At 69.5% G+C, this 55,861-nt stretch carries 53 protein-coding genes (2 of these 53 only partly in view); 14 read left to right on the forward strand and 39 right to left on the reverse strand.

The annotated features are described in order from the left end of the window. Positions 1 to 1,005: the 3' portion of an MtrB/PioB family outer membrane beta-barrel protein gene (locus UAA55_RS00230; RefSeq protein WP_322950663.1), read on the forward strand. 1,503 nt of this gene lie to the left of the window's left edge; only the last 1,005 of its 2,508 coding nucleotides appear in the window; the start codon falls outside the window, past its left edge; the stop codon is at positions 1,003 to 1,005. Between the two features lies 1 nt (position 1,006). Here the strand turns inward: UAA55_RS00230 and UAA55_RS00235 are convergent, their stop codons facing one another. Next, positions 1,007 to 1,669, reverse strand: a complete 663-nt coding sequence (locus UAA55_RS00235; RefSeq protein ID WP_322950664.1) for a class I SAM-dependent methyltransferase — start codon at positions 1,667 to 1,669, stop codon at positions 1,007 to 1,009. Between the two features lie 80 nt (positions 1,670 to 1,749). Between UAA55_RS00235 and UAA55_RS00240 the strand changes: the two genes are divergently transcribed. Both UAA55_RS00240 and UAA55_RS00245 read left to right on the forward strand, forming a co-directional pair. Beyond that, positions 1,750 to 2,535: a YdcF family protein gene (locus tag UAA55_RS00240; protein WP_322950665.1), complete on the forward strand. Its 786-nt coding sequence runs from the start codon at positions 1,750 to 1,752 to the stop codon at positions 2,533 to 2,535. Further along, positions 2,535 to 3,461 (forward strand): amidohydrolase family protein, encoded by a 927-nt coding sequence (locus UAA55_RS00245; protein WP_322950666.1) that lies wholly within the window; start codon positions 2,535 to 2,537, stop codon positions 3,459 to 3,461. Before UAA55_RS00240 ends, UAA55_RS00245 begins: the two co-directional genes overlap by 1 nt. Before the next feature lie 291 nt (positions 3,462 to 3,752). Here UAA55_RS00245 and UAA55_RS00250 read toward each other — a convergent pair whose 3' ends face one another. From UAA55_RS00250 to UAA55_RS00295, 10 genes are all read right to left on the reverse strand, one after another. Next, on the reverse strand, positions 3,753 to 4,025 hold the full coding sequence (locus UAA55_RS00250; protein WP_322950667.1) for a ribbon-helix-helix domain-containing protein: 273 nt from the start codon (positions 4,023 to 4,025) through the stop codon (positions 3,753 to 3,755). 73 nt (positions 4,026 to 4,098) lie between these two features. Next, positions 4,099 to 4,809, reverse strand: a complete 711-nt coding sequence (locus UAA55_RS00255) for a methyltransferase (RefSeq protein WP_322950668.1) — start codon at positions 4,807 to 4,809, stop codon at positions 4,099 to 4,101. An 8-nt stretch (positions 4,810 to 4,817) separates the two neighbouring features. Beyond that, a complete protein-coding gene (locus UAA55_RS00260; RefSeq protein WP_322950669.1) occupies positions 4,818 to 5,828 on the reverse strand; it encodes a radical SAM/SPASM domain-containing protein in 1,011 nt (336 codons plus the stop codon). Between the two features lies 1 nt (position 5,829). Then, positions 5,830 to 7,302 carry a B12-binding domain-containing radical SAM protein gene (locus tag UAA55_RS00265; protein ID WP_322950670.1) on the reverse strand — a complete coding sequence of 491 codons (1,473 nt, stop codon included), beginning with the start codon at positions 7,300 to 7,302 and terminating at the stop codon, positions 5,830 to 5,832. 15 nt (positions 7,303 to 7,317) lie between these two features. Beyond that, the gene (locus UAA55_RS00270) at positions 7,318 to 8,109 is read right to left on the reverse strand and encodes an SAM-dependent methyltransferase (protein WP_322950671.1); all 792 of its coding nucleotides are present in this window, start codon (positions 8,107 to 8,109) and stop codon (positions 7,318 to 7,320) included. Beyond that, positions 8,102 to 9,502, reverse strand: coding sequence for a B12-binding domain-containing radical SAM protein (locus tag UAA55_RS00275; RefSeq protein WP_322950672.1), 1,401 nt, complete (start codon positions 9,500 to 9,502; stop codon positions 8,102 to 8,104). Before UAA55_RS00275 ends, UAA55_RS00270 begins: the two co-directional genes overlap by 8 nt. Further along, positions 9,499 to 11,004 (reverse strand): B12-binding domain-containing radical SAM protein, encoded by a 1,506-nt coding sequence (locus UAA55_RS00280; protein ID WP_322950673.1) that lies wholly within the window; start codon positions 11,002 to 11,004, stop codon positions 9,499 to 9,501. Before UAA55_RS00280 ends, UAA55_RS00275 begins: the two co-directional genes overlap by 4 nt. 93 nt (positions 11,005 to 11,097) lie before the next feature. Then, complete coding sequence (locus UAA55_RS00285; protein ID WP_322950674.1) at positions 11,098 to 14,088, reverse strand: SLBB domain-containing protein; 2,991 nt, start codon at positions 14,086 to 14,088, stop codon at positions 11,098 to 11,100. A gap of 28 nt (positions 14,089 to 14,116) precedes the next feature. Beyond that, positions 14,117 to 15,058 carry a glycosyltransferase family 2 protein gene (locus UAA55_RS00290; RefSeq protein WP_322950675.1) on the reverse strand — a complete coding sequence of 314 codons (942 nt, stop codon included), beginning with the start codon at positions 15,056 to 15,058 and terminating at the stop codon, positions 14,117 to 14,119. Between the two features lie 4 nt (positions 15,059 to 15,062). Then, positions 15,063 to 16,019 carry a GumC domain-containing protein gene (locus UAA55_RS00295; RefSeq protein WP_322950676.1) on the reverse strand — a complete coding sequence of 319 codons (957 nt, stop codon included), beginning with the start codon at positions 16,017 to 16,019 and terminating at the stop codon, positions 15,063 to 15,065. A gap of 147 nt (positions 16,020 to 16,166) precedes the next feature. On the opposite strand from UAA55_RS00295, the gene UAA55_RS00300 reads away from it, so the two are divergent. From UAA55_RS00300 to UAA55_RS00310, 3 genes are all read left to right on the forward strand, one after another. Further along, positions 16,167 to 17,399, forward strand: coding sequence for a lipopolysaccharide biosynthesis protein (locus UAA55_RS00300; protein ID WP_322950677.1), 1,233 nt, complete (start codon positions 16,167 to 16,169; stop codon positions 17,397 to 17,399). Beyond that, positions 17,396 to 18,838, forward strand: coding sequence for a hypothetical protein (locus UAA55_RS00305; protein WP_322950678.1), 1,443 nt, complete (start codon positions 17,396 to 17,398; stop codon positions 18,836 to 18,838). Before UAA55_RS00300 ends, UAA55_RS00305 begins: the two co-directional genes overlap by 4 nt. A 102-nt stretch (positions 18,839 to 18,940) precedes the next feature. After that, positions 18,941 to 20,167 carry a glycosyltransferase gene (locus UAA55_RS00310; protein ID WP_322950679.1) on the forward strand — a complete coding sequence of 409 codons (1,227 nt, stop codon included), beginning with the start codon at positions 18,941 to 18,943 and terminating at the stop codon, positions 20,165 to 20,167. Here UAA55_RS00310 and UAA55_RS00315 read toward each other — a convergent pair. Next, positions 20,159 to 21,577, reverse strand: a complete 1,419-nt coding sequence (locus UAA55_RS00315) for a B12-binding domain-containing radical SAM protein (RefSeq protein WP_322950680.1) — start codon at positions 21,575 to 21,577, stop codon at positions 20,159 to 20,161. The genes UAA55_RS00310 and UAA55_RS00315 overlap by 9 nt on opposite strands. 125 nt (positions 21,578 to 21,702) lie before the next feature. On the opposite strand from UAA55_RS00315, the gene UAA55_RS00320 reads away from it, so the two are divergent. Both UAA55_RS00320 and UAA55_RS00325 read left to right on the forward strand, forming a co-directional pair. Further along, positions 21,703 to 22,602 carry a hypothetical protein gene (locus UAA55_RS00320; RefSeq protein ID WP_322950681.1) on the forward strand — a complete coding sequence of 300 codons (900 nt, stop codon included), beginning with the start codon at positions 21,703 to 21,705 and terminating at the stop codon, positions 22,600 to 22,602. Positions 22,603 to 22,608: 6 nt separating this feature from the next. Beyond that, the gene (locus tag UAA55_RS00325) at positions 22,609 to 24,093 is read left to right on the forward strand and encodes a hypothetical protein (RefSeq protein WP_322950682.1); all 1,485 of its coding nucleotides are present in this window, start codon (positions 22,609 to 22,611) and stop codon (positions 24,091 to 24,093) included. Here UAA55_RS00325 and UAA55_RS00330 read toward each other — a convergent pair. After that, complete coding sequence (locus tag UAA55_RS00330) at positions 24,066 to 25,832, reverse strand: ABC transporter ATP-binding protein (protein WP_322950683.1); 1,767 nt, start codon at positions 25,830 to 25,832, stop codon at positions 24,066 to 24,068. The genes UAA55_RS00325 and UAA55_RS00330 overlap by 28 nt on opposite strands. A 145-nt stretch (positions 25,833 to 25,977) precedes the next feature. On the opposite strand from UAA55_RS00330, the gene UAA55_RS00335 reads away from it, so the two are divergent. Further along, complete coding sequence (locus tag UAA55_RS00335; RefSeq protein ID WP_322951906.1) at positions 25,978 to 28,023, forward strand: NAD(P)-dependent oxidoreductase; 2,046 nt, start codon at positions 25,978 to 25,980, stop codon at positions 28,021 to 28,023. Here UAA55_RS00335 and UAA55_RS00340 read toward each other — a convergent pair. Continuing rightward, the gene (locus tag UAA55_RS00340) at positions 28,020 to 29,552 is read right to left on the reverse strand and encodes a DUF1302 domain-containing protein (RefSeq protein ID WP_322950684.1); all 1,533 of its coding nucleotides are present in this window, start codon (positions 29,550 to 29,552) and stop codon (positions 28,020 to 28,022) included. The two genes, UAA55_RS00335 and UAA55_RS00340, sit on opposite strands and share 4 nt — an antisense overlap. Positions 29,553 to 29,824: 272 nt before the next feature. On the opposite strand from UAA55_RS00340, the gene UAA55_RS00345 reads away from it, so the two are divergent. Further along, complete coding sequence (locus UAA55_RS00345; protein ID WP_322950685.1) at positions 29,825 to 31,207, forward strand: DUF1329 domain-containing protein; 1,383 nt, start codon at positions 29,825 to 29,827, stop codon at positions 31,205 to 31,207. Between the two features lie 3 nt (positions 31,208 to 31,210). On the opposite strand, the gene UAA55_RS00350 is transcribed toward UAA55_RS00345, so the two are convergent. From UAA55_RS00350 to UAA55_RS00380, 7 genes are all read right to left on the reverse strand, one after another. Next, positions 31,211 to 31,942 (reverse strand): anti-sigma factor family protein, encoded by a 732-nt coding sequence (locus UAA55_RS00350; RefSeq protein WP_322950686.1) that lies wholly within the window; start codon positions 31,940 to 31,942, stop codon positions 31,211 to 31,213. Beyond that, the gene (locus UAA55_RS00355) at positions 31,939 to 32,220 is read right to left on the reverse strand and encodes an RNA polymerase sigma factor (RefSeq protein ID WP_322950687.1); all 282 of its coding nucleotides are present in this window, start codon (positions 32,218 to 32,220) and stop codon (positions 31,939 to 31,941) included. Before UAA55_RS00355 ends, UAA55_RS00350 begins: the two co-directional genes overlap by 4 nt. After that, positions 32,211 to 32,483, reverse strand: a complete 273-nt coding sequence (locus UAA55_RS00360) for an RNA polymerase sigma factor (protein WP_322950688.1) — start codon at positions 32,481 to 32,483, stop codon at positions 32,211 to 32,213. The genes UAA55_RS00355 and UAA55_RS00360 overlap by 10 nt, the downstream gene beginning before the upstream one ends. A 221-nt stretch (positions 32,484 to 32,704) precedes the next feature. Continuing rightward, positions 32,705 to 33,379: an exopolysaccharide biosynthesis polyprenyl glycosylphosphotransferase gene (locus tag UAA55_RS00365; protein ID WP_322951907.1), complete on the reverse strand. Its 675-nt coding sequence runs from the start codon at positions 33,377 to 33,379 to the stop codon at positions 32,705 to 32,707. Positions 33,380 to 33,381: 2 nt separating this feature from the next. Next, entirely contained in the window at positions 33,382 to 34,005 is a 624-nt protein-coding gene (locus tag UAA55_RS00370; RefSeq protein WP_322950689.1) for a TetR/AcrR family transcriptional regulator, read from the reverse strand. Between the two features lie 103 nt (positions 34,006 to 34,108). Further along, a complete protein-coding gene (locus UAA55_RS00375) occupies positions 34,109 to 35,572 on the reverse strand; it encodes a capsule assembly Wzi family protein (RefSeq protein ID WP_322950690.1) in 1,464 nt (487 codons plus the stop codon). 103 nt (positions 35,573 to 35,675) lie between these two features. Continuing rightward, the gene (locus UAA55_RS00380; protein ID WP_322950691.1) at positions 35,676 to 36,323 is read right to left on the reverse strand and encodes a TetR/AcrR family transcriptional regulator; all 648 of its coding nucleotides are present in this window, start codon (positions 36,321 to 36,323) and stop codon (positions 35,676 to 35,678) included. Between the two features lie 94 nt (positions 36,324 to 36,417). Here UAA55_RS00380 and UAA55_RS00385 point away from each other — a divergent pair, with 94 nt between their 5' ends. Continuing rightward, entirely contained in the window at positions 36,418 to 37,086 is a 669-nt protein-coding gene (locus UAA55_RS00385; protein ID WP_322950692.1) for an O-methyltransferase, read from the forward strand. On the opposite strand, the gene UAA55_RS00390 is transcribed toward UAA55_RS00385, so the two are convergent. From UAA55_RS00390 to UAA55_RS00475, 18 genes are all read right to left on the reverse strand, one after another. Next, the gene (locus UAA55_RS00390; RefSeq protein WP_322950693.1) at positions 37,073 to 37,900 is read right to left on the reverse strand and encodes an isocitrate lyase/PEP mutase family protein; all 828 of its coding nucleotides are present in this window, start codon (positions 37,898 to 37,900) and stop codon (positions 37,073 to 37,075) included. The genes UAA55_RS00385 and UAA55_RS00390 overlap by 14 nt on opposite strands. A gap of 65 nt (positions 37,901 to 37,965) precedes the next feature. Continuing rightward, entirely contained in the window at positions 37,966 to 40,152 is a 2,187-nt protein-coding gene (locus UAA55_RS00395; RefSeq protein ID WP_322950694.1) for an NHLP bacteriocin export ABC transporter permease/ATPase subunit, read from the reverse strand. Continuing rightward, a complete protein-coding gene (locus UAA55_RS00400) occupies positions 40,149 to 42,302 on the reverse strand; it encodes an NHLP family bacteriocin export ABC transporter peptidase/permease/ATPase subunit (RefSeq protein ID WP_322950695.1) in 2,154 nt (717 codons plus the stop codon). The genes UAA55_RS00395 and UAA55_RS00400 overlap by 4 nt, the downstream gene beginning before the upstream one ends. Beyond that, a complete protein-coding gene (locus UAA55_RS00405; protein WP_322950696.1) occupies positions 42,302 to 43,267 on the reverse strand; it encodes an NHLP bacteriocin system secretion protein in 966 nt (321 codons plus the stop codon). The genes UAA55_RS00400 and UAA55_RS00405 overlap by 1 nt, the downstream gene beginning before the upstream one ends. A 28-nt stretch (positions 43,268 to 43,295) precedes the next feature. Next, positions 43,296 to 45,533 (reverse strand): TOMM precursor leader peptide-binding protein, encoded by a 2,238-nt coding sequence (locus UAA55_RS00410; protein WP_322950697.1) that lies wholly within the window; start codon positions 45,531 to 45,533, stop codon positions 43,296 to 43,298. Between the two features lie 31 nt (positions 45,534 to 45,564). Further along, positions 45,565 to 45,882: an NHLP leader peptide family RiPP precursor gene (locus UAA55_RS00415; protein ID WP_322950698.1), complete on the reverse strand. Its 318-nt coding sequence runs from the start codon at positions 45,880 to 45,882 to the stop codon at positions 45,565 to 45,567. A gap of 31 nt (positions 45,883 to 45,913) precedes the next feature. Further along, entirely contained in the window at positions 45,914 to 46,765 is an 852-nt protein-coding gene (locus UAA55_RS00420) for a hypothetical protein (protein WP_322950699.1), read from the reverse strand. 10 nt (positions 46,766 to 46,775) lie between these two features. Next, the gene (locus UAA55_RS00425) at positions 46,776 to 49,016 is read right to left on the reverse strand and encodes a TOMM precursor leader peptide-binding protein (RefSeq protein WP_322950700.1); all 2,241 of its coding nucleotides are present in this window, start codon (positions 49,014 to 49,016) and stop codon (positions 46,776 to 46,778) included. Between the two features lie 34 nt (positions 49,017 to 49,050). After that, the gene (locus UAA55_RS00430) at positions 49,051 to 49,332 is read right to left on the reverse strand and encodes an NHLP leader peptide family RiPP precursor (protein ID WP_322950701.1); all 282 of its coding nucleotides are present in this window, start codon (positions 49,330 to 49,332) and stop codon (positions 49,051 to 49,053) included. Positions 49,333 to 49,380: 48 nt separating this feature from the next. Beyond that, positions 49,381 to 49,674, reverse strand: coding sequence for an NHLP leader peptide family RiPP precursor (locus UAA55_RS00435; RefSeq protein WP_322950702.1), 294 nt, complete (start codon positions 49,672 to 49,674; stop codon positions 49,381 to 49,383). Between the two features lie 8 nt (positions 49,675 to 49,682). Then, a complete protein-coding gene (locus UAA55_RS00440; protein ID WP_322950703.1) occupies positions 49,683 to 49,964 on the reverse strand; it encodes an NHLP leader peptide family RiPP precursor in 282 nt (93 codons plus the stop codon). A gap of 8 nt (positions 49,965 to 49,972) precedes the next feature. Next, positions 49,973 to 50,251 carry an NHLP leader peptide family RiPP precursor gene (locus UAA55_RS00445; protein WP_322950704.1) on the reverse strand — a complete coding sequence of 93 codons (279 nt, stop codon included), beginning with the start codon at positions 50,249 to 50,251 and terminating at the stop codon, positions 49,973 to 49,975. An 86-nt stretch (positions 50,252 to 50,337) separates the two neighbouring features. Further along, positions 50,338 to 50,619 (reverse strand): NHLP leader peptide family RiPP precursor, encoded by a 282-nt coding sequence (locus UAA55_RS00450; RefSeq protein ID WP_322950705.1) that lies wholly within the window; start codon positions 50,617 to 50,619, stop codon positions 50,338 to 50,340. Positions 50,620 to 50,657: 38 nt separating this feature from the next. Continuing rightward, entirely contained in the window at positions 50,658 to 50,912 is a 255-nt protein-coding gene (locus UAA55_RS00455) for an NHLP leader peptide family RiPP precursor (RefSeq protein WP_322950706.1), read from the reverse strand. Positions 50,913 to 51,008: 96 nt separating this feature from the next. Beyond that, positions 51,009 to 51,296: an NHLP leader peptide family RiPP precursor gene (locus UAA55_RS00460; protein ID WP_322950707.1), complete on the reverse strand. Its 288-nt coding sequence runs from the start codon at positions 51,294 to 51,296 to the stop codon at positions 51,009 to 51,011. Positions 51,297 to 51,331: 35 nt separating this feature from the next. Then, on the reverse strand, positions 51,332 to 51,601 hold the full coding sequence (locus UAA55_RS00465; RefSeq protein WP_322950708.1) for an NHLP leader peptide family RiPP precursor: 270 nt from the start codon (positions 51,599 to 51,601) through the stop codon (positions 51,332 to 51,334). Positions 51,602 to 51,624: 23 nt separating this feature from the next. Continuing rightward, the gene (locus tag UAA55_RS00470) at positions 51,625 to 51,903 is read right to left on the reverse strand and encodes an NHLP leader peptide family RiPP precursor (protein WP_322950709.1); all 279 of its coding nucleotides are present in this window, start codon (positions 51,901 to 51,903) and stop codon (positions 51,625 to 51,627) included. 59 nt (positions 51,904 to 51,962) lie between these two features. Then, positions 51,963 to 52,241 (reverse strand): NHLP leader peptide family RiPP precursor, encoded by a 279-nt coding sequence (locus tag UAA55_RS00475; RefSeq protein WP_322950710.1) that lies wholly within the window; start codon positions 52,239 to 52,241, stop codon positions 51,963 to 51,965. A gap of 198 nt (positions 52,242 to 52,439) precedes the next feature. Between UAA55_RS00475 and UAA55_RS00480 the strand changes: the two genes are divergently transcribed. The 3 genes from UAA55_RS00480 to UAA55_RS00490 all read left to right on the forward strand — a co-directional run. Then, entirely contained in the window at positions 52,440 to 53,156 is a 717-nt protein-coding gene (locus UAA55_RS00480) for a response regulator transcription factor (RefSeq protein ID WP_322950711.1), read from the forward strand. Between the two features lie 25 nt (positions 53,157 to 53,181). Beyond that, positions 53,182 to 55,140, forward strand: a complete 1,959-nt coding sequence (locus tag UAA55_RS00485; protein WP_322950712.1) for a sensor histidine kinase — start codon at positions 53,182 to 53,184, stop codon at positions 55,138 to 55,140. A gap of 350 nt (positions 55,141 to 55,490) precedes the next feature. Further along, positions 55,491 to 55,861, forward strand: partial view of a (2Fe-2S)-binding protein gene (locus tag UAA55_RS00490; RefSeq protein ID WP_322950713.1) — the 5' portion only. 85 nt of this gene lie beyond the right edge of the window; 371 of the gene's 456 nt are visible here — the first part of the coding sequence; the start codon lies at positions 55,491 to 55,493; its stop codon lies beyond the right edge, outside the window.

The following is a 55,861-nucleotide window of genomic DNA, read 5'->3' on the forward strand; positions in this document are numbered from 1 at the left end:
AAGGCGGCCTACCGCCTGGACACGCATTGGAAGCTGGACCTCAGTTACGAGAACGACACTATAGACCACACGGTGCGCGAGATCGCGGACGCCCACGACAACATCGCCCGGCTACAGGTCAGCACCGCGGGCTATGAATGGGGCACCGCCCGCCTGTCCTATGAGTTCGCGCGCCGCATCGGCAGCGATTACCAGTCCAACCCCTACACGCCCTATTATTCCTCCGCCCTGCCCGGCTACATCCCGGCGACACCGGCGGGCGACCCGGCCTTCGCCCTGGCGGACCTGCGCAAGTTCGACGTGGCCAACCGGACGGAGCATGTGCTGCGCGGCCAGGCCAACTACATCCTGTCCCCGCGCAGCGACCTGCAATTGACCGGCAGCGTCAAGGTGGACGAGTACGACGCCGCCTACGGCCTGCAGGCCACCCACGCCTATGATGTCACCGCCGCCTATACCTACCAGATGTCGGCCGCGACCACGCTGACGGGCTATTTCACCTATCAGAACCAGGACCGGGGTGTCGCCAACATCAACGCCACCGGCAGCGGCACCAGCGGCAGCGCCGGCGGCCCGGGCTATCCCCTGGCCAACGGCTGGACGGAAACGGTGGGGTCGGACAATTACACGGTGGGCCTGAACGCCCACCACAGCTGGGGCGTCATCTCGCTGAACGCGGACTACACATTCACCCGCGCCAGAACGGCCATCGATTACGCCTTCGCCAGCACCGGCGCCTTCTTCAACAGCCTGACGCCGGCCCAGGCCGGCAACGGCTTCCCCGATATCACCTATGACAGCCACGCCCTGCAGACCGACGTGCGCTGGCAGATGTCGGAGGAGCTGTCCTACCGCCTGTATTACCGCTTCAACTATGAGCGGGTGGTGGACTTCCACTACACCGGCCTGACGGCGGGCGTGATCAACAACAACACCTACCTGGGCGTCATTCCCGAAAACTACACGGTCCAGACCATCGGCCTGCTGGTCCAGTATGTCTTCTAGCTCAACGCTTGACGAAAACCACGTCGGTGTAGCGCTCCCCCGGCATCAGGTGGTTGTCCGGCCCGAACACGACGTCGGGCGCCAACTGGTCGGGGGTGATGGTCAGGGCCACGTTGAAGCCGGCGGCCACGTCGGTATCGCGGAAGCGGAAGTTGGTGGTGACCAGGCACAGCAGGCCACCTGGCTTCAGGCAGCGGGCGAAGTCCGCGACCATGGCCTCGAACGTCGCGAAGTGCAGCACGGGGTCACAGCGCTCGGCCCCGTTGACGGTCAGCCGGCCGTTGCACAACACCGCCAGGCAGAAGATGGCGTCATAGGCGCCGTCATCCTCCCCGGCCGTGCTGTCGCCCACGGCGAAGTCCACGTCTGGCAGCCGCAGGGCGCGGGCCTCGGCGATGTTGCGCGGGTCAATGTCGATGCCCTTCAGCCGCGCCTGTGGGAACAGCCGGCGCAGGCTGGCGACCTCCTGCCCCACCGAGCAGCCGAAGGACAGCAGGCGGCGGTCCGGCCCATCGCCCAGCCTGTCCCGTACGAAACCGAACAGCCAGGGGTAGCGGTCAGGCGCCGTGTAGCTGAAGGGCTGGAAGCGCCGGGGCGAACGGCGCCACGGCCCCAGGCCGCGCAGCAGGCGCATCGGCGTCCTCATCACATCCGTCATCGTCATGGCCGGCACCCCTTCAACGTGAGGCGGAAGCGTAGGACTATACGGCGTAAACTCAAATACTTGATGGGCTGTGCGCCAGGATGACGCCGCTGGAATTCTTCACCGTCTCCAAGATCGGCTGGTACCTGGTGGCGCCCAGCCATGTGCTGGTGTGGACGGCCCTCGCTGCCGCCGTGCTGGCGGCCCGGCGCCACCCAGCGGCCGTGGTGCCGGCAACGGCCTGCGCCCTGACGCTTCTGGTCCTGCTGACCCTGCCCGTGGGCAATTGGGCCCTGCGGCCCATCGAAGGGCTCTATCCACGGCCGATGGAGCCCACGACCATCGATGGCATCCTGGTGCTGGGCGAAGGCCTGAATGGCGAAGTGCTGCGCGACCGGGGGGTGCCGGGCGTGGGCCCGGACGGCGGCACCCTGCTGGCCGCCGCCGCCCTGGCGCGGCGCCATCCAGAGGCGCGCGTAGTCTTCAGCGGCGGATCGGGTGAGCTGGGCACGGCCGGCCTGCCGGAGGCCGAGGTGGCGCGCCACGTGCTGGCTGACCTGGGCCTGGACGACACGCGGGTGAGCTATGAAGCGCGGTCGCGCACCACGGCTGAAAACCTGTTTCTGTCCAAGGACATGGCGCAACCGGTCCCGGGCCAGACCTGGCTGCTGGTGGCGTCGGCCTATCACATGCCGCGCGCCATGCTGTCGGCATCCCGCGTGGGCTGGCGGGTAACGCCCTGGCCGTCCGACTATCTGACCACGGCCCGGGGGCCGGAAACCCATCTGTCCCTGGCCGCCAATCTGGCGCACCTGGATTTGGCGGCGCATGAGGCGCTGGGCCTGCTGGCCTATCGCCTGTCCCATGCCGGGCCGGAGACACCGTGATGCCGCCGCATTGGATGGGCCCCACCGCGCGCCCGGCCAGCCTGGCGGATCTGGCGGCGACCTACGGCCGACAGCTGGGCGACTGCATCGCCTTTCCCGGGTTGGTCAATTCCCACGACCACCTGGCCTTCAACTGCTATCCACCCACCGGCAATCCCCCTTACGACGACTTCCTGGGATGGAGCCAGGATGTGCAGGCTGACCGCGCGCTGGTCACCCGCATCGAAGCCATCCCCGCCCCCCTGCGCGTCCAAATCGGCCTGCTGAAAAATCTGCTGTGGGGCGTGACGGCGGTGGCCGACCATGGCGGCGACGCGGTCGAGGGCCCCATCCGCGTGTTGGCACCCTTTCAGGACCTGCATTCGCCGGAACTGGCCAGCCCCTGGCGCTGGATGGCTGGGCTGGGTCCGGCGGTGCTGCATCTGGCCGAAGGCGTGACGGCCGACAGCCGCCGCCGCGCCCTGGCCTTCCTGAAGGAAAACCTATTCCGCCGCGCCGTCGCCGGTGTGCACGGCGTGAGCCTGGAGGGTGAGGATTTCCAGCGGCTGACCGCGCTGGTGTGGTGCCCCGCCAGCAACCTGTTCCTGTTCGGCCGCACGGCGGACGCGGCGGCGGCCCTGCGCCACACGCAGCTGCTGTTCGGCACGGACGCCACCATCTCCGCCCCCGGCACCCTATGGGATCATTTGCGCCTGGCCCGGGGCCGCGTGGCGGATGCGGAGCTGTTCGCCAGCCTGACCTTCCGCGCCGCCCGCTTCTGGCGGCACGCCGCCCCCGACGATCTGGTCATTGCCCGGCGCGCCGCCGACGACCCGTGGGACGCCTTCTTCGCCCTCACACCCGCCGACATCCTGCTGGTGGTCCGCGCCGGGCAGCCGGTGCTGGTGGACGACACCCTGGGCGCCCCCCGGGCTATGGCCGCCTGACGGTGGGCGGCCAGGCCAAGCATGTGCGCCTGAATGTCACGGAACTGCTGGCGGCACTCAAACCTCAGTTGGATACGGCGGCGCTGCTGTCGCGGTTTGGCTGTGGTGAAGCGTCAGTTGCCTGACCGGCTATCGTCGGGCTCGTCCCGCAGAATGGCCTCGTAGTTCTGGCCGCCATAAAAGACGCCGATAATGGAAACCACATCCCAGTCGGTGAGGCTGCCTCAGCGGTGTAGTGATACAGCTCAGCAAGTTGTTCCAGGGCCTGAGGGCTGAAGATGACGCGATAGGTCATCGTGTCCTTTTCGCATGTTCAGCCGCCAGGCGGGCACGGACCTGATCAATGGTGATGGCCCGGGACGGATCAGCCTTCAGCGCGTCATAGGCGGGACCAACCTCACTGTGCAGCCAGTTTTCCACAGCCCGATCTCGCGCCATCAGCGCCCGGAGTCCATCACGAATTACTTCGCTTTCACTGGCGTATTCGCCGGCCTGCACCTTGGCCTTTACCGCCTCCGCCATTTCGTTGGGCAGTGTGATGCTCAGTTGCTGGGTGGTCCGCATGTGCTGGCTCCTTGGCCGGAATAGGATTTAATCCTATTCCAATGGCCGCTCGCCGTCCAGCCGCCGCCTGAACCTAGGGCAGCGTCGTGGAATAGATCGCCAGCGTTTCCACCCCGAAGTGCCGCCACAGAACCCGTTCCACCACCAACCCGGCTTGGGCCAGGCCGTTCAGCATGCCGGCGCAGTCGCCGTGGCTGGTGAGCACGAAGTAGGCCCGGCCACCCGGCTTCAGCACGGCGGGCAGTTCGGCGGCCAGGCGGTCGATGACATCAGGGCTGCGCCAGGACTGTTCGAACGTCGTGGTGGGCGTGCCCCGGAACTTTGGCAGGGAGAACAGCACGACGTCGAAGGTGCGGCCAGCCACGGGGGCGAACAGGTCGCCCTGGTGCAGTTCCACCGCCACCCGATTCAGGATGGCGTTGGCCCGGGCGCAGGACACCGCCTCGGGCACCACGTCGACCGCCGTCACCTGATAGCCGCGCAAAGCCGCGAAGATGCCCAGCACGCCGCAGCCGGTGCCCATGTCCAGCGCCGTCGCCCCCTCCGCTGGTTCCAGCAGCTGGCTGGTGGCGATGAATTCCGCCAGGAAGCGGCCGGTGCGGAAGACCACCGGATTGAACACCCCCGGCCAAACGACGAAGGAGCGGCCCCGGATCTTCTCGAACACCGCCCGGCCCAGGCGGCGGCGCAGTACCGCGCGCTTGGCCGCCGTCCAGGGCGTCCACAACAGGCGGGTGGCGGTGGAAACGGGCGGGGGCGGCGGGGCCGGCTGGGGAATGGCCATGGCGGTACTCATAGCTTAAGGCTGCAGACACAGCGCCGACAGACGGGATTGCTGTCCACGTCCAACGCGGCGCGGAAGGACCGGGCCGCCGAGCCGTTCAGGATTTCCGGCAGGGTGCCGTCGCGCAGGCTGCCGATGGGTTCGTGGAAAAAGCAGGGGCGCACCGTGCCGTCAGCCTCCACCACCGTGGAGACCCAGGGCGCGTTGCAGCGCACGGGCGGTGGCGGCGCCGTGCCATGGGCCGCACGGTACCGGGCGCTGATGCGGCGCAGGCGAGCCGGGCTTTCCTGGATGTAACGACCGGCGAAGTCGCCGCCATGGCTGGCCGCCAACTGATCGATGACGGCATCCAGGGCGTCGCATTCCACCGGTGCCAGGCCCACCTCCTCCACCCGGCCCCCCGCCCAGGCCTGCGGCCGGTTGAAGGCGGTGGAGGTGAGGTCGGCGCCCAGGAAGGAAATGCTGTCCAGGCCGATGGCCTTGGCGGCGTCGACGATGGCGGGCAGCTCATGGAAATTACCGCGCTGGATGACGCAGCGCGCCGCCACCGGGTAGCCCGACCGCTGGCGCCGCAGCGCATCCACACCGGCGGCCAGCGCCCCATAGGCATCCTTGATGCCACGGATGCGGTTGTGCGTGGCCTCCGGCCCATCCAGGGAGACGATGACCTCGTCACACCAATTCACGATGTCGGCGGCGTGGCGTTCCAGCAGCAGGCCGCTGCTGAGCAGGGTGATCTTCAGCGGCAGGGTCTTCAGCGCCGCGCACAGGCCCCACAGGTTGGGATGCATCAGCGCCTCCCCACCCGACAGCACCACCCAGCGCACGTCCAGGGCGCCAAAGTCGTCCACCAGACGGTCTACCGCCGCCTGTTCCAGGCTGGTGCCGTCGCGGTTGGCCTTCCAGATGTCGCACATGACACAGCGGCAGTTGCAGCGGCTGTGCGGCATCAGGGTGACCACCAGCACCCGGGCCAGGCGCCGGCCCCGCCAGGCGCGCGCTAGGGAAAGGGCGCCCATGCTAGAATCCCTGGATTTCGGGGCGCTGGTAGGGGAACACCTTGTCCAGCAGGCGCAGCTCGATGGGGAAGTCATAGAACTGCGCCTTATACCGCCAGGCCGCCATGGTGCGCAGGGCGAAGCGGCCGGTACGGGTCAGGCGGGTGTCGGTCATGGTGGGGTAGCGGGCGTGCAGCACCCGCTGGAAATTGCCGATCTTGCGGCGGATGTCGTCGTTCATCCACGGCAGGTTGGACGACAGGTGCTGGGCGAACTTCTCCCACTTCGCCTCGGTCCAGGTCGCCACGTCCTTGGGGTATTCGAAGCCGGCCGCCTGCGCCTCCTGCAGCATGGCGCCCTCCACCGGCACGGGGCTGTAGATATAGAACACGATCTCCGTCGCCGGATTAACTTTCTTCAGCATCCGTATGAACTGGATGGTATTTTCCGCGTCCTTCGCCGGATTCGGCGGGTTGCCGATGATGAAGGACATCTCCGGCACCACGTCATGGCGGCGCATCTTTTCCGCCACCGCCAGGATGGCGTTGCCGTCCTGCTTGCCGCCCTTGTTCATGCGCTTCAGGGTTTCCAGGTCGCCGGATTCCGCCCCCATGAACACCATCTTCAAGCCGCTCTTGCGCATCTTGGCCCAGGTCGCGTCGCTGAACTTCAGCATGGTGTCGGCGCGGCCGAAGCCCCACCAGCCGATGTCCAGGTGGGTGATGCGCTCCGCGAACTCGGCGCAGCGGGCCTCATGGACGAAGAAGTTGCTGTCGTAGAACTCCACCGCCGTGGCGCCGTGCTCCCGCACCAGCTTCTCCACCACGGCGGCCGTGCGCTCCGCCGTCTGGGCGGAGTAGCGGCCGTTCACCTTGTGCACCACCGCGCAGAAATTGCACTGGAAAGGACAGCCGTAGCTGGCGTGGTGGGCGATGGTGCGCGACCCCAGGAAGGAGGAGCGGACGTAGGCGTCCATGTCCACGCGGTGGTAGGGGAAGTCCGGCAGCGCGTTGATGTCGGGCACCGGCGGCTTCTGGTTCAGGTGCACCTTGCCGTCCGCGTCGCGCCAGCCCAGGCCCGGCAGGCCGGTCACATCCTCCCCCGCCCGCACCTTGGCGACGAACTCGCCGAAGGCCAGCTCGCAATGGCCCCGGAAGACATAATCGACGTAAGCCTCCTGCATCACGATCTGGCCGTGCAGGGTGGGGAAATAGCCACCCCAGAGGATGGTGACCTGGGGAAACTCCGCCTTCAGCGCGCGGCAGATGGGCGAGGCGTTGGACAACTGCGGCCCCGGCATCACCGTCACGCACAGGATGTCGGCCTTGGTCTCGACCAGCGCCTCACGCAGGGCCGTCAGCCCGTCCGGCACCAGGTTGCCGTCGACGATGCGATACTCCTCCACCCCCTCCAGCATGGCGCCAATGGCCAGCAGCGACATGGGCAGGACCGGCTTCTTGGAGGCGGAGCTGACGGGGTTGTAGAACAGGATCATGGCTCGGCGCTTCCCTTAAACATGCCGCAGCAGGGTCAGATGATGGTCGGCCAGTCCGGCCAGGGCCGCGCGGTCGCCCACCCGCATCTCCCAGCGCATCAGACGGGTCAGGCGGCGCGGATGGCGCACCAGGCTGGCGAAAAAGTCGGAGGGCGGCAGGAACACACCCACCGGATGGACGGACAGCGCCTCGAAGGCCGGGGTGAAGGCGCGGGCGATGTCACCCGGCGTCCAATAGCGGATGGGGATGGTGGCGTCGCCGATGCGCGCGGAGGAACGGCCGGACCAGCGGCGCACGGCCGTGCGGCTGAACCGCGCGCCATGCCACAGCGTCTCCCACGCGCAGAAGCGGCCCATGACCACCACCGCCACCACCCCGCCCGGCGCCACAGCGCGGCGCAGGGCCTGGACCAGGGGCGTCAGCTCCATGGCGCAGTTCAAGGCACCGAAGTTGGACAGGACCAAATCGTAAGGGCCGCCCAGATCACCGGGGGCGTTGAGATCGACTTGCCGGATGGCGACCCTGTCGGCCATGCCCAGACGCGCCGCCTTGTCGGCGGTCACCCGCAGCATGGCGGGGGAGCCGTCGGCCGCCGTCACCTGGGCGCCGGCATGGGCCAGCCACAGCGCGTCCTCCCCAGTGCCACAGCCCAGGTCCAGGGCGCGCATGCCGGGCCGGAGGTGGGCGCCCACCTGCCGCCACACGGCGTGGCGCAGCCAGCGGCCGGGAATGCTGTGGGCGAAGCCGGCGTCGTAATCGTCGGCGAAGCGGTCGAAGGCCGCCGGCTGCAACAGGGCCTCAGCCATGTTCCACCTCATGTCGGGTGGCATACATGGCAAGGCGGCTGAGCGCCGAGGAGGCGCGCGCCTTGGCATGCCGCAGCAGGTCGCGCCGGGGGGCGGCCTCCAGCCGGCCCAGGCGGCTTTCCGCCGCCAGCCAGTGCTGGGCATGGCGATAGAAACGGCGGGACTTGCGCCCCACCACGGTCAGGGCGCGGTCGCTGCTCTCCTGCCAGGCGCCGCCGCCGGCGATGCGATCCGCGACCTTTTCGTAATAGGGGGTGCCCTTGATGGGATAGCTGATGGTGGTCAGCACGTCATCGGGCGCGGACAGGCGCAGGTGGCGCGCCGTCTCGTCAATGTCCTCCCAGGTCTCGCCATCGTAGCCCAGCATGATGAAGGTGCCGGCGCGAATGCCCCGGTCCTGCACCAGGGCGATCATGTCCCGCATGCGCACCGCGTTGGTCCGGCGCTGCATGGCGTCCAGGATGCGTTGTGAGCCGCTTTCCGCGCCGATCCAGATGCGGTAGCAACCCAGTTCCGCCAGCAGGTCGGCCACCCGCTCGTTCAACCGGTCCTCGCGGGTGATGGTCTCGAAGGGATAGCGCAGGCCCCGGCGCTTCATTTCGGCCGCGAACTGTTCCAGCCATTTCTGATTGATGGTGAAGACGTCGTCGGCGAACCACAGCTGGTCAGGTGCATAGGTGTCGCGGATGAACTCGATCTCATCCGCCACGTTCTGGGCGGACCGGCGGCGGTGGCTGTGGCCGAAAACGGAATGGCTGCACCAGTTGCAGGTGTAGGGGCAGCCCCGCGCCACGATGAGGGAGACGGAGCGCACGCCGTGGTGCGTCTTCCAGGTCCGCAGATAACGCTCCAGGTCAATGGCGCCCCGGTCGGGAAAGGGCTGGGCGTCCAGGTCGGCGATCTGCTTGCGCGCCGGGGTGCGGCGCACGCCGCCCTCCTCATCGCGATAGGCGATGCCGTGAACCTGGTCCAGTTCCGTCAGGCCGTGGCGGGCCAGATGGGGAATCAGCTCCGCCAGGGTCAGCTCCCCCTCCCCCGACACGACGATGTCGCCACCACGCGCCAGGTATTCCTCGGCGTAGTTGGCCGGTTCCGGCCCCCCGAAAATGACCGTGGCGCCCGCCGCCTTGGCCGCTGCCGCCAGGCGCAGGGCGTTGCCGCGCGTCATGAGATTGACGTAGATGCCAACGACCGTCGGCCGCTGCCGGGCCAGGGTGGCCTGGGCGGCGGCCATGTCCATGAAGGTGGTGTCCATCACCTCCACCCCGAAGCCCTGGGCCTTGAGGTGGGAGGAGATGTAGAGCAGGCCCAGCGGCGGATAGGGCTTCATCACCGCCCGCTCCGCCGGATCCGCCATCAGGAAATAGCCGTGGGTGAGCAGGATATCGGTCACGGCACCGCCCTGCCCGCGGTCATCGTCCGGGGGGCAGCCGGATGGGGCATCAGGCGCAGCAGCTGCAGCCGCGCCCAGGACAGCGGGATGGCCACGCCGCAATAGGCGACGAAGGCCAGTGCCCGCAGATGATCGCCGCCCTGCCCCTTGCCCAGCAGGGCGTCACGCAACTGCGCCACCGCGCGACGCACGCGGAAGTCGCGATGCACATAGCTGTGCAGGTGGCGGTAAAAGGCGGTGGTGTAGGGCCCCCGGTACAGCATGGCCATGTCGGACGACACGTCCCAATGCCGCTTGTCCCGCAACTGGCTCCGCACCCGGTCATAGAACACCGTCCCCGGCAGGGGGTAGGAGACGGAAATGCCCATCTCATCCGGCCGGGTGGCGCGCAGCATGGCCAGGGTCTGGCCGATCTCCGCCATGCCCTCACCCGGGTAGCCGAACTGCAGGAAGTGGCCGACGCGGATGCCGGCGGCCTTCAGCCGCGCCGTCGCCTCCGCGATCTCCCCGGTCGAGAGGTCCTTGTCCATGGCGTCCAGGATCTTCTGGCTGCCTGACTCCGCCCCCAGCCAGACGATATCGCAGCCGGCGCGCTTCAGGTCGTCCACCGCCCCCTCGCGCAGCACCAGGTCGGCGCGGCTGAGGCATTTGAACGGCACCTTGACGCCCAGTTCCTCAATGGCGGCGGCGAAGTCGCGCCACCATCGGGGCTTCAGCCCCATGATGTCGTCCATGAACCAGATGTAGTCGGGGGATGCCAGGCAGACCAGGCGCGCCAGTTCCTCTGCCACCTGCCGAGCACCGCGCACGGCGTAGCCCTGGCCCCAAATGGGTTTCGCACACCAATTGCAGGAATAGGGGCAACCACGCGAGGTCACCAGGTTCAGGGCGAAGAAGCCGTGGTGCTGGTGCCAGACCTGGCGGTAGGCGTCCATGTCCACCAATTCCCAGGCCGGCGTCGGCAGGGCGTCCAGGTCGCGCAGCACCTCCCGCCTGGGATTGCGCACGGTTCGCCCACCCTCGCGCCACGCCAGACCTTTGACGGCGGACAGGTCATCGGCACCATCGCGCCAGGCGGCCGTCAGCTCCGCCAAGGTCAACTCCCCCTCACCCACGATGACGGCGCCGGCACCGGCGTCGAGGTAGAGGTCGGGATGGTCGGCGGCGTCGGCGCTGCAGATGACGACCTTGGCCCCCATGGCCGTGGCGGCGGCGATCATCTCCAGCGCCGCCAGCCGCATGGCCGACAGGCACATCTTGGACAGGTAATTGAAATTGTCGTCATAAAGGACGGCGATGTCCGGCCGCAGCTGCGCCACCCGCGCCGACCAGTCGGCGACGGCCTGGGCGATCATGGCGTCGAAGAAGTGCACCTCATGCCCGGCCGCCCGCAGCGTACCGGCGGCATAGAGGGTGCCCAGCGGCGGGAACGGCTGGTGTTCCGCCCACCGCGCCGGGTCCAGGCGCAGGAAATAGACACTGCCGACTAGTATGCGAGGCATCCGCCATCCCATCGCGGAGAAAGAATGGAACGGGCCCTCGGCCCGCCCCTTAACCCAAGGACGGAAACCGGGGACCCTTTATTCCCTGCTGGCTTACTTCGAGATCACGGCCAACGAGGCGCCGGTGATGGCCAGTTGGCTGGTGACCTGGATGATGTCCATCAGGATGCTGTCCCAGGTGAAGTGGCGCAGCTTGCGCGGCACGACGATGACGGAGCCTGGCGCCAGCTTAGGCGCGGCCGACAGCCATCCCCCGCCGTCCACCTGGATGGCGGAACCATCGGGCTGAACCACGAAGACATGGTCGTCGTCCGCGATTTCCGTCATGCCGCCGGCCATGGCGATGTAATCGTCCACGCTGCGGTCGCTGCGGAACTGGATGCCGCCCGGGGCCATGACCTCACCCGACACCACCACGGCGCTGGGCTGGCGCGGCACGACCAACTGGTCGCCTGGTTCCATCACCAGGTCCAATTCCGGATGGGCAGCGATCTCACGCGGGTCGACATGCACCGCCACGCGGCCGCTGGCGGGGCCGATGCCCTGGCGCAGGCGGCCGATCATCTGGGTGACGTAGGCGATCTCCCCATCCGTCACCTGCACCTTGCCGCTGACATTGCCGACGATGGAGATGATTTGGCGCTCCAGCGCGTCCGCCTCCTTCTGCAGGGTGTCGCGCTGGGATTCCGCCACCGACTGCCGCAGGAACACCACGCCGGCCGGATAGGCGGCGTCCGTGAAGCCGCCGGCCCGCGCCAGCACGGACGACAGATGCTCCCCGCGCAAGATCTCATACCCACCGGGGAACTTGACCTCACCCGATAACGTGACGTCGCCCGTGTCGCGGTCGGAGAAGACGGGATTGAAGCGCACCCGGTCGAAGGGCTTCAGCGCCACCTGGGCGAACTGGGCCACCGGCAGGCCATAGCTGTGGCGCGCAGTGCGCGACAGGCCGGACGCGTTGTCGATGTCGGCGGAGGTGACCTCGAAGGCGTGCAGATCCACCTTGGGCGTCAGGCCGCCCGCCGCCTGCACCAGCTTGTCCAGCGTGGCGCCGGGCATGACGAGGAAGTCGCCGGGGCTGTTGACCTCACCCACCACCGTGACGTGGTAGTTGGTCAGCGTGCCCACCAGCAGGCGGCGGGTGTCGTCGTCCAGGCCCACGAACAGGCGCAGCGGTGGCCGCCGTGAATGCTGGGCCTGGCTGACGCCCAGTTGGCTGGCGCCCAAGGGGCCGGCACCCAGGGGCCCGGCGCCGGCGGGCAGCGCTACCGTCTGGTCCTGGTCGTCGTCCGCCCGGGCGGTGCTGCCGTCCTGGGCGGTGAGGATATCCGGCGGCGCCACAATGCCGGGGTTCAGCCGCTCTTCCTCCGGCTTGGGCGGGCCCTGGTCCTGTAGCGCCGGATTCTGCTGGCCCAGCTGGTTGGCGGCGTAGGCGGCATAGGCCGGGTTGGCGGCCAGCAGGGCAGCACCCTGCCCGGCCCCGCCCGGCTGGCCGGCCGGCAGCTGGATGCCTTGCAGGGCCGCCAGCTGCGCCACACGCGGGTCCGCCGCCAGGCCGGGCGGCAAGGCCGCCGCCTGCGCCTGCAAGGCGGCATTGGGGTCGGCCAACGGCGGCGGCGCCACCGGGTCGGGATGATCGTTCACCTTGCGGGTCGGGTTGCGCTGCAGGTCACCCGCCTTGTGGGCGATGTAGCGCATCTCCGCCACGTTGGTGATGTAGACGACGTCGTTGGATTGCAGCGCCACGTCGGCCTTGCCCTCCAGCACGTCGGAAACGGCGAAGGGGATCACCGTGCGCTGCAGGGTCGCCGGGTCCAGCCGGATGACGGCGTCGGCCAGCAGATAGGGCAAGGGCCGCCCCACCGTGGGCGTGAACATGTCGCTGGACGCCAGCAGGCCACGCAGGGACCGTACGGTTTCCAGGGGATAGCTGCCGTTCAGCGTGGTGGCGCCGCGCAGTTCCACCTTGGCCAGCGAGATGTCGGCCGTGGGCGCCACGAACACCACGTCGCCGTCGCGCACCGTGGCGCTGCCGCCGGCGCCGACCTGCACCATCTCGCGCTTGCCATCCTCCCGCGTGCGCAGGATGGAATAGCGATAGCTGCCGCGCACCTCCGTCCCGCCGGCCATGGCCATCAGGGATGACAAGGGGCTCGCCTGCTGGCCGGCGGGCAGCTCGTAGATGGCCGGGCGCTTCACCTGGCCAACCACGGCCACGGCGCTGGTCTGCAGCGGCACGACGATGCGGTCGCCCTCGGCCAGCGGGATGTCGTGGCCGGCGGCGTCGCCCATCAGCAGGGTGTAGAGGTCCAGACGGTAACTGCGCCCACCGCGCACCACCTGCACGTCGCGCAGGGAGCCGGTGTTCTTGATGCCGCCGGCCAGGGACAGCGCGTCCATGGCGGTCGCCAGGCCCGACAGGCTGAACAGGCCGGGGGCGTTGACCTCGCCCGTCACGCGCACGGCGATCTGGCGCACGGCCCCCACGGACACCAGCGCCTCCGTCCCCGTCAGGGCGCGGCCGGCGGCATCCTCCAGGTCCTCCCGGAAGCCGCCGAAGGAGCGCCCGGCCCCAGCGATGGGCGGCAGGCCGGGAAACACCACCCGGCCGTCACGGTCCACCCGGGTGCGATAGCTGGCGTTCTGCTGGCCGCGCAGGGTCAGCACGATCTCATCCCCCTCGCCCAGGATATAGCTGTCCTGCAGGGCGCCGCTTTGCCGGACCACCACCGGAGCGCCCCGGCCGAAGACCTCATACCCGTACTGGCGGATGGGCTGGCCGGCGCGCGCGCTCATCAACCGCTCGATGGCCGAGGGCGGGCCGTTGAATGGGGTGCTTTGCGCCTGCGGTCCGTAGGTGGGCGGGTTCTGAACCTGCACGTCGGGCTGCAGCGAAGGTATCGTGGACTGGCCGGTCAGGCGCTGCTGCACCGTTCGCAGCAGGTCGCCCGTCAGGTCGTTGCCATTGCCACCGCCCAGCAGTTGCGACAGCCCCTGTGCCTGCGCCAAGCCCGGCGCCACGCTGGAGGCCAGCGCCGCCAACAGCAAGGCGTGGCGCGCCCATTTCCGGCCTGACCTCATCGTCGCCCCATTCCTTTTCATCATCGTTTCAGGCCTTCACCAGCCAGGGTGTCTTGTGGAACGCCTGCCGGCACAGCAGGCGGAACAGCCAGGTCCAGGACGGGGCGGCCGGCACCAGGGTGCCGGACCAGGCCCAGGCGGCCTTGAGGTCGCCCCGGGTCAGCCAGGCGCCGCGCAGCAGCAGGCTGGCCCGGATCTTGGGATAATCGGGCGGGACCTGGGCGGCTTGGCAGGCCCACTCCATGACCCGCACGTCGCTGGCCAGCCGCCCCTGGGGTTCCATGCCGCTGTGGAAGCGGCCGGGCCGCGCCCGCCAGCGGGAGATGGGCTGGTCCAGATAGACCACGCCGCCCCCGGCCACGCGGGTGAAGACGGCGGTCGCGAGCTGGTCGGTGTGGCTTTCGTCCGAAGGGTCGAAGCGCAAGCGCGCGCCGCCGCCGATCCAATAAAGGTTGGCACCCAGGGGGCCGTACAGCATGGCGCCGGTGGCCAGCGACTGGGCCAGGAAGTCGCGCGCCGCCACCCGGCCCGCCCCCCGCCAGAGGATGCGCCGCGCCACGCGCCGGGGCCGCAGCGCCTCATCCACGATCTCATAACTGGCGATGCCCAGGCAGGCGCCCGCCGCCACCATGCGATCGCGCAAGCTCAGCACGCCCAGCCCGTGCACCAGGTCGCCCACCATCAGGAACAGGGCGAAACCGAAGCCCATCTCCTCCGCCGTCTCCACAGCGCGGTTCCAGTTCCCCACCCGGCCCAGATTGTGGGCGTTGCGGCGCACGGTGATGGGGGCGCCCCGCGCGTCCCGGGCCGGCAGGGCGTCAGCGCTGCCGTCCGTGGAGGCGTTGTCGCACACCACGATCTCATAACTGTCGGGCGGCAAGCCCGCCTGCGCGGCGGAGGCCACCGTCTCGGCCAGCAGGACGCCGCCGTTGTGGCTGGGGACCAGGATGGCGATCTTGGACGCGCGCATGATGTCAGCGCCGCTCCACCACACGGCCGCGCAGATGCGCCGCGCCGGCGGCCAGCAGGGCGCCCAGGATCACGCCCAGGGCCAGGAACAAGGGCCGGTTGGGCCACACCCGCTCGCGCACGTCGGGCACGGTGGGCGGGTCGATGATGCGGAAGGCGAATTCCACCTGGCCGGTGGCGTACATGTAGTTCTGCAGCGTGCGCTCATAGGCGCTGACCAGGGCGGCATTCAGGGCGTTGCTGTTGCCCTCCTTCTGCGCGTTGGCCATGGCGGTGCGCAGGTAAGCCAGGTTGCGGTTGGCGTCGGCCAGGGCCCTGTCGCGCAGCTGGGCGTTGGTCAGGGCGATCAGGTCGCGCGCCCAGCGCACCGCCAGGTCGCGGTCCTTCCAGGTGATGGCCAGGGTGACGATGCCGCTGCGCCGGTCCAGCGTGATGTCGCGGATGCTGCGGTTGAACAGCTTGAAACCCCGGCGCAGGGTCGGCGCCTCGTCCGCCGGCACCTTCCATCGCCTGGCCGCCGCGTCCCACTTGCTGGCGAACAGGATGGGCAGCAGGTCCTGCTGGGTGGCATAGGTGTCGAACAGCTCGCGCGAGCCCAGGACGGCCATGGCCTCATCCTCGTTGGAGGAGGAAGACTTACCCAGCAGGCCGGCGACACCGCCCAACCCACCCAGGCCGCCCAGCAAGCCGGACGCGCTGCCCAGGTCCAGGTTGCCGAAGCCGGCGCCGCTCTTGGACACCGGCATCACCAGCACCTCGATCCGCCAGTAGGACGGCAGCAGGAAGGCCGCCGCCGCGGAGGCGCCGACGCTGGTCAGGAACAGGAAGGCGGCCAGAAACCAGTGGCGGCGCAGGCGGCCCAGGAACAGGCCCAGGCCGTCCCCCTGCTGGCCGCGCGGCACCCAGGCGGTATCGGTGCGGCCGGCCCATGCCAAATCCGGAGTATCCACGCCCACTGTCATCGCCCCCAATCGCCTGAAACCTGGCAGAACGACGGATGGCGGCGGGCCGATATTCCCCAATCGCGGAAAAATATAGTGCTTTCCCGCGAGCCCCGCCCGGACCACTCTGCCCCCACTTCGAAGGTCTTCACCGCATTGGGTGCATCAGTGAAAAGGACGGGGCTGGGACTTGCCGGCGGGCTGGCCGATCAGGCCATTGTCAGCTTCGGCAATTTCGCGCTGAACGTGACGCTGGCCCGGGCCTTGCCGGCCACGGACTACGGCGCCTATTCCGTGGTGCTGTCCTTCATCCTGGTGCTGAACACCCTGCACCAGGCATTGGTGACCTACCCTCTGTCGGTGCGCACCTCGGCCGGGAGCGGGCCGCTGGCCGTGGCCCTACTGCTGACGCCCCTATGCGCCCTGGCCTTCCTGCCCCTGCTGGGCGTGGCAACGGCCAGTGTCGGCCATCTCTGGCTGCTGCCCGCCGCCGGGGCCGCGCTGGTCTGCTGGCAGATGCAGGAGGTGGTACGGCGCGGCCTGCTGGCCGACGGCCGCCACGGTCCCCTGATCGCGCTGGACGCGCTGCGCTATCTGGGGCCGCTGGTGGCGGTGTGGGCCCTGCGCGCACGCCTGGACATCGGCGGCGTCTTCCTGCTGGTCGCCGCCGCCTCGGCCCTGGCAGCCCTGCCCGTGGCGCTGCGCCCGGACACGGCTTGGCCGACAGCCGCCCAGGGCCTACGGGCCGAGATCCCGGACCATTGGCGCCTGGGCGCACCGGTGTTGGGCGCCAACCTGCTGGCGGCCCTGTCCACCCAATGGTTCCTGTGGCTGCTGGCCTGGCATGACGACGCGGGCGCCGCCGCCGCTCTGGTGGCGCTGGCCAATGTCGTGGCCGTCGCCAGCCCCGTCATCTTCGGCATGGAGAACGTCCTGGTGCCGGAGGTGGCGCGCGCCCGCGACACCTTGAGCTTTCCCGACCTGCTGCGCCTGGTGGGCCGGCGGGGCCTGGTCGCGGCCGGGCTGGTGGGCCCCCTGTTCCTGGTGATCTGCGCGGTGCCCGGCTGGGCGGCGCGGATGTTCTACGGCCGCGACAGCGCCTATGCCGGCCATCCGGGCGAACTGCGCCTGCTGGCGCTGGCCTACGCCTGCTTCCTGGCGGCCACCTTGTTCAGCGCCGCGCTGCGGGGGTACCGCGCCAGCGGCGCCGTCTTCCGCATGCAGCTGTATCCCGCCCTGTTCGGCCTGACGCTGGGCAGCTGGCTCACCTGGCGCTTCGGCCTCAGCGGCGCCTGTGTCGCCTCGGCGGGCGCCGGCGCGCTCCGGGCGGCCGTGGGTTTCATCTATCTGCTGCGCCTGCGGCCCTTGACGGCGGCGCGGCCCGCCCTGGCGGCATCATGACGACCGATCCGCTCCAGCCCATCGAGCGGCGGCTGTGGCAGGCCCTGTTACTGTGCGTGCCGGTCTCAGCCACGCCGCTGCTGCCCTTCGGCAACGGCACGCTGGCCCGGCCCCTGGCCATCGTGCCGGCCGCCCTGTTGCTGATCCTGGCCGCCTACCGTCTGCTGGCGCTGGGACAGCGGCCGCGCCTGGCCCCCGACGGCTTCGCGGCGCTGGCCCTGTTCACCCTTTACATCGTCGTCAGCGGCCTGGTCGTGGTCATGGTCCAGCCGCCGGACGCCTTCAAGGGCCAGACTCCGCTGGATAGTTTCATCCGCGCCCTGCTGACCTGGGGCGTGGGCCTGGCCTTTTACGTCGTGGCCCGGTTGCAGATCCGCGACGTCGCCGACATCCGCATGACCCTGCGCTTCCTGTTCATCGGCATGGGCGCCTCCATCGCCTTCGCGGGGGTGCAGGTGGTCGCCATGGCCCAGCATGGCGAGTTGCTGCGCATCGTCCAGGCGGTGACCGACCTGATCGCGGTGCGCTATGACGGGCTGGTGAGCCGCGCGCAGGGCATGACGTTCGAGCCGTCGTGGCTGGCCACCCAGATCATCGTGTTGCTGATCCCCGCCCTCCTCGCCCGCGCCATGGCCCGGCAGGAAGGCGTCGGGCTGCCCGCCCTGCCCGGCCATGCCCTGCGCCTGGCCGGTGGCTTCGCCATCGCCATCGGCGGCCTGTTGTTCTCCGGTTCCCGCTTCGGCCTCGCCTGCATCGTCGCCATGCTGGGGCTCAGCGTCTTCCTGGCCGCCCTGCGGGGCCGCATCCTGGCGGCGGCCACCTTCCTGGGCGTTCTGGTCGCCGGGGGCGGCGCGGTGGTGGCCATGAGCGGCCTGGGGGCCGGGGCCGGCGCCACTTATGTCATGGGGCCGGTGGCCTACCTGACCGAATCCGCCGACCTCAACAGCATCGCCGGCGGGGATTTGGCCACCGGCGTCACCGACGCCCTGGCGCTGGCCGGCCGCTTCGCCGCGGCGGAGGCCGCCGGCCTGACCTGGCTGGACCATCCCGCCTTCGGCGTGTCGCTGGGCAACAACTACCGCTATTTCGGCGACTACGCCCCCGATTGGGCCTTCGCCACCCAGCTCTTCACCCAGGGGGCGAAGGAGGGCATCGGCTGGCTGGACCCCAATTCGCCGGAGAAAGGCAACGCCAAGAACCTGTTCCTGCGCCTGCTGTCGGAAACCGGGGTGGTGGGCTTCACCCTGTTTATCGTCTTCTTCTGGCGCCAGCTGTTCCGGGGCCCGCCCCATGATGACTTTCACCGCTATTTCCGCCTGGCCAGCGCCGCCGCCTTGGGCTTCAGCTTCCTGAACCAGGACACCTTCGTCGACGCGGGCCTGTGGATCCCGCTGGCCCTTTGCTGCGCCATGAATTATTTGCCTCAAGTCAGGGAATAGACCGGCACCGCCATCCGTCCTGGGGATAGGCGCACATGGGATGCGCCCGCCTCAGGTAGCCCCATGGACAGCCATTCCAGACCCGCCTTGCGGATCGCTTTCGTGACGACCCGCGACCTGGCCCAGCGCAACGGCCGCACCCCCATCATGGGCCACATCCTGGTGGCCCTGCGCCGCCAGCACACGGTGGAGGTGATCACCTTGCATTCCGTGCTGCAGGGCGGCAGGGCCGACCGCCTGGGCGCCGCGGCCGCGTGGTTGGCGGGCCTGGCGTCTGGACGCCCGCCGCCCCTGCAATGCCTGCTGTACGCCGGCCCGAGGGAGGCGGAGCGGGTGGCGGCGCGCATCGCGGCCGGCGCCTTCGACGCGGTCTATCTCGACACGGTGCGCTGCCAGACCCTGCTGCGCGCCCTGCGCCGCATCCTGCCCGATCTGCACATCGTCACCGACTTCGACGACCTGATGTCGCGGCGCATGACCTATCTGCGCCACCACCGCCTGCCCCTACTGACCGGCCATGTAGGGCCGCATTTCCCCCGCTGGGCCCGGCGGCTGGCGGAAGGGCCCTTGGCCCGCCTGGTGACGGCCTATGAGGCCCGCACCCTGCCGGCGGCGGAGCGGGAGGTGATGCTGGCCTCCAGCGCCACGGTGCTGCTGTCGCCGGTGGAACGGCAGATGCTGTGCCAGCGGGTGCCAGCCGACAACGCGGCGGTGGTGCGCGCCATCCCGCCGGGCGTGCCCCTGAAAGCGGAGCCTTGGGGGCACGGCCCCACACCTCTGCGCTTCGTCTTCATCGGCAGCGACCGGCAGTTGCAGAACCGCACGGCCATCGATTTCCTGCTGGACCAATGGCGCCGCCTGCGGCCCACCACCCCCCTGCACATCCACGGCCGCCAGATGCGGCCCCTGGCCGACGTGTCCGGCGTGCATTGGCACGGCTACGCCGACGATCTGGCCCAGGTCTACCGGCCCGGCAGCATCGCCCTGGTGCCGGCGCTGGTGGCCGGCGGCATCAAGACCAAGGTGGCGGAGGCCTGGGCCTGGGGCTGCCCCGTGCTGGGCAACCGCACGGCCATGGAGGGCCTGCGCGCGCCGGGATATCCCCTGACGCTGTCCGAGGACCAGTGGGGCCCCTACCTGACGCAGCCCGAGGCCTATGCCGACCTATGGGCCGACGCCGCGCGCAAAGGGGCCGCCTTCGTGCGCCGCGCCCTGTCGCCGGCGGGGTTCGAACGCGCCTGGGAAATGGCCTTGCGGCCCAAGCCCGCAGCCCAGGAGGCGCCGGTCGGCGCCGCCGTGGTCGACGTCGCGGAACAGGTCTCAGGATAGGGAGGGTTCGGGGCGCAGATGCTGGACCAGGAACTTCTCCACCGGTGCCGCGTAGACGTCATGGTCGATGCGCCAACGCGCCACCCGGCGCAGCAGGCGGCCAGCACCTTGACCAGTGGCTGCGGTACCTGCGGCGTACTTGTTGTAGAACTTGAAGCGCTCGATGCGGCGGTAGAGGTGCGGCGGCACCCAGGTGCCCGCCGGTCCCGCCACATAGTCGAACCGCGCCCAGTCATCCAGGGTACGCGGCGTCTGGTCGGCCACGGCGGCGGCCAGGGCGGAACCGGGATAGGGCTTGTAATAGAACAGCGGGGTTTCGAACTTGGGGCTCATGGCCCGCAGGGTCTTGATCAAGCCCAGCGTCGCCTCGACCTGTTCCTCCGTCTCCTCCGGGAAACCCACGATGAAGGAGAAGATGACGGCGATGTCGTGCTGCCGGCACTTGGCCGCCGTCTCCAGGATGGCGTCGATGGTGGTGTCCTTCTTGATGCGCTTCATCATCTCGTGCGACCCGGTCTCCACCCCCACCAGCACGCGGCGCAGGCCGGACCGGACGCAGAGGCGCCAGATCTCGTCCGGCAGGCGCACGCCCTGGTCGGCGCGCATGGTGCCGGCCCAGGTGAAGTCCAGCCCCCGGCGCAAGAACTCCTCACAGATGTCGGCCACGCGGTGGCGGTGGGTGAAGTAGGTCTCGTCCTGGAAATTCAGGTCGGTGAAGCGATAACGGCGCCACAGCGCCTCGATCTCCACCCCCATGCGGCTGGCCGAGGTCGCCTTCCAGTCGCGACCATAGACGAAGGGGTCGGCACAGAAGGCGCAGCGGAAGTTGCAGCCGATGGAGCCGATGTAGTCCAGCTGCCGCCGGCCCTTGAGCTCGAAATACCGCTCCACCGGGATCAGGTCGAAGTTGGGCGGGGCAAAGGCGTCCAGGCTTTCCAGATGCCGCGCCTTGGCGCGCACCACACGGTCGCCGTCGCGGTAGGCGACACCGGCGATGCCCTCAACATCACCGCCCTCGGCCAGACGATCCATGATCTCCGCGAAGGTGCGCTCGCCCTGCCCCGCCACGGTGATATCGATGCTGGGTTCGTCCAGCGTCTCCACCGGGAACAGGGAGGGATGCCAGCCGCCGGCCACGGTGGTGAGGTCGGGCCGCGCCCGCTTCACCGCCCGCAGCATGGCCAGCGCGTCGCCCAGCGGCCGACCGGTCAGCATGGTGACGCCAAAGCACAATGCGCCGTCGATGGCCCGCAGCACCGCGCCCAAGGGGTCAGCCTCGATCCGCGCATCGATGATGCGCACGTCGAAGCGCGCGGGATCAAGATTGGAGCCGATGGCCAGCAGGCCCAGCGGCATGGTGTGGAAGACAGCCGCGGGGTTGTAAAGGACGACCTTGTGTCGGATGGCCATGACCCACCAAAAATCAAACATCGATGGCGCAGCATATCCAGCATAAATAAAATAAACAATGCGCCCTTTAAAATAAATAATCCGAATGCACGGACGCCAATATTGATTGGCCGACAGGGGATTTCATGACCATCGTCCTTACGATGAACAAACTGGAAACGGCGATTTACTCGACGATCGCCTACCGGGATATTTTCCATTTCCCGGTGTCCGTGCCTGAAATCCACCGCTACCTGCATGGCATCCGCTGCACGCCGGGCGACGTGCAGCACGCGCTGGGCGGCCCGGCCCTGGCCCGCCATCTGGAAACGGACGGCACCTATCACGCCCTGCGCGGCCGGACCGACCTGTTCGCCATCCGCCGTACCCGGCGGGAACTGTCGCGCCGGCAATGGCCGACCGCGCGGTGCTATGCCCGCTTCCTGGCCAGCCTGCCCAACGTGCGCATGGTGGCGATGACGGGCTCGCTGGCCGCCGGCAACTTCCCCCCCGACGGCGACATCGACTTCCTGCTGGTGACCGACGCCGGCACCATGTGGCGCACGCGCGCCTTCTGCCGCCTGCTGGCCCTGATGGACGCCAAGCTGGCGAACGGCCTGTTCTGCCCCAACACCTTCCTGTCGCTGGCAGCCCTGCCCCTGGCGCGCCGCAGCCTGTATGACGCGCAGGAGCTGTGCCAGATGATCCCGCTGTATGGCTTGGACGTGTACGAGACGGTGCGGGAGGCCAACGCCTGGACGGCCGACTGGCTGCCCAACGCCGTGGGGGCGCCGTTAGGCAGCCTGAACTGTGTTCCTTACACCACCACCCTTAAGCGCGCCGGGGAATGGCTGCTGGCCAGCCCCCTGGGCCGCGCGCTGGAGGGGCTGGAGGCGCGGCGCAAGATCCACCGCTTCAACGAGACCGACCACCTGAAGGGCGCCTGGACCCGCTCCACCCGGGAATCCCACAGCATGTGGGATGAGATGCGCCTGAAGATCGAAGCGGCATGGCGGGCGCGCATGGATGAGTTGGCGGCCCGGTAGGCGGCCATGGCGACACCCTTCCACACCCAGTACCTGGCCCTGGTGGCGGAGATCGAGGCACGCTTCGCCGTCAGCCGCTGGACCAGCGGCGACGCCCATCTGTGGCCGCCGGCGCGCATGGACCTGTACCTGGACCTCTACCGCCAGCATGTGGCCGACCCCGAGGCCGGCCGGCCATCCCGGGTCGCACGCGGCTTGCGCACCCTGGCCCAGCCGCTGGCGACGCTGGGCCGCCGGGACAACGTCATCCTTCGGCCCTACCGGGCCGACATCCTGTTCCTGGGCGATGGCGTGTCGGTGGAACGCATCGACGGCGCCTGGGAGGATCGCTATGGCGAACCCCTGATGGCCTTGTTGGAGGGGAGTGGCGCGCGCTGCCTGCACCTGCAGCCCGGCCAGCGCGCGCCCTGGCGCCGCCCCGCCCTGGCCGTCGACTTGATCGCCAGCACGGCCCGGGCGCTAGCCCCGCTGGCCCGCACGCCGCTGGACTTGCCGGACCATGGGGATGTGCTGGATTTCCTGGCCCGCCAGGGCGTGCCGGCGCCGTCGCTGAGCCGGGAACGCCTGGCACGCCGGGCCATGGGCTTGCGCGCCACCGCCCAGGCCCTAGGCCTGGTGCTGGACATCGCCCAGCCGCGCCTGGCCTTCACCACCACCTGGTATGCCGGCCTCGGTTCCGCCCTGGCGCTGGCCTGCCGGCGGCGGGGAATCCTGTCGGTGGACGTGCAGCATTGCCCCCAGGGCGGGCGGCACAAGGCCTATGGCTGGGCGGGCGCCGGCACCCGAGGCTACACCACCTTGCCCGCGCTGTTCTGGACCTGGGACCCGGCCGATGCCGCCCACATCAGCACCTGGGCGGATGGGCATTGGCACCAGGCCCTGGCCGGCGGCCATCCCCGCCTGGGCCCCTTTCTCGACGATGCCGACCCGCGCACCCGCGCCTGGGACGAACGGTTCCGCCAGGCCGCCGGCGGCGATGCCCAGCGCGATATCCTGGTGGCCTTGCAAACCACAGGTCCGTCCGCGATTTGGGATGCCGTGGCCGACCGCATCGCCACGGGCCCGCCGGAATGGCGCTGGTGGATCCGCCGGCACCCCGCCGCCGGCCCCGGAGACGACCGGCGCTTTGCCCGGTTGCTGGCGTTGCGCGGCCTGAACATCCGCATCGATCCCGCCTCGGCCCTGCCGCTGCCGGCCTTACTGCGCCATATGGACACCGTGGTGTCGCTGGCCTCAGGCGTGGCGGCGGAGGCGGTACCCTTCGGCGTGCCAGCCCTGTTCCTCAGCGCCGATGCCACCGGCCCCTTCGGCCACCTGGCGGAGGCGGGACATGCCCAGGTGGTGGCGGACCTGGATGCCCTGATCCCCACGCTGGCCGCCCTGCCCAAGGCACCATCGCGCCGCGCCGCCCAGATCCCGAACCTGGCTGCCGGCCTGCGGCGGCTGGAGGCGATCGCCGCCAGCTACCGCGCCCTGTGGGCCGACGCTTGAGCGGCGGGCCTACCCATTCGGCGGTCGGCGATGATACGGCCCTCGGCGAATTCCAGGACACGGTCGCACAGCACCAGGCTTTCCCGCCGGTGGGCGATCAGCACGATGGTGGGCCGCCACGGCAGCGTCGCCAGGCCGGCCAGCAGCGCGCGCTCGCCCGCAATGTCGATGGCGCCGGTGCTTTCGTCCAGCACCAGCAAAGGCGGCTCGCGCATCAGCGCGCGGGCCAGGGCCAGGCGCTGGCGCTCCCCGCCCGACAGCAGGCCGCCCTGAGCGCCCACCACCGTGTCCAGCCCCTGTTCCAGACGGTCCACCAGGGCGCTGGCGCCCACCAGGCCAAGGGCGGCGCGCATGTCGGCTTCGCTGGCCGAGGGGTTGGCCCAGGCCAGGTTGGCGTGGATGCTGTCATGGAACAGGAAGGTGTCCTGCGGGGCATAGGCGATGGCGGCCGCCCATTGCCGCCGCGCGGCACCGGCCAGGGCCCGGTCGCCCACGGTGATGGTGCCGGTATCGGGCGCCGTCAGGCCAACCAGCAGATCGGCGAAGGTGGTCTTGCCGGCGCCAGAGGCGCCCGTCACCCCCACGAAGCTGCCGGCCTCAAGGGTCAGATCCAGGCCGGACACGCCCCGGTCGCCGCCGGGATGGCGATAGCTGACCTGGTGGAAGCGGATGGGTTGCGGGCCGGCGAAAGCGCCGCCGTCCCCGATCTCGGCCGCCATCGGCGGCGCGGCGCCGGCCAGCTCCGCCTCCAGCGCCCGGATCTTCTCGTAGGACGGCAGGAAGTTGGCGAACTGTTGCGCGCCCTGCTGCAACTGGGCAGCCGGCGCGCTCATCCGCGCCAGCACCAACACGAAGACGATCAGCACCGCCGGCGGCACGTCCAGCGCCCAGACCCCCACCACGATGGCGGCGGCCCCCGCCAGGGACGCCAGCGTGGTGAAGGCCAGTTGCGCCTTGGTCTGTTCCCGGGTCAGGGCGACCTGGCGGCCCATCAGCCGGCCCAGGGTGCCGTTGAACTCATCGGCGAAGCGCTGCTGCATATTCTGGCTGAGCGCCAGCTTGAGCCCCCCCAGGAATTGGGCGCCGCTGGTGGCCAGGTGCAGATTGGCGTCGGCCACCTCGCGCCCCAGGCGGCGCGAGCGTGCCAGTTGCGGCAGCAGAGCCAAGGTGGCCGCCGCCAGCAGCACGCCGGTTATCGCGGCCAACGGCAGGGAGAACAGGCAGGCCAGCCCCCACTGCACCAGCAGCAGGAACAGGGAGGTGGCGCCCTGCAGCATGAAGTGGGCGCAGGCGCCAGTCAGGATGATGTCGCTGCTGAGCAGATGGTTGACCCGGGCGTGCGGCAGGGCCGACAGCCGCGTCCAGGGCGCGGCGATCAACCGGGCCACCAGGCGGGTACGTTGTTCCTCGACAAAGCCGATGCGCAAGCTGGCCAGCAACACGTCGCGATGCCACAGCACCACGGCCCTCAGCCCCACCAGCAAGGCGAAGCAGGCGAGCAAGGGCGGCAGGCGGGCCAGCGGACCGTCGCCAATGGAATGCCAAGGCAGGCGGCCGGCCAGCGACGCCATCCAACCGCCGTGACCATCGCCCATCACCAGATCCAGCAGGGGAACCAGCAGCACCAGGCCCACGCCCTCCAGCCCCGCCCCCAGCGTGATGAGCAGCGCGGCCTTCAGCCCGTCGCCGCGGGCGTGGGCGCGGAAGTCCTGGAAGAAATCCCAGGCAGACCGGGTCAATTCCCACCCTGCGCCGCGCCTGTCCATGATGATGAGGAATCCCCGGTTACATGCTGATTTCTTGGCACAAATCACGGTCGGGTACCGCAACTATATATTTCGCCGGACAAGGAATAAGCGGCCCCTGCCATCCGTCCTTGGGATGATGCCTTCCGCGATTTCCGCCCCCGTTCGGCCCCTGAGGGTCCTGGTCATCGGCGCCGGCCCGATGGCGACCCATGTGCACCTGCCCGTGCTGGCGGGCCTGCGCAACCGCGGGCTGGTGGATTTGGCGCTGATCTGCGATCTGGAGCGGACGCGGGCGGAGACGGCGGCCGTCACCTTCGGATTTGGCGCCAGCACCGGCGACGCGGCGGCCGCCTTGGCCCGCGACGACATCGATGCCGTCCACATCTACGCCAGCGCCCAACTTCATTACGAATACGGAATAAGGGCGCTGACCCAAGGCAAACACCTGTTCGTGGAAAAGCCGGTGGCGCCCAGTGCCACCCAGGCCCAGGCCATGGCGGACCTCGCCCGCGCGCGCGGCCTGGTGGCCGTGGGCGGGCACAACCGCCGCTTCTACCCCGCCCTGCGCGCCGCGCGGGCTCGCGCCGGGCTGGCCGGATGGCGCCAGGCGGAAGCGGTCTTCCACAAGCCGATGACGGGCCAAGCGCCGGGCTTCGGCGCCGCCAGCTGGCTGAGCGCCAACGGCATCCATGCCCTGGACGCCCTGCTGTGGATGATGGGTGGCCCGCCCGACCATCTGGCGGCCCATGCTTCGGGCGAGACCTTCAGCGCCCTGATGCGCTGGCCGGGCGGCGCCCAGGCCGCCTTCCTCTGCGACAACGCCGCCGGTTCCCGGCGCGAGGACTACGCTTTCCACGCCGCCGGCGAAAGCTGCACCGTCACGGAGACGGCGCTGACGGTGCAGGCCGGCGGCCAGCCCCTCACCACCGCCTTCCCCGGTGGCATGGCCAGCTTCGCCCTGGAGCACGACGCCTTCCTGGACGCCATCCGCACGGGGACGGAGCCGCCGCACAGCCTGGCCGCCCTCGTCCCGTCCCTGCACCTCTGTGAGCTGATCGAGCGCGGCCATGTCGGCGCCGTCACACCGCCCCTGGCGGCAGCGCCCGCCGCGCCAACCCCGCCTGAACGCACCGTCCTGGTCGCCGGGCACTGGGGCGCGGCGCTGGCGCCGTTGCTGGCCGGCCATCGCCTGACCACGCCAGCCGATGTCACCGACGCGCGGCCGGACGTGGTGGCCGCGCTGCTGGGGCGCGGCGCCGGGGGGCTGGACACCGCCTTGCTGGATCGCCTGCCCAACCTGGCGGTGGTGGGCTTGGCCGGCCTGTCGGTCGCCCGCCTGGGCGGTGATGGCCTGCTGGCCCGGGGGATCGCCCTGGTCAACGCCAGCGACGCCCACGCCGAGAGCGTGGCGGAGTTCGCGCTGGGCCTGGCCATCCTGGGCCGCCGCCGCGCCTTTCACGGCCACGCGGTGATGCGCGGCGGTGGTTGGGGCGTGGTGCCACTGCCTGAGGGCCTGCGCGGCCTGGCGAAACGGTTGAAGCCGGCGTTACGGCGCCTTGGCCTGCTGCCTTGGGCTCAACGGTTGAAAGCGCGCCTGGATGATGGCGGTGGCGGCAGGCCGCCGCAGACACGGGACTTGGCCGGCGCGACGGTGGGCCTGGTCGGCTGGGGCGCCAACGCCCAGGCCTTCACCCGGCGGCTGGCCGCCTGTGGCGCACAGGTGCTGGCATGGTCCCAAAACGCGGACGAGGCCGGGATACGGCAGGCGGGCGCCCAGCCCGCCGCGTTGGACCAGGTGCTGGCGGCGGATATCGTCAGCCTGCACCGCGGCTTGACGCCCGCCACCCGGCACACCCTGGGGATGGCTGAACTGGCGCGCCTGCGCCCCGGCACCGTCTTGATCAACGTGGCGCGTGGCGGCCTGATCGAGCCCAGGGCCTTGTTGGACCGCCTGCGCCGGGGCGACATCTTCGCCTGTCTGGACACCTACGATCAGGAACCGCTGCCGCCCCGCCACCCCTTGCGGCGTCTACCCAATGTCTTCCTGACGCCACACATCGCCGGCGGCAGCGTGGACATGCAGGCCCAGGCGGCGGACGAGGTGGTGGCCAAGGTGGCGCGCCTGCTGGATGGCGGCGCGGCCGACATTCTGACGCCTGCGCGCCTGCGCAGCATGAGCTAGAACGTCCGTTCCAGACCCAGGGCCACGAAATCGCGATCCGCCAGCAACTGCTGGCTGGGCGCGCCGATGTAATGGGTCAGGGTCAGGTTGGCCTTCCATACACTGCGGTATGTCGCCGTCACGCCCACCGTCAGGTCACCGGCGCCGGCGTTCTGGGCGTAGTAGCTGAGGCTGTGGCCGGTGATGTTGTAGCCCAGGCCCAGGGGCACCGTCAGGTCCAGGTTGGGCAGAACCTGGAAATAGTGCGGCTCGAACAGCACGCGGGCCTTGGTGGCGACCTGGTGCCACTGGTTGCCGTCATCGTCGCGCACGACACCCACCACATCGTCCACCACCGCCTCGGCATTCACATCCGCGCTGTCCCACAGGCCGAACCGGCCCAGCGCCGTGGTCAGCGACAGCTGGCCGTGCACCATGTCGCCCCGGACGTACGCGGCGTATCGTTTCGTCACCGGTCCGTTCACGAAGGGCGGCGGCAGGACCAGCGGCATGTTATGGCGGGCGGAGACCTCGCCCGTCACCGTGTTGTCGCCCAAGGACGCGCTGAAACTGGCGCCATAGAGGCGAACGCTGCCGGGATAGACCAGGCGGTAATAGCCGGCCGCCCCCGGGCCCGTGGCGTCGCCGTCCGGACCCACGACGTATTGCGGGTCCACGGCGTTGTAACGCAGGGCGTACAAGCCATAGTCCACGCCGTCCAGGGTGGCATGCAGCGACACGCCGAATTGCCCGTCGGCGTTGGGCGTGCGGTCATCCTGGCGGGCCAAATAGCGGCCGGAACCGACATAGAAGCGGTCGGCGCCAGCGCCCAGATAGTCCAGGTAACTGAAATAGCTGCCGCTGCCGGCCTGGCGCGTGGGCCGCCATTCGAACTGGTCGTAGAAGGACAGGGCCACCTCGGGCCAAGGCTGCACCGTCAGCGCCGCCTGGCCCACCGGCCGGTAGATATCGCTGGTGTAGGCGCTGGGCCCGCCGACGGCGCGGCTGTAGTCGGCCGGCGCCATGGCGGCGGCGATGGAATTGGTGTCGTAAAACAGGCTTTCGCCCCACACCAGCGCCTGCCGTCCCACGCGCACCGACACGGGCATGCCGGCCAGCGTGAAGGCGCCACGGGCGAAGGCCTCGCGCAACTCGGCGTGCTGGCCCTGCAGGTCGCGCACCGCCGGGGCGAAATGGCCGGGCGTGGCGGTGGAGGCGTTCATGGCCTGCGGATCCGCATCGTCGGTGCGCCCCTGGTAGGCGGTGTCGTACCAGGCGGCGGCACTGGCGTGCACGCCCCACTCACCCCAGCCCAGGTCCAGGGCCGACAGCAGGTCCAGCCGGTTGGAGACCAGGCCCGGGCCGAAATTGCGGTCGCCATCATCCCAGTTGGTGTTGGTCAGCAAGGCGCCGACGCGGGGGCCGACGCGGTCGGCCACCGTGTAGCGCACGGTGTTGTCCCAGCGCAGATCCAGGCCGTCCCCGGCATACAGTTCCGCCGCGGAAGCGGTGGACGCGGCCAGGCAGAAGGCGGGAAGGCAAATCCCCAAAAAACGGGCACAGGGGCTGGAAAGGCGGGATGCCATTGCGCTTTGGTTCGTTCCGTCAAAGGCTTGATGCATCGACACTACCATAGCCTGCGACAGGACGCGCTGGCGTGACATGCCGCTTGTGTCGACCGGGTCCGCGCGCCATGATCCCCGGCACCCATCGCCGTCGCCGGCGGAAACACGGGAAAGCCGGGTTTGAGGCCCGATCCCGTCGACGCGATGCCCACGACACCTTCAAGCGCCCGATAGGCCGGCGCCCCGTACGCGAGCCCATGCGATCCACTGCCGTCCTGTCCCCCAAATCGCTGGCCGCCGTGCTGCTGGCCACCCTGGCGCTGGCCTGCCGCCCCGTCAGCACCCACGCCCAGGTGACCGAGCAGGAGGCCGCCCAGCTGAAGTCCCGCCTGACCCCGGTCGGGGCGGAGCGGGCGGGCAACACGGACGGCAGCATTCCTGCCTGGACGGGCGGGTTGAGCGCGCCGGGCGCGGCGCCGACGGGCCCGCGTCCCGACCCGTTCGCGGCGGAAAAGCCGCTGTTTTCCATCACCGCCAAGAATTTCCGCGACTATGCCGACCGGCTGCCGGAGGGGGCCAAGCGCCTGTTCGAACGGGACGCCGACTATCGCATGGACATCTATCCCAGCCACCGCACCGCCGCGGCGCCGGACTGGGTCTATGACAACATCCTGCGCAACGCCACCCGCGCCCGGCCGGCGCCGGAAGGCATCGCCTATGGGGTCGAGGGCGCCGTCGGCGGCATCCCCTTCCCCATCCCGAAGGACGGGTTCCAGGCCATGTGGAACCACCTGCTGGCCTACTGGGGCCCTGCGCGCGAGGTGACGGTCAGCACCTATGTGGTGCCGGCGGACGGGGTGGTGGAAAAGGCCAGCGGCTACAGGGAGGTCGCCGATTTCCCCTACTACTACCGCGACGCCACGCCGGACAGTTACGGCGGCTATTACTTCAAGACCCTGCACCTGGCGGTGGCTCCGGCCTCGCGCGTTGGGGAGGGCTATCTGAACTGGCAACCCATCAACATCAAGCGGCACGACTTCGCCGCCTGGCGGCTGTTGCCGGGCGAGCATCGGGTGCGCAAGGCGCCGGCCATCTCCTACGACGTGCCCGACACCGACGCCGCCGGCTATATGAGCGAGGACGAGTACTACATCTTCTTCGGCGGCCTGGACCACTATGACTTCAAGCTGGTGGGCAAGGCCGAGATGTTCGTGCCCTACAACAACAACCGCCTGTACGCCAAACCGGTGAGCGAGGTGCTGGGCCGCACGCACCCCAACCCCGACGCGCTGCGCTATGAGCTGCACCGCGTCTGGGTGGTCGACGGCACCTTGGCCGCTGGCGCGCATGACGTTGTCCCGCATCGGCGGCTCTACCTCGACGAAGACACCTGGATGGCGGTTTATGGGGATTCCTGGGACGAGCAAGGCAAATTGTGGAAGTTCGGGCAGGCCACCATGTACCTCATGCCGGACGTGCCGGCGGTGGTGATCGGCAGCCAGTTCATCCACGACTTCGAACTGGGCGGCTACGCCTACACCTTCGCCTTCAATGGCGAGGCGACACCCTACACCGTCACCGCCCCGCACCCCGCCACCCTGTTCAGCCCCGACAGCCTGTCTGCCAGATCCATTCGTTAGGCCTCACGCCGTCAGGCCGACATAGGCCATGCTGGCCAGCTTCTGCATCACGGCGGCCGACATCTCGCCGGCCATGACCATGCTCAGCTGGTCGTCCTGCCAGACGCAGACGCGCAGGTTGTCGCGCTTGAACTGGTCGAAGCGCACCGTGCCGTCGGAATGGCGCAGGTAGATGGTGAACAGCCGGTCGTCGGCGTCGCGATAGGCCACGGTGGCGGCCTGCCCCTCAACCTTCACGCCGGCCAGCCGATAACCGGCGCGCGTCAGGTCCGGCACCTTGATGTTCAGAGCCACCACGCGGCTGAGCGCGGCGTTGTAGGGCGCGAGATCGCTCGGAACCACCGCCGGTACGTCGCGCGCCGCCAGCGCCATCTGTACGACGTCTCCCGCCGGGCGGCCCGCCAGATAGGCGCCGCCGCCCGCCAGCAGCAGCACGACGGCGGCCACGGCGCCCAGGCGGCGCCAGTCGGCCCAGGGCCGGGCGGCTGGCTGGCCGGCGACGGATTGCGCCAGGTCGATCAGGTGCTGGGGCACCGGCCGGTCGATCAGCGGGCTGTACAGCCGCTTCATCATGGCCTTGTCGGCCTCGTACCCGGCCAGGCGTTCCGCCAGGGCGGGATCCGCCAGGATCGCGGCCTCGACAACGCGGGCGCGGTCTTCCGGCAGCTCGCCATCCAGGAAGGCGTGCAGGTCGACCTCCGCGATGGAGGGATGGTTGGGGGTATGGTCGCTCACTTCCGGTCTTTCGATACTGGGTGCTGTTGGCCCAGGGGCAGCGGGATGATCTCCGCGCCCTCGCCTTGCATCACGCTACGCAACCGCTCACGGGCCCGCGCCAGGCGCGACATCACGGTACCCACCGGGATGTCCAACTCCTCCGCGATCTCGCGATAGTTCAGTTCCTCGACACTGGACAGCAGCAGGATTTCCCGATGCTCCGGCGTCAGCCGGCCGAGGGCCTTCACGAAGTCCCGCGCGGAGCCGACGTCGGTCGGCGGCGCGCTCAGTTCCACATGGTCGGCCAGCTCGGTGATGTCCTGCTCCTCCCCCGGCTGTTGCCACGGCGGATCTCGTCGGTATAGAGGTTCCGCAAGATACGCCGCAGCCAGCCGGAGATGCGGGGCAACTCCCGCAATTGCGCTGATTGGCGCAGCGCGCGTTCCACACAATCCTGGACCAGATCATCCGCCAGCGCGGCATTGCCCACCAGCGCCAAGGCGTATCGCCGCAGCGCCGGCAGCTGCATGACCAGGGCATTCGCGAACTGTTGGGTCACGGCCTAGGGTTCTCTCCGACACGGGACCAGACACGAAACATGTCGAACCAATGGGGGAACCCCGCGCCCGCACCTTCGCCGCATCAGCTTACGTCCATCTTCGCCGGCATCCCAGGGGCCAATTCCCCGGTGGATCACCGTCCTCTCATCCCTAAGACGGATGGCCTTCCGTGTTTATTCCCCCAGGCAACCGCTATGCGTTCGAAATAGTGCCAAGCCCCTCAGCAGGCCTTGCGCCGGCTCAGCACCACCAGGGGCGTGCGGGCCAGGATCTTCAGGTCCAAAGCCAGGTTGGCGTTATCGACGTACCAAGCGTCCAAATCCACCCGCGCCTGCATGTCGGCCACCTGGGGCGTCGCCCCGCGCGCGCCGTTCACCTGCGCCCAGCCGGTGATGCCGGGCCGCACGTTCTGGCGGTAGAGATAATTGGGGATGCGGGCGCTATAATAATCGTCGTGGGCGGCGGCGTGGGGACGCGGGCCCACCAGAGACATCTCCCCCGACAGCACGTTCAGCAACTGCGGCAGCTCATCCAGGCTGGTGATCCGCAGGATGCCGCCCACCCGGGTGACGCGGGGATCGCCCTCGATGGCCTGAACCACGTCGGCGCCGTCCTCCAGCACATGCATGGTGCGGAACTTCACGATATGGAAGGGTTGCCCCGCCAGGCCGATGCGCTGCTGGCGGAACAGGATGGGCCCCCGGCTGTCCAGGCGGATCAGCAGGGCGATCAGGACCAGCAGCGGCAGGCAGGCCAGCAGCAGCGCCAGGCTGAAGACCACGTCCAGGGCGCGCTTGGGCGATGGGCGGGACCGGACGCGGGGGGGTGGCGGCGCGACCTCAACCGCCTCCATGCGGGGCGGCTCGGACACACGCAACGGCTGCGGCGCCGTCATGGTCACGCGGGAACTTCGGGAGCGGCGCCGGGGGTGCTTCCGGCACAGGCGATGGTCAGCGATCGCGTGGTCCGGCGCAGCGCGGCTGCCAGATCCGCCTGCGGCAGCTGTCCGCCCAGATGCAGGACTGTCACGCCGTGCAGGGTGGACCACAGCAGGCGGCCCAGGGCGGCCGGATCGGCGCAGGACAGGCCGGCCGCCGCGAAGCCGATGGCATGGGCGGCGAAGGCGTCCTCCACCCGGCGTTCCTGGCGCCGCACCTCCGCCACGCCCGGCGCCTGGGTGGTCGCCAGCGCGAACATCAGCCGGTAGCGCGCGGGCTCCGCCACCGCGAAGAGGGCATAGGCCGTGGCCAGGCTGGCCACACGCTCCTCCAGCCCGCCGTCGGGCCGCGCCTGGTCCAGCGCGTCGGCCAGGCAGGCGAAGCCGTGGGCGCGCACGCAGGCCAGGATGGCCTCCTTATTTTCGAAATAGCGGTAGGGTGTCATGACGCTGACGCCCAGGCGCTGCGCCAGATCCCGCATCTTGAACCCATCCAGGCCCCTGTCGGCGAACAGGCCGGCGGCGACATCGCGGACGCGATCGCGCGGGGTCGTGGTCTTGGCGCAGGCGACGATGGACGGCATGGATCCTCCGGCAGGCAACGGGGAGATGTCTCCCTTCGTTTCCCATGACGGATGCGGATGGCGGGTTTATTCCCATGAGCCGGCGCTATTTTACGCGCCCCCCTCACAGGGCGATGCGCAACGCCGCCTCCACCGCTGGCAGGAAGCCGTGGTCCGGCCGGGCCTGATCGTCCTGGACGCTGCCGCGCAAATCCAGGGTGAAGTGGCGGAACGGCAGGCTGAGGCGTCCTTCCAGGATGTTCACCTTGACGGGGACGGGGCTGACGATGTTGGCGCCGACCGACTGCGCCGTGCCGATGACGGCATGGTGCAGCGTCATCTCATAGGTCCAGCCGTCGGCGTCGGTCCAACTGCCCTGCAGGGACAGCAGACGGGAATCATCGTCCAGGCTGAAGCCGATGGTGCGGCCGCGATAGCGCATGCCATCGGGGTAGCCGCCGTTGGTGTAGGAGAAACCGTAGATGCGGCTGGCGAAACTGAAGATGTCGGTGGTGGAGATGCTGTCGGCGTACTCCGCCGTCAGCCTCAGGGGGCGTCCCGCCAGGGGTACGAAGGCGGTGGCGCCGAACAAATGGCTGGTGCCGGAATGGGTGATGGGGGAGCTGTCCTCGTTCATCAGCTGCATATAGGCCTGGACGGGCACGCCCCACAGGTCATGGCTGTACTTGATGTCCACCACGCCCTCGTCATTGGTCCTGTTGACGTCGGTGGGGGAGTTGTTGAGCTGGAAATACTCCGCCGGGTCGCAAGGGTGGCCCTGGCCGCAGATCTCACCCGTCCGCGCCAGTCCGATTTCCAAGCCCGGGGCCGGATTGACGGTGACGCGCAGCGCATCGAACACGGTGTTCTTCTGCAGGCGCGGGCCATCCATCAGGCCCAGGAAGAACTCAGCCTGCCAGGGGCCCAGCCATTCCAGCACCGGCCAGGTTGAGGCGGAGGTGTCCAGGCGCTGGATACCCACCTGGGGCATGGGCCGGGCGTTGTTGGACAGGGTCAGGGCGGAAATCCAGCCGGGGCCCCACCAGTGGGTCAGCCAGCCGCCGTAGACCAAGGCGTCACCCGCCTTCACCGCCAGATAGCTGTCATCCAGCGCCAGCTTGGTGGCGCCGGTTTTGAAATCCTGGGTGAAGCCGCCCACGGCCAGGCGGGCGGAGATGGTGCTGGAACTGTAGGACAGCGCCACCTGGGTCTGCCCCTCCCCCCGGCCCAGGCTGTCGAAGCCATGAACCAGCGCCGGGGCATTGGTCAGGTCCAGGCTGGCGCTGGCGCTGAAGCCCGGCCGGTTCTCCCGCGTGGCGCGGCCCAGCACGCGCAGGGCCGCCGCCTGCACGGCATCCGGCTGGGCGTCCAGGTCGACGGCCTTCAGCGCGGGCACGATGGCCGTCCAGGGCAAGGGCCACTGCGTGGTGACGCCGTCGATCAGGCCGGCCGCCGCCAGCATCTCGATATCGCCGCGCAACTGGTTGTCGCCCACCTCGCCCCATGGCGAGGCGCCGGCCAGCCCCGTCGTGCCCATCAGGAAAATCAGCGCGCCGGCCAGCCGCCGGCCCATCGCCCCGGTCCGCATCCTAAAGGTCCCACATGGCCGAACCTGGCCCCGCCACCGGGGCCGCGCGCCACCTTAAAACCAAGCGAAAACGGCGGGATAGGACGTAACTTCGTATACGGCCTCAGGCCTGATCCGGGCCGCTCCGATCCAGGCTGCGCAGATAGGCGCAGAACATGTCGGCCATGGCGTCGGCATAGGCCGAGATCTCCGCGTCCGTGCGCGGGCTTTCGGAGAAGTCCTTGCCCACCTGGCTCACGGTCATCTTGATCAGGTCACCGGCCATGCCGCGCACGGCCTCGGACGCGTTGGGCAGCGCCTCGCGCATGAAGGTGGCGACCACGCCGTCGGCCGATCCCCGCGCCTCCTTGGCCTCCGGCGCGTCGCGGTAGAGGGGTGCCGCATCGGCCAGGGCCCCTCGCATCGCCGCCTCCTCACACTCCGACTTCAGGAAGGCGTGGACCAGGGCGCGCAGCCGGTCCAGCGGCGGCCGGGCGCGATCCTCCAGGATGGCGCGCAGCATGTCGGCGGTCTGCCGCCATTCGTCGCTTTGCAGGCGGAACAGGATGGCGGCCTTGTTGGGAAAATACTGGTACAGCGACCCGACGCTGACGCCCGCCTTTTCCGCCACCCGCGCGGTGGTGAAGCGGGCCGCCCCCTCCTTCGCCAAAACCTGAACAGCCGCCTCCAGGATGGTGGCGACCAGCCCGGCGGAGCGGGCCTGCCGCGGCTGCTTTCGTGAGGAAATGCGGGGGCTGGCGCGGTCGGGCATGGCGGGCTGGGGCAATGCGAATAGGGAACATGACGAATTAGTCGTATTTTGACGGCGGCGCAAGACCGCGCCCTTTCAAAACGGATTTCCTTTCATGAGCACCCTGACCACCGCCCCCGTGGCCCCCTTGCTGGACGGCCTGTTCGCGGAGGCCGCCCGGATCACCCCCGCCTCCATTCCCGCCTTGGCCGACCTTATGGCGCGCGGCGACCATACCCGCCTGATGCGCAGCAAGACGGAGTATCGCGCGTTCTACAGCGCCCTGAAGGACATGCCCCTGGCGGTGTCGCGCGAGGCGGGGACGCTGCTGTACATGCTGGCGCGCGGCGGTGGCGCCCGCACCATCGTGGAGTTCGGCACCTCCTTCGCCATTTCCACCCTGCATCTGGCCGCGGCCCTGCGCGACAATGGGGGCGGCCGGCTGATCACCACGGAGTTCGAGGCGTCCAAGGTCGCCCGCGCCCGGGCCAACCTGATGGAAGGCGGCTTGATCGACCTGGTGGAGATCCGCGAGGGCGACGCCCTGAAGACCCTGGCCGTCGACCTGCCGCAGACCATAGATCTGCTGCTGCTGGACGGCGCCAAGGCCCTGTATCCTGAGATCCTGGATCTGGTGGAAAGCCACCTGCGGCCGGGCGCCTACATCCTCGCCGACAACGCCGACCACAGCCCGGACTACCTGGCCCGAGTGCGCGATCCCGCCAACGGCTATCTCTCCCTGCCCTTCGGCGAGGATGTGGAGTTGTCGCTCAAGCTCGGCTGAAGCCGCCAAAGACGTCGTTGAGCTGCTTGCCGGAGGCGCCGGCCGCCAAGCCGTCGAAGGAGCCGGCCCTCAGTTCCTCCGCCGCCCGCAGGAAACCGCCCCAGGCGGCACGCGCCAGCCCACCGCCGACACTGATCCGGCGCACGCCCCAGTCGGCGATTTCCGCCAGGCTGGGGCCCGGGCGCATGACCAGCAGGTTCACGGGCTTGGGCGCCACGGCGCGGACCAGGGCCACGACATCGGCCTTATCGACCAGGCCGGGGGCATAGAGGCAATCGGCGCCCGCGTCGGCCAGGGCCACCATCTTGTCGATGGCCTCGGCCACGCGGGACGTATCGGCCAGCAGAATCTCGGTGCGGGCGACCAGAACGGCGCTGGGATCGACAGCATCGATGGCGTCCCGCGCCGCGCGGACACGTTCCACGGCCGTGGCGGTGTCGTAATGGCCGGACTGGCCATCGGCGCGGATGTCCTCCACCGACAGGCCGGCGACACCAGCCTCAACCGCCAAGCGAACGTTGGTCGCCAGATCGCTGATCTCATGGGCGAAACCGAACTCGTAGTCCGCGTTCACCGGCAGGTCGGTGGCCGGCGCCAGGGCGCGCAGATGCTCCAGCACCTCATCCCGCGTCACGCCATAGTCCGGGCGGCCTTGCGTCCAGGCGTAGCCGGAACTGGTGGTGGCCAGGGCCTTGAAGCCCAGGTGTTGCAACAAGCGAGCGCTGCCCACGTCCCAGGGGTTGGGCAGCAGGAAACAGCCGTCCTGATGCAGGGCGCGGAAGGCCGCGCGCTTTTCCGTGATGGTGCGTGTCATGGTCCGGTTCCTCCCGTTGGTGACGGACAGTTCGCCCGCCATCACCCTGTCGGCAAGGATGAGGATCACACCATCTGGCGCCGCGCCAAATCGGCAAAAACGCCGCCCCGGGCAATAAGGTCAGCATAGCTGCCGTTTTCCACCACGCGCCCCTGGTCCATGACGAAGATGCGGTCGGCCTCCATGATGGTGGACAGGCGGTGGGCGATGACCACGCGGGTGGCCCGCAGGTCGCGCACGCTTTCGGTGACGATGGCCTGGGTGGCGTTGTCCAGCGCGCTGGTCGCCTCATCGAACAGCAGGATGCGCGGCCGACCGGCGATGGCGCGCGCGATCATCAGGCGCTGCCTCTGCCCGCCGGAGATGACACCGGCCCCTTCCGCGATCACGGTGTGCATGCCCATGGGCATGGCGCGGATGTCCTGGTCCAGGCCGGCCAGGCGTGCCGCCTCCCACGCGTCATCCACCGTCAGGCGGGTGGAGGCGCCGATGATGTTGGATGACAGCGGCCCGGGAATCAGCTTGCCGTTCTGCAGGACCACGCCCAGCTGCCGGCGCACCGCCCCCAGGTCCAGCCCCGCCAGATCCTGGCCGTCGTAATAGATGGCGCCGCCCTGCGGCCGCTCGAACCCCAGCAGCAGGCGGAACAGCGTGGATTTGCCGGACCCGGACGCCCCGACGATGGCCACGAATTCCCCCGGGCGGACGTTGATGGACACGTCGTCCAGGATCAGCGGGCCGTCGGCGCTGTAGCGGAAGCTGATATGGCTGATATCGATGGCGCCGGTGAAGGGCCGGGGGGCCGCCTGCACCCGGTTGGGTTCCGGCAGCGCCCGCAGCAACGGACGCAGGCGTTCGTACAGGGGGGCGGCGCTCAGCGCATTGGTCAGCGCCATGGTCATGGCCAGGGTGGCGGCGAAGAACTGGCTGAAGGCGGCGTTGAAGGCGGCGAAGGCCCCGGTGCTGAGCGGGGCGGCCCCCTCAACCGCCGCGAACAGGCAGAGGGAGGCCAGCACGACATAGCCGGCGTTGAACACCTCCAGCCGGTTGGCCAGGCGCTGCACGCCAAAGCTGAGCGTCTTCTGCTGGGCGAAGCGACTGGCCCATAGGGAAAAGGCGCGCTTCTCCGCCCCATTGGCGCGCAGCTTGGCCATGCCGGTCAGCAGTTGGAAGACACGGGACGCCAGGTCGCCCTGCACGGCGATCATGCGCCGCTCCAGCCGCAGGCGCAGCAGGTTGATGCCCACCGCCGCCGCCATGGCGATGCCGGCCAGCACGGCCACCAGCAGGCCCAGACGCCAGTCGATGGTGAACAGGAAAGCGAAGCTGGCCAGGCTGAAGATCCAGCTGATCAGGGCCGACTGGGCGCTTTCGCTGATACTGTGCAGGATTTGCGTGGCGCCGAAGATGCGCTGGGTCAGGTCACCCGCCGCGTAGGATCGGAAGAAGGGCGCGGGCAATCGCAGCACGCGCTGCATCACCGCCGCCTGGACGCCGATGGCCGCCCGCGCGTCCACCCGCAACAGGGCGATGGCGCGGGTCAGCTCAAAGGCGCTGACACCCAGCGTGGCGGTCAGCAGCAGCAAGATGAATTGACCCAGGCGCCCCGGCTCCCCCGCCGGGATGACGGTGTTGATCAGGGCGCCGGTGGCCATGGGCACGCCCAGCCCCAGCACCCCGCCCACGGCGCCCAGCAGCAGCAGGCGGGCGATGTCGCGGCCGCTGCCGCGCAGGGCGAAGCGCGCCAAGCCCCATAGAGTGATCGGCTCATCCGGCAGGGGGCGGTAGAAGGCGAAGGCCTGGCCCTCCAGCCCGGCCGCCTGCCGGGCGTCCAGCCGCACCCGCGTGCCGGCCGCCGGGTCCCACAGCCACAACCCGTCGCGCGCGGCCGGCAGCAGGGCCACGGGGGCGCCGTCCTTGCGAAAGGCCAGCAAGGGCATGGCGCCGTCCCGCCACCAGTCGCGCCCGGCCAGGGCGACGACGCGCCAGGCGGCGCCGGCCTGGCGGGCCAGGCTTTCCAGGCGCTGGATGGGGTCGTCGCCGGCTGGCGCCGACACGGCCGGCGTGATGCCGGCGGCGCGGAAGACCTGGCGACAGGCGTCGACCAAGGCGTCGCCGGTGCCCAGCAGGACGGCGGTGCCCGCCTCCGGCCCAGCCAGCACCTGGGCCAGATCGCCGATGGCGGAGGCGAACATGCGGCCGTCGGCCTGGGCCTTGGCTGATATACGTTGGTCCGGAAGGGTGTCGGTCATTGGTCGGTCGCGATCAGGGTGCTGTAACGGCCGCCTAGGGCCATGAGCGCGTCATGGCTGCCCCGTTCGGCGATGCGTCCGCGATCCATGACGATGATCTCGTCGCAGTCGCGTATGGTGGACAGGCGATGGGCCACGATCAGGCAGGCGCAGCCGCGCCGGCGCAGGTTGCCGTCGATGATCTTCTCCGTCACCGGGTCCAGGGCGGAGGTCGCCTCATCCAGCACCAGCACGCGCGGCCGGCCGGCCAGGGCGCGGGCGATCTCCAGCCGCTGGCGCTCCCCGCCGCTGAAGTTGGCGCCCGCCTCCTCCACCGGGGCGTCATAGCCGCCGGCACGGGCGGCTATGACGTCGTGGACGGCGGCGTCGCGGGCGGCGCCAACCATGTCTTCCTGCGGCAGGGTCCCGTCCCAAAGGCTGAGGTTGTCGCGAATGGTGCCGGCGAAGAGGTAGACGTCCTGGTCAACGCTGCCCAGGGTGGCGTGCAGCCGGTCACGGGCGATCCGCTCCCGCGGGATGCCGTCCAGCAGTACCTGCCCCTCCCAGGGCTTCAGCACGCCGGTCACCAGGCGCGCCACGGTGGATTTGCCACTGCCCGAGCCGCCCACCAGGGCGACGCGGCGGCCGGGTTCCAGCGTCAGGCTGAAATCCTCGATCAAGGGCGGTTCCAGCCGGCTGTAGCCAAAGCGCAGGTTGCGCAGTTCCAGACGGCCCGCCATCTCCCCAACCTGGGCCGTTTCCGCCACCGGTCCCGTGTCGGCCGGGAAGTTGAGGACGTCGTCGAGGCGGGCCATGTCGCCCTGCGCCTCCTGGAGCTTGCCGGCCAGGCCCATGAGATTGCTCACCGGCTGGGTGAAGCTGGCCATCAGCCCCTGGAAGGCCACCAGCATGCCGATGGACATGCGCCCGTCGATGACGCGCAAGCCGCCCAGGCCCAGGATGGCCACGGCGACCAGGGCGTTCAGCAGGTTGGGCAGCACGGCCAGCAGCCGGGTGTTCAGTTCCAGCCGCTGCTCGCCATTGATGACCTTGGCCAGATGGCCGGACCAGCGGGCGAAGAAGTCGCCCTCCCCGCCCGTGGCCTTCAGGGTCTCGATGGTCTCGACCCCGCCCATGGTGACGGCCATCAGCTTGCCCCGGTCCTGCAGCAGCCGCAGATTGTCGTCCCGCCGCTTTCGCGCGATGGCCCGCAGCACCAGCAGGTTCAGCGCGGTGATGGCCAAGCCCGCCAGGGTCAGGCCCACGTCGTAGGTGGCCATGATGGCGGCATAGAAGACGACGGACAGGACGTTGACAGCGTTGGTGGCGAGATCCCCGGCCAGCAGTTGGGCCACGCGGTCGTTGGCGGCCACGCGCACGCTGATGTCGCCGACATAGCGCTGATTGAAGAATTCAATGGGCAGGCGCAGCACATGCCAGAAGAAGCTGGCGGAGGACTGCAGCGACAGCCGCGTTTCCAGCCGCAGCAGTTGCGACTGCTGCAGGGCGGTGAGGCCCATCCGCAGCAGACCGGTGACCAGCATGCCCAGCAGCAGCGGCTGCAACCAGCCGTCCAGGCGCTTGACGAGGATCTCGTCGATGAAGATCTGGGTGAACACAGGCAGGGCCAGGCCGGGCAGCACCAGGGCCAGGGTGGCGATGACGACGAAGGCGAAGGCGGCGCGCACGCCGCGCAGGCGGCGGGCCAGCGCCCGGGTCAGGCTGGGCTCGTTCCCGCCCTTCTGGAACTCCGGCCCCGGCGCCATGGCCAGCGTGACGCCGGTATAGCCCTCGCTGAACTCCGCATCCGTCACCTGACGGGGGCCCGTGGCCGGGTCGTTGAGGTGGACCACCCCCTTGCCGAAACCCTCCACCACCAGGAAATGGTTGAAGTTCCAGAAGACGATGGCGGGCAAGGGCGCCTGGCGCAACTGGCCGATGTCATAGCGCTTGCCGCCGGCGGTCAGGCCGTAGGCGCGTGCGGCTTTGACCACGTTGCTGGCCTTGCTGCCGTCGCGGGAGACGCCGCAGGCGGCCCGCAACTCCTCCAGCGATACGTGGCGGCCGTAATGGGCCAGCATGATGGCCAGGCTGGCGGCACCACACTCCACCGCCTCCATCTGCAGGATGGTCGGCGTGCGCGTCCGGCGTTTGAACGGAAAAAGGGCCATCAGTTGCGCGCCGCCCGGTGATCGAGGAAGGGGAAGATAAGGGCGATGGGCCGCCGGCTTTCCAGCACGAAGCTGCCGGTGCACAGGGTGCCGCTGCTGATCTCCAGCGTGTCGCCAGCGGGGGACGACCAGCGGTAGCCGCTGTGGGATCGCGCATCCGGCACCAGATCCACCTCCACCGCGATGGGCGGCCCCTCGGGCGCCAGCTCATCCACCAAGGCGGGGTTGGGCAGCAGGGCCAGCATGCCCGCCTGGGTCGCCGGGTATTTGGACACCGACCGCACCCGCCCGATGAGATAGCCGTCGCGTTCCCGCAGGCTGGTGACGGGGGAGATTTCCGTGGTCATGCCCGGCCGCAGCAACTTGGCGTTGCTGGAGGGCGGCAGGTACAGCACGGCACGCAGCGGGGACTCCCCATACTCCATGCTGACGATGGGGTCGCCGGGCTTCACGGCGTGGCCGTTGGTGGCCATGACCTCCACCACCTCGCCGTCATGGTCGCTGATCACCCGGTGGTCCAGCGCCGCCTCGAAGCGCAGGCGGTCCAGCTCCTGTTGCGCCTGGGCGCGGGTCTCCTGGGCGCCCGGACCCGACGCCGTGGCCAGCGTGCGCACATAGGCCTCGGCCGAGACGATCTGCTGCGCCAGGGCCGGGTCGATGATGCGGCCCAGCACCTGGCCCTTGGCGATGTGCTGGCCGGGGCTCAGATGCTCCATGTCGGCCACGACGCCATCGACCACCGCCACGACATTGAAGGTGCCGCCGTCATGGATCAGCACCCCCCGCCCCGCCATGCGCGACGGCAGGGTGCCGAAAACCGACCAGGCCAGGATGACCGCCAGGATGGCGGCCGACGCCCACAGGGCGATCCAGGCACGGGCCGGCGTCACCTGGACCAACTGGTTCAGCTGTTCCGGCGAGGACAGGCCGTCCAAGGCCGCCTTGCGGAAAATCGGATTGCTCATCCCCCGAATGCCCCCTTCAAGCGCCCCATCACATGAAAATCGGAATGGGGTTCAGTTCAGTCTCGGCCAACGGCCGGTCCAGCCAGCCCATGCGCACCGGCACGTCGTAAAGCCGCCCCGGCGCGAAACGGGCCCAGTAGTGGCGCAGGCCCGGCACGACCACCTTCACCACCGGCAGGCCCACCTCGGCCCGCGTCTGGTCCAGCACCAGCATCTCCAGCCCGGCGCGGTCCAGGATGGACAGGCAATGGTCGATATCGGCCAGGAAACCGCCGGTGTGCTGCACCGGAAAGTCCGCCAGCCGTACCGGCGCTCGGGTCCCGTCGGCTACCAGATAGGGTTGGTTCTGCACCGTGGCGCCGGTCAACCAGGCCACGGTGTCCGGTTCCTCCAGCTGGGCGTCCTGGCCGTCATCGGCCAGGTCCAGCAATTGGTTCATCTCGGCAAAGGCGCGCTGCAAGGCGATGCGGGCGTCAAGGTGGCAGCCCATCCCCATCAGGATGCGCTCGACCGGTGTTCCCACCTGGCGCGATAGGGCCACGAACACAGGGATGCCAAGGTCGGTGGTCAGGTCCAGGGCCCACACCTCCCGCCCGTAGCGGTCGCGGTAATGGTCGCGCAGCTGGGTCAGGTAGGGATCGCCGAAGCCGTCCACCGCCACCGCCCGGCGCGCCAGGCGGTTATACCACCAGATGGCGGCGGCATCGCGCTCCACCAGCTCGAAGAAGCCTTGCAGGATGGCTTCTTCCCGGGTGTTGCCGGCGGCACTGCCGTTGGAACAGCCGACGGCGTAAAAGTCCGGCGCGTCGCGGCTCCGGACGTTGTAGTACAACAGCTGCGTGGGCAGGTGGCGGTGCCGCTGCTGGGTCAGCGACCAGACGGGCGTCCAGTCGATGACCGCGTCGTCCGGCAGCGGATGAGGCGTGACGTTGAAGGCCGATCCCCGAGCGTTCTGCGCCGCGCGGTCGGCGAACTGGGCGTCGCTGTAGCGCATGACGGCGTTGGGGTGGATGGCTTGGCCCACGTCCCAGTCCCGCCAGGCGCGGGCGATGCGCACTTCCCCGCCCGACAGTTCGCCGCTGTAACGCTCGATGGCCTCGCACAGGGCGCTGGCCTTGGCCTGGGCCTCCGACACCCCCTTGCCGGAGGCGTTGCTGCGCAAATTGCGCTTCAGGTCATGCAGGCTTTCCATGGGGCGGGCGGCGTTGGTGCCCGCGGTGTAGACATGGGTCAGGCCCTCGCCCGCCGGCCCGGCCCGCTCCAACGCGCACACCACGCCGGTGATGGGGCTGACCAGGTGCCCGTATGTGGCCAGTGTCGTCTCAGGCGCGACGCTGCGGTGCCCACCGTCGGTGCGGAAGGCCGCCGTGCCCATGCGCAGTTCCAGGGGACGGGCCACCGGCACCGGGGCCTTGCCACAGGCGGGGCAGGCCGGATTGCGCACCAGGACGTGGGCCTGCTGCGCCAGGGTGGTCAGGTCCAGGCTCAGCACCCGTCCCGTCAGGCCGCAGGGCGCACCGGCCAGGATCAAGGCGGCGGTGGCCACGGCGTTATGGCAGGTCGCGGCATGGACAGCGGGCAGCAGTGCCCGGACCGGCTGTGGGGTCTCCCGCCCCTGCTGGTCGGCGGCCAGGCGGAACAGGGCGCGGTTGCGGGCCAGGCGCCGCTGCAGACAGCACCAGCATCCCGTCTGGTGCGGCACGAAATGCGGCCCCAGCCATTGCTCCCGGCCGCCCGCGCGCAGCAGCAGCCAGGGCCGGCCGCTGGCCAGGGCGGCGGCGTTGATGGTCGCCAACTCCGGATGCAGATAGTCGTCGGCCGCGACGATCCACAGATCCGCCCCATCGGCCGCCACCTCCTGCAGGCCGGCCGCCATCAGGGCGGCGCGCAGGGGGCCGGCATCCGCCGCCCCCACCGCGATCACCGCCACGCGCCGGGCCGCCAGGGCATGGCATGCGGCCGGCGCGTCCACGCCAGCCGCATGCCAATAGGCGGCCTCCGCCCCCGTCTGATCCGGGGCCGCCTCCACCAGATGCCCCGCCCGCTCCAACAGTCCCAGCACGTAGTAGACACGGGCCGCGTCCACCCGTCCGGCCAGCGCGTCGACGATGGCGTCGGTGGTGTGCCGGCCATCCAGCAAGGGCATGATCCCCTCGTACGCGGCGCCGTGCAGGGCCTTGCCGCCGTCTTCCGACAGCAGCAGGACGCCCTCGCCCGGAAAAACCGTCGCCTGGAGGTGCGCCTTGAGGAGGGGATTTCTCAACATCGGATCCGCAACGCCGCGCTGTTGGATACGCTCAAATGCACCGCCGGGTGGGATTGCCGGGGGGCTTGGGCTTCACCACGGCGGGACCACCGCAGGAGAAGGCGAAGCGCCCGCCGGCGACGGCGTCCAGATCGGTGTCGCTGATGTCCGTGGGCTTGGCCGGCAGGACCAGGGTGTAGGCGGTGTCGGTGTTCTCCACCACGCGGAAGGCCACCCCGGTAGGAAGCGCCACCCCCTCCGCCGCCAGCACGGCCGCCGGATCGGCCAGCAGCCGCGCCTTGTAGGTATCGTCGCTCCAGGCCTTGGCCACGATCTTGCCGTAGGCCTTGGCATTGTCATCGGTCTGCATGCTCTTCTCCCCTTCTCTTGTGTCGTGATGGTCAGGCGCAGGCCAGCGCCGGTGTCGGCTGCATAAGCTCGGTCAGCAGGCCGCGCATGGCGTCGTCGCCGGGGTAGTCGTCGCCGCCGCCCATGACGCGGGCGGTGTTGAACGCCTCCCGCGCGATGATGGCCCGGTCCCGCGCGGCCAGGCCGGCGATGAACTCCAGGCTTTCGTCCACATGGCCGATGTCGCTGCCCACGGCGCTGTGCACCCGCAGGCAGCGGGTGGCGAAGACGCCGGCCGGCAAGGCGGCCTCCACCTCGGCGATGACCTCGGCGGTCACGTTCAGGCTGGTGCGTTCCAGGACATAGGCATAGCCCAGCACGGCGATGGGCTCCGCCGCCTCCGCCAACTCCCGGTGCCGTTCCGCCAAAGCGATGGCCGTGCGGGGGCGGAGGCGTTCCACGAAGGTCGCGGCCGGCAAGCCCAAAGCCTCGATGTCCAGCCAGGCCAGGGTGTCATGGCCCGTCTCCTCCTCCGCCACGTGGCGACAGTGGGCGGCGACCGCGTGCTGGCCCCGCTCCTCCAGCCGGTCGGCCGCGCGGCGCATGGCGCCCGGCGTGACGCCCGTGGTGCGCCAGCCGGCGGCCAGGCCGTGAACGTAGCGCAGGAACAGGTCGCGCTCCGCCGACAACGGTCGGGGCCCGGTGGCCGCCGCCACGGCGGCGGAGAAGCCGGCGTACATGGCGCCGGACATCAGTTGTCGCGTCGCCCGTGCCGAGCCTTGCGTCGACAGGCTGTCGGCCGGGCCCGGCTGCCACGGCGGCAAGCGATGCAGACGAAACCGCTCCTCGGAGGCCTCCAGATGCAGGCCGCCGGGCAGGGAAAGGCTTTCGGAAAACTCACTCATGGCGGGTCCCTCACACGAAGATGGGAATGGGGTTGAGATCGGCCTCGGCCAGCGGCCGCTCCAGCCAGCCCATGCGTATGGGCACGTCGTACAGCCGGCCCGGGGCGAACCGCGCCCAGAAGTGGCGCAGGCCGGGGACGACTACCTTGACCACCGGCAGGCCCAACTCGGCCCGCGTCTGGTCGAGCACCAGCATCTCCAGGCCGGCACGGTCCAGGATGGACAGGCAGTGGTTGATGTCGGCCAAGAAGTCGCCGCTGTGCTGCACGGGGAAGTCCTCATGCCGCGCCGGCGCCTGGGTGGGGTCGGGCGCCAGATAGGGCTGGTTCTCCAGCGTGGCCGTCTGCAGCCAGTGCAGCGTCTCCGGATCCTCGATCTTGCCCTCCACCTCGGCGGTGGCCAGGCCCATCATCTGGTTCATCTCGGCATAGGCGCGCTGCAGGGCGATGCGGGCGTCCAAATGGCAGCCCAGGCCGAACAGGATGCGTTCCTGCGGGGCGTTGACCTCACGGGACAGGGCCACGAACACTGGGATGCCCAGGTCCGACGTCAGGTCCAGCGCCCAGGTTTCCCGCCCATGCTTTTCCCGGTAATGCCGGGCGATGCGCGGCAGGTAGGGATCATTGAAGGTGTCGGTCGCGACACCCCGGCGGCGCAGGCGGTTGTACCACCACAGCGCGGTGGCATCCCGCTCCACCAGTTCGAAGAAGCCTTGCAGCAACGCTTCCTCCCGGGTGTTGCCCGCGGCGTTGCCGTTGGAACAGCCCATGGCGTAGAAGTCCGGACCGCTGCGCCCACCATCGACGCCGTAATAGACCAGTTGCGTCGGCAGGTGCTTGAACCGTTTCTCGGTCAGCGACCACAGGGGCGTCCAATCCACGGCGTGGTCATCGGGCAGCGGAAGGGGCGTGATGTTGAAGACCGATTGCTTGGCGTTCTGCGCCTCGCGGTCGGCGAACTGGGCGTCGCTGTAACCCATGACCGCGTTGGGGTGGATGGCCTCCCCCGCCGGCCAGTCCCGCCAGGCCCGGCGCACCCGCACCTCGTCGCCGGCGATCTCGCCGCTGCTGCGCTCCAGCGCCTCGCACAGGGCGCTGACCTTGGCCTGGACCTCGGACACACCCTTGCCGGCGCTGCTGCTGCGCAGGCTGCGCTTCAAATCCCGCAGGCTGCCGATGGGCCGCGCGGCGTTGGAGCCCGCGACATAGACATGGGCCAGCGTCTCGTCCGGCGGCGTCGCGGGTTGCAACACGTTGACCACGCCGGTGATGGGGCTGACCAGATGCTGGTAGGCCGCCAGCGTCGCTTCCGGCGACACGCTGCGGTGGCCGCCATCGACCTGGAAGGCCGCCTGGCCGGCGCCCAGCGCCATGGGGCGGGCCACCGGCTCCGCCGCCGTGCCGCAGGCGGGACAGACAGGGTTGCGGGTCAAGACGTGGATCTGCTGGGCATGGCTCACCCAGTCGCGGCTGGCCACCTGGCCCTTCAGGGCGCTGGGTAGGCCCGCCAGGATCAACGCCGCCTCCAGCGCCACGGCGTGGCAGGTGGCGGCCAGCGCGATGGGCAGCCCCACAGGCGGCACCAGCGGGCCTTGAATGTCCAGCTTGGCCGCCGCGAAGCGGTGGGTGGCCCGATTGCGCGCCAGCCGCCGCTGCAGGCATTCCCAGCAGGCGGTGGTGCCGGGCTGGAAATAGGGGCCCAGCCATTGCTCCCGCCCGCCTGCCCGCGCCAGCAGCCAGGGGCGCTCCGCCGCCAGCGCCCGGGCGTTGATGTCCCGCAGGCCGGGCCGCAGATAGTCGTCGGCCAGGACGATCCACAGATCGGCCGCCTCCGGTCCTTCTTCCGCCAAGCCCGCCGTCGCCAGCGCCGCCCGAAGGGGGGCCGCGTCCACGCCACCGACCGTCATGAGCGCCACGCGGCGGGTGGCATGCGCGTCCCGCGCCGCCCGCGCATCGGCGCCCGCCGCCTGCCAAAAGCCGGCCAGGGACGGGGCGAGGTCCGGTGCCGGCGCCGCCAGGTGACCCTGTTCCTCCATCCGGGCCAGGGCGAAGTAGACGCGCGCGGCGTCCACCTGCCCGGCCAGGGCGTCGGCGATGTCATCGGCCGTGCGCCGGCCGTCGATCAGGGGCACGACCTTTTCGTACGCGGCGCCGTGCAGCACCTTGGCACCGTCCTCGCTCAACAGCAGGACGCCTTCGCCGGGGATGACGGCTGCGCGCAGGTGCGCCTTCAGGGTGGGAATTCTCAACATGGGTACGGCGCCGCGTTCGTGTGGTCAGGGGTGGTCAGAACATCGGCGCGCAGGCCGAATGGGCGGCCAGGTCGAAGCCGCCGGACACCACGTCCAGCTCCTCATCGCTGAGGTCGGCCGGCCGGGCCGGCAGGACCAGCGTGTAGGCGGTGTCGGTGTTCTCCGCCACGGTGACGGCCATGCCCGCCGGAATGTCCACCCCCTCGCCCCGCAGGACGGTCACGGGGTCGGCCTTAAGACGGGCCTTGAAGGCGTCGTCAGCCCAGGCCTTGGCGACGACACGGCCATAGGCTTTGGCTTTCTCTTCATGGGTCATGGCGCAATTCCTCTCGCGGTCAGGGGTTGAATGGCTATGCAAGCCCGGTCAGATGGCGCAGTTGGCGCAACACAGGCACCAGTTGGCGCAGTAGGAGGGGTCGCCCCCGCCCACGACGCGGCCCAATTCCTCTTCCGTTAGGTCCACGGGCTTGGCCGGCAGCACCAGGGTCCGGACGGCGTCCGTATCCACCGCCACCCGGACGGTGACGCTGGCGGGCAGATCGACCCCCTCGTCCCGCAACACCGCCTCCGGATCGGCCAGCAGGCGCGCCTTGAAGGCGTCGTCAGCCCAGGCCCTTGCGACGATCCGGCCGGTGACGGCGGCGTTCCCCTGGTTCATCCCGTCCCTCATGGCCATTGCATGAAGCTGTCGTAACAGACGGCGGACAGGGCGCCGGCCGTACCCTCCAGCGCGTCCTCGACCAAATCCAGGGGCCGCATCGGCAGCACCAGGGTCTGAGCGGTGGCGGTGTCCTGCAGCACCCGGACGAGAGCGCCGACCGGCAAGTCAACGCCCTCCTCCCTCAGGGCCGCCGCGGGATCGGCCAGCAATCGGGCCCGGTAGGCCTCGTCCCCCCAAGCCTTGGCGATGATGTCGTCGATCGCCGCGTCGCTTTCCGCCTCCGTCATGGCGGGCTTCAGAACGTCGAGCCGCAGGGGATGACGCACAGGATGGCGCCGGCGGCGGTGTTGTCCAAATCCTCGTCGGACAGGTCGGTGGGCCGGGCCGGCAGCACCAGGGTGTAGGCCGTCCCGCTGTTCTCCACCACGTTCAGGGTGACGCCGGCCGGCACCTCCACCCCCTCGGCCTTCAGCACCGCCGCCGGGTCGGCCAGCAGCCGGGCCTTGAAGCCTTGGTCGGTCCAGGCCTTGGCGATGATGCGGCCGCCAACCTTGGCGTTCTCTTCGTTCAGCATTTCCCTCTTCCTTTGCGGATGTCACAGCGTGCGGGGCACCACTCCGGTGGCGGCATGCACCGCCACCGGGCGTCTCGACCGAGGCCTTAAAGGCTGAACATGCAGCTGCTGGGACCGACGCACATAAATCCCCCAGCGGCGGTGTCCAGGTCGTCATCGGACATGTCCGCCGGCCGCGCCGGCAGCACCAGGGTCTGGACGGCGGCGGTATCCTCCACCACCTTGAAGGTGACGCCCGCCGGCAGATCGACGCCCTCGGCCGCCAGCACGGCGGCGGGATCGGCCAGCAGCCGGGCCTTGTAGCCCTCATCAGCCCAGGCCTTGGCGATGATCTTGCCGGTGATCTTCAGGTTCTCTTCGTTCGTCATGTCACTGTTCCTTGCATGATCCGGCACAGCACCGGATCTTATAGGGTGAAGCACCAGCCGAAGCCGCCGCCGATGCCATCCAGTTGATCGTCGGACAGGTCGGTGGGCGGAGCCGGCAGGATCAGGTTGAGGTGCGTGGCGGTGTTCTCCACCACGCTGACGGTCACGCCCGCCGGGAAGTCGACGCCTTCCGCAGCCAGGACAGCGGCCGGATCGATCAGCAGCCGGTCTTTGAAACGGTCATCGGCCCAAGCCTTGGCGATGATCTGGTTGAGAGTGTTCGCGGTCAGCATCGCGCCCTTCCCCCGAGGTTTTTAGCCGCCGTTTTACAGGAAGTGATCCGACGAAGGACGCGCCGGGACGTTCAGGAGTTGCCCGGACCCAAGGCGTCAGAAGGTGTAGAGCTTGGGCGGAACCCCCGGTCCGGGGACCGGCCGGCCGCCGGCCACGCCGCCGAGATCCTCGTCCGACAATTCCGACGGCCGGGCCGGCAGCACCAGGGTCTGGACGCCGGCGCCATCCTCCACGATCTGGAAGGTGACGCCTTCCGGGAGGTCCAGGCCCTCGGCCTGCAGCACTGCGGCCGGATCGGCCAGCAGGCGGGCCTTGAAGCCGTCATCGACCCAGGCTTTCGCGATGATCTTGCCGGTGATCTTCGCGGTCTCTTCGTTCGTCATGTCGTCATTCCTTACAGATCGTTGCGAACGTGCCGTCAGGGCCCGCACATGCAGCGGGGCCAGGGGGTTCCGCCCGCGATGCCCGCCAGGTCGTCGTCGGACAGATCCGCCGGCCGGGACGGCAGCACCAGGGTCTGGACGGTGGCGGTATCCTCGATCACCGTCAGGCGGACGCCGGGCGGCACCGCCATTCCTTCGGCCGCCAGCGTGCCGGCCGGGTCGGCCAGCAGGCGCGCCTTGAAAGCGGCATCGGTCCACGCCTTGGCGACGACCTTGCCGTATGCGTTATCGGTGTTCCCCGTCATGTCCCACCCCGCCGGTTGAGGCCTTAGAGGCAAAAGTCGCTGGACATGACGCAGCCGCACCAGCCGCCCGCGACTTCGTCCAGATCCTCATCCGCCAAGTCCGTCGGCCGGGCCGGCAGCACCAGGGTGTACCGGGTCGGCGTGTTCTCCAGCACCGTCACCGTCAGGCCCGGCGGAATGGCCAGGCCCTCGGCCTGCAGGATCGCCACCGGATCGGCCATCAGCCGGGCCTTGAACCCATCGTCGGACCAAGCCTTGGCCACGACCCGGCCATAGGCCCGGGCGCTGTCTTCACCCACCATCTCGTCTCTCCTCGATCTCAAAAGGATGTGCCGGTTCCCATAGGACGGGACCGCGAAACTCACAGGCTGAGTTCGCAGAAAACGCACCAGCTACAGGCGCCGCCCGCGGCCCGGTCCAGGTCCTCATCGGACATCTCCGCCGGCCGGGCCGGCAGCACCAGCGTCTGCACGGTAGCCGTGTCCTCAACCACCTTGAACGTGATGCCGGCCGGCAGATCCAGGCCTTCGGCCTTCAGGATCGCGGCCGGGTCGGCCAGCAACTTGGTCTTGTAACCTTCATCGGCCCAGGCCTTCGCGATGACACGGCTAGTGATCTTCTGGTTTTCTTGCCCGTTCATCCCCATACTCCCCCGTCGTCGAGTGGCGCAGCCGACTGCTTGCCCAATACCGGTCATCTTCGTACCGTTATTGGCACCCCCATGTACTGGCTGCCGATCTCGTGTGAGAGTATTTACGGGGCCGGATCTTGTCTGTAGAACAAACGCGCGACACTGGCTGTCGCACACCCCTGTATGGCAGTGTCCCTTATGCAGCCCATGCCCACCACAGCCCCGGCATCGTCCCGCGTGGCCGTCGCGATCGTTGAGGACGACGCGGGTTTCCTGGATGCGCTGCGCCAGGCGGTCAAGACCGCGGCCGACCTGCGGCTGGTGGGCGTTGCCGTCACCCGGGCCGACGGGCTGGCCCTGCTGGACGGGCCGCCGGCCGACGTGTTGCTGGTCGACCTGGGTTTGCCGGACGGCAGCGGCATCGACATCATCCGCACCGCCGCCCAGCGCTGGCCGGAATGCAGCATCATGGTCAGTTCCAGCTTCGGCGATGAGACGCACGTCATGCGGTCGATCGAGGCCGGAGCGGCGGGCTACCTGTTGAAAGACAGCGCGCCGGCCCGCATCGTCGATGAAATCCGCAGCCTGGCCGCCGGCGGCAGCCCCATCAGCCCCATCATCGCGCGACAGATCCTGCTGCGCTTCCGCGACCGGGGGACGGACCTGGCACCGCCGCCCAAGGCCGAGGCCGGCCCGGCCAAAACGGATGCTCCGGAAGAGGCCCCGTCCCTGCTGTCTCCGCGCGAGAAGGAGGTGCTGTCCCTCATCACCAAGGGCTTCACCACCGTGGAGGTGGCGCGGATGCTGGACTTGTCGCACTTCACCGTGCGCACCTTCGTGCGGCGCATCTACAGCAAGCTGGAGGTCACCTCGAAGGCGGAAGCCATTTACGAGGCCAGGACACTGGGCTTGCTGAACAGTTGACCCCCTGGCTGCGCGACCGCCGCTGATGACGTACCGCCCCGCCTCCCTGCTGGCCGCCGCCATCCTGCTGTTCTCCGTGATGTCGCTGCTGATCGCCGGAATCCATGACGTGATCGGGGCACCGGGGAAGACCATGCGCCTGACACGGGCCGAGATCCTGATCGCCAACGATGACACGCCGTCCCGGCCGCCCGCGACGCTGGACGGCCGGCCGCCGACCGGCACCTGGCGGCCGATCAGCCTGCCTTACGCCGAACCCATGGTGCCGGTCGATCAAACGGTACCGGCCATGGCATCCGGCTACCCCGCCACCACCTGGATCCGGTTGTCGGCGCGCGACCTGGCGGCAGGCCCCGGCCCGATGGCCCTGTACGGAGCCCGCATCGACACCGACGGTCCCTATGCCATCTACGTGAACGGCAGGCTGGTGGAGTGGCAACAGCGGCAGGGTCGCCCGTGGAACGGCCTGTTCACGCCCCTATGGGTGGTGTTGGATCAGGACGCCGGCGGCCCGCCGCCGAAGGACATCCTGGTCCGCCTGGACCACGCCCCGACCACGCCGGTGGCCCTGTCCACCCTGTGGCTGGGGCCGGAGCCGGCATTGAACATCCGCCACCGCCTGCGCCAGCTGCTGCAGCGTGAACTGCCCATGGCGCTGAACTCGGCCTTCCTGGCTGTGGGCGTCTTCGCCCTGTTCGTCTGGTTCCGGCGCCGGCACGACACCGGCTATCTGCTGTTCTTCGGCCTGGCCGCCATCTCGTTCGCGGCCCATCTGCATTTCTACCTGGATGTGCCCATCACCAGCGACTGGTTCGCCTGGCTGACCATCAACGCCCTGTTCTGGCTGATCGTCATCCTGCATCTCTTCCTGCGGATGTTGCATGGCCGGCCGCTGATCCTGTTGACGGCCGCCGTGATGGGCGTGACCAGCATCCTCACCCTTCTGACCCTGCCCATGGTCGGCGTCCTGCCGGTGCTGCCCAGCACGCCGGTCATCGTCCCCCGCATCTACGCCGTGGCCCTGGTGATGGCGGCCACGGTCAGCGTGGTGGGCGTGGCGTGCGCCTGGCGCCGGTTCCCCGAGGCGAGGCTGCTGGCCGGGGGCCTTGCCGTCTGCACCGTACTGGGCCAGACCGACTGGATGATGCACAACCACGTGCTGAGCCCCGAAGGATGGTTCCTGGGCGCCTACACCAACGCCGTGACCTTCGCCATGTGCGGCACCGTGTTGTACCGTCGCTATGTCGCCGCCATCGCGGAGGTGGAGCGGGTGAACGCCGGCCTCGCGGAACGGCTGCGCACCCGCGAAGCCGAACTGGAACTGAGCCACCAGCGCCTGCGCGAGGCCGAGCGGCGGCAGACCATCAGTGAGGAGCGCCAGCGCCTGATGCAGGACATGCACGACGGTGTGGGCGCCTCGCTGATCAGCGCCATCCGCTCCGTCGAGACGGGCGCCGTGGACGACGCCAAGGTCTCGCAAATCCTCAAGGGCTGCCTGGACGACCTCAAGCTGGCCATCGATTCCATGGAACCGGTGGACGCCGATCTGCTGTTGCTGCTGGCTTCGCTGCGCTATCGGCTGGAACCGCGGCTGGAGGGCTCGGGCATCACCCTGGTGTGGGACGTGCGGGACCTGCCGACCCTGGAATGGCTGGAGCCGTCCAGCGCGCTGCACATCCTGCGTATCCTGCAGGAGGGCATCGCCAACATCCTGCACCATGCCCAGGCCAGCCGCATCCGCCTGGGTACTTCCCCCGACGCCCGGGGAGATGTGGCCGGCGTGCGCGTCACCATCGAGGATGACGGCCGGGGCTTCGACGCGGACGCGACCCTGGCCTCCCCCTCCGGGCGGGGCCTACGCAATCAGCAGCGCCGCGCCCAGGCCCTGGGCGGCACGGTCGCGTGGAATTCCGGTCCCACGGGCACGCGCTTCACCCTGTGGCTGCCGCTGAGCCGTGTCGTATCGGCGACCGCAGCCGACTGAGACCACCACGCTGCACAGCGGTCGCCATCGTCGACGTGCGGCGTTGACGGTCACCCGCCGCCGGAGATGGCGCCGCACCACGCGAGAATCTCGTTGCACAGCCGGCAACGAACCGTACGCGGCGGCGGCGGAAAGCGGTGATTTATTATATATTGCAATAACTTATCATGCCATCTCAGCATGGCGGCATCCCGCCGACGGATCGCTCACCAGGTCGCGGTATAATTCCGGAACCTCACCGTTTTGCGCGAAACTCCAGGACGCGCCACCGTCCGGCCGGGCGCCGCCACCGCAGGCGGTGCCGGTCGCGAATGGACCAAGGCCGCCGGCCGCCAAGACGGAGAAAATCCATGGTCAAGCTTTCGATCAACGGCACCGTCCACGATGTGGATGTGGAGCAGGACACGCCGCTGCTCTGGGTGTTGCGTGACATCCTGGGCATGACGGGCACGAAGTTCGGGTGCGGCGTCGCCCAATGCGGCGCCTGCACCGTCCATCTGGACGGAACCCCGGTGCGCTCCTGCCAGCTGGCCGTCGGAGACGTGGGGGGCATGGCCGTCGTCACCATCGAAGGCATTGGCGCAACCCCGGCCGGCGCCAAGGTGCAGAAGGCCTGGATGGACCTGCAGGTGGCCCAGTGCGGCTACTGCCAGTCCGGCCAGATCATGTCGGCCGCGGCGTTGCTGGCGCAGACCCCCACGCCCAGCGACGCCGACATCGA

The sequence above is a fragment of the Nitrospirillum guanabarense genome (assembly GCF_034653355.1).
In the GTDB taxonomy this organism is placed as follows: domain Bacteria; phylum Pseudomonadota; class Alphaproteobacteria; order Azospirillales; family Azospirillaceae; genus Nitrospirillum.

Bases quoted from the DNA above. Each gene is read 5' to 3' on its own strand.
- UAA55_RS00425 (WP_322950700.1), bottom strand. From the start codon at position 49,016: ATGTTGAGAATTCCCACCCTGAAGGCGCACCTGCGCGCAGCCGTCATC.
- UAA55_RS00405 (WP_322950696.1), bottom strand. From the start codon at position 43,267: ATGAGCAATCCGATTTTCCGCAAGGCGGCCTTGGACGGCCTGTCCTCG.
- UAA55_RS00305 (WP_322950678.1), top strand. From the start codon at position 17,396: ATGACGACCGATCCGCTCCAGCCCATCGAGCGGCGGCTGTGGCAGGCC.
- UAA55_RS00270 (WP_322950671.1), bottom strand. From the start codon at position 8,109: ATGGCTGAGGCCCTGTTGCAGCCGGCGGCCTTCGACCGCTTCGCCGAC.
- UAA55_RS00390 (WP_322950693.1), bottom strand. From the start codon at position 37,900: ATGACACGCACCATCACGGAAAAGCGCGCGGCCTTCCGCGCCCTGCAT.
- UAA55_RS00335 (WP_322951906.1), top strand. From the start codon at position 25,978: ATGCCTTCCGCGATTTCCGCCCCCGTTCGGCCCCTGAGGGTCCTGGTC.
- UAA55_RS00475 (WP_322950710.1), bottom strand. From the start codon at position 52,241: ATGAACGGGCAAGAAAACCAGAAGATCACTAGCCGTGTCATCGCGAAG.
- UAA55_RS00375 (WP_322950690.1), bottom strand. From the start codon at position 35,572: ATGCGGACCGGGGCGATGGGCCGGCGGCTGGCCGGCGCGCTGATTTTC.
- UAA55_RS00365 (WP_322951907.1), bottom strand. From the start codon at position 33,379: ATGACGGCGCCGCAGCCGTTGCGTGTGTCCGAGCCGCCCCGCATGGAG.
- UAA55_RS00245 (WP_322950666.1), top strand. From the start codon at position 2,535: ATGCCGCCGCATTGGATGGGCCCCACCGCGCGCCCGGCCAGCCTGGCG.
- UAA55_RS00400 (WP_322950695.1), bottom strand. From the start codon at position 42,302: ATGGCCCTTTTTCCGTTCAAACGCCGGACGCGCACGCCGACCATCCTG.
- UAA55_RS00485 (WP_322950712.1), top strand. From the start codon at position 53,182: ATGACGTACCGCCCCGCCTCCCTGCTGGCCGCCGCCATCCTGCTGTTC.
- UAA55_RS00295 (WP_322950676.1), bottom strand. From the start codon at position 16,019: ATGACAGTGGGCGTGGATACTCCGGATTTGGCATGGGCCGGCCGCACC.
- UAA55_RS00260 (WP_322950669.1), bottom strand. From the start codon at position 5,828: ATGGGCGCCCTTTCCCTAGCGCGCGCCTGGCGGGGCCGGCGCCTGGCC.
- UAA55_RS00470 (WP_322950709.1), bottom strand. From the start codon at position 51,903: ATGGTGGGTGAAGACAGCGCCCGGGCCTATGGCCGGGTCGTGGCCAAG.
- UAA55_RS00445 (WP_322950704.1), bottom strand. From the start codon at position 50,251: ATGCTGAACGAAGAGAACGCCAAGGTTGGCGGCCGCATCATCGCCAAG.
- UAA55_RS00265 (WP_322950670.1), bottom strand. From the start codon at position 7,302: ATGATCCTGTTCTACAACCCCGTCAGCTCCGCCTCCAAGAAGCCGGTC.
- UAA55_RS00455 (WP_322950706.1), bottom strand. From the start codon at position 50,912: ATGCTGACCGCGAACACTCTCAACCAGATCATCGCCAAGGCTTGGGCC.
- UAA55_RS00395 (WP_322950694.1), bottom strand. From the start codon at position 40,152: ATGACCGACACCCTTCCGGACCAACGTATATCAGCCAAGGCCCAGGCC.
- UAA55_RS00345 (WP_322950685.1), top strand. From the start codon at position 29,825: ATGCGATCCACTGCCGTCCTGTCCCCCAAATCGCTGGCCGCCGTGCTG.
- UAA55_RS00440 (WP_322950703.1), bottom strand. From the start codon at position 49,964: ATGACGGAGGCGGAAAGCGACGCGGCGATCGACGACATCATCGCCAAG.
- UAA55_RS00235 (WP_322950664.1), bottom strand. From the start codon at position 1,669: ATGACGATGACGGATGTGATGAGGACGCCGATGCGCCTGCTGCGCGGC.
- UAA55_RS00385 (WP_322950692.1), top strand. From the start codon at position 36,418: ATGAGCACCCTGACCACCGCCCCCGTGGCCCCCTTGCTGGACGGCCTG.
- UAA55_RS00460 (WP_322950707.1), bottom strand. From the start codon at position 51,296: ATGACGAACGAAGAGACCGCGAAGATCACCGGCAAGATCATCGCGAAA.
- UAA55_RS00380 (WP_322950691.1), bottom strand. From the start codon at position 36,323: ATGCCCGACCGCGCCAGCCCCCGCATTTCCTCACGAAAGCAGCCGCGG.
- UAA55_RS00410 (WP_322950697.1), bottom strand. From the start codon at position 45,533: ATGTTGAGAAATCCCCTCCTCAAGGCGCACCTCCAGGCGACGGTTTTT.
- UAA55_RS00285 (WP_322950674.1), bottom strand. From the start codon at position 14,088: ATGAGGTCAGGCCGGAAATGGGCGCGCCACGCCTTGCTGTTGGCGGCG.
- UAA55_RS00480 (WP_322950711.1), top strand. From the start codon at position 52,440: ATGCCCACCACAGCCCCGGCATCGTCCCGCGTGGCCGTCGCGATCGTT.
- UAA55_RS00255 (WP_322950668.1), bottom strand. From the start codon at position 4,809: ATGGCCATTCCCCAGCCGGCCCCGCCGCCCCCGCCCGTTTCCACCGCC.
- UAA55_RS00320 (WP_322950681.1), top strand. From the start codon at position 21,703: ATGACCATCGTCCTTACGATGAACAAACTGGAAACGGCGATTTACTCG.
- UAA55_RS00370 (WP_322950689.1), bottom strand. From the start codon at position 34,005: ATGCCGTCCATCGTCGCCTGCGCCAAGACCACGACCCCGCGCGATCGC.
- UAA55_RS00280 (WP_322950673.1), bottom strand. From the start codon at position 11,004: ATGCCTCGCATACTAGTCGGCAGTGTCTATTTCCTGCGCCTGGACCCG.
- UAA55_RS00415 (WP_322950698.1), bottom strand. From the start codon at position 45,882: ATGCAGACCGATGACAATGCCAAGGCCTACGGCAAGATCGTGGCCAAG.
- UAA55_RS00465 (WP_322950708.1), bottom strand. From the start codon at position 51,601: ATGACGGGGAACACCGATAACGCATACGGCAAGGTCGTCGCCAAGGCG.
- UAA55_RS00250 (WP_322950667.1), bottom strand. From the start codon at position 4,025: ATGCGGACCACCCAGCAACTGAGCATCACACTGCCCAACGAAATGGCG.
- UAA55_RS00430 (WP_322950701.1), bottom strand. From the start codon at position 49,332: ATGACCCATGAAGAGAAAGCCAAAGCCTATGGCCGTGTCGTCGCCAAG.
- UAA55_RS00315 (WP_322950680.1), bottom strand. From the start codon at position 21,577: ATGGCCATCCGACACAAGGTCGTCCTTTACAACCCCGCGGCTGTCTTC.
- UAA55_RS00290 (WP_322950675.1), bottom strand. From the start codon at position 15,058: ATGCGCGCGTCCAAGATCGCCATCCTGGTCCCCAGCCACAACGGCGGC.
- UAA55_RS00325 (WP_322950682.1), top strand. From the start codon at position 22,609: ATGGCGACACCCTTCCACACCCAGTACCTGGCCCTGGTGGCGGAGATC.
- UAA55_RS00420 (WP_322950699.1), bottom strand. From the start codon at position 46,765: ATGAGTGAGTTTTCCGAAAGCCTTTCCCTGCCCGGCGGCCTGCATCTG.
- UAA55_RS00240 (WP_322950665.1), top strand. From the start codon at position 1,750: ATGACGCCGCTGGAATTCTTCACCGTCTCCAAGATCGGCTGGTACCTG.
- UAA55_RS00450 (WP_322950705.1), bottom strand. From the start codon at position 50,619: ATGACGAACGAAGAGAACCTGAAGATCACCGGCAAGATCATCGCCAAG.
- UAA55_RS00435 (WP_322950702.1), bottom strand. From the start codon at position 49,674: ATGAACCAGGGGAACGCCGCCGTCACCGGCCGGATCGTCGCAAGGGCC.